Source organism: Thalassospira sp. GB04J01 (assembly GCF_000751115.1).
GTDB lineage: Bacteria > Pseudomonadota > Alphaproteobacteria > Rhodospirillales > Thalassospiraceae > Thalassospira > Thalassospira lucentensis.
Genome location: NZ_CCDX020000018.1, coordinates 1 through 57,671, shown reverse-complemented (window position 1 = coordinate 57,671; position 57,671 = coordinate 1). Strand labels below are relative to the sequence as shown.

The 57,671-nt window shown below is 54.3% G+C and carries 55 protein-coding genes and 1 tRNA gene (1 of these 56 running past the window's edge); 26 read left to right on the top strand and 30 right to left on the bottom strand.

What is annotated here, in order from left to right; genetic code table 11:
- Positions 1-792, bottom strand: the 5' portion of a protein-coding gene (locus AMM48_RS18935; protein ID WP_244271308.1) for a PQQ-binding-like beta-propeller repeat protein. Its footprint begins 543 nt before the window's first position; the window shows 792 of its 1,335 coding nt (coding positions 1-792); the start codon lies at positions 790-792; its stop codon lies beyond the left edge, outside the window.
- Between the two features lie 74 nt (positions 793-866).
- Positions 867-1,517, bottom strand: coding sequence for a tetratricopeptide repeat protein (locus tag AMM48_RS18930; RefSeq protein ID WP_022730245.1), 651 nt, complete (start codon positions 1,515-1,517; stop codon positions 867-869).
- A gap of 492 nt (positions 1,518-2,009) precedes the next feature.
- On the opposite strand from AMM48_RS18930, the gene AMM48_RS18925 reads away from it, so the two are divergent.
- The 3 genes from AMM48_RS18925 (at position 2,010) to AMM48_RS18915 (ending at position 3,745) form a co-directional block, all read left to right on the top strand.
- Positions 2,010-2,435 carry a hypothetical protein gene (locus AMM48_RS18925; protein ID WP_102785345.1) on the top strand — a complete coding sequence of 142 codons (426 nt, stop codon included), beginning with the start codon at positions 2,010-2,012 and terminating at the stop codon, positions 2,433-2,435.
- A 170-nt stretch (positions 2,436-2,605) separates the two neighbouring features.
- The gene (locus AMM48_RS18920) at positions 2,606-2,962 is read left to right on the top strand and encodes a DUF2794 domain-containing protein (protein WP_022730243.1); all 357 of its coding nucleotides are present in this window, start codon (positions 2,606-2,608) and stop codon (positions 2,960-2,962) included.
- A gap of 12 nt (positions 2,963-2,974) precedes the next feature.
- Positions 2,975-3,745 carry a tetratricopeptide repeat protein gene (locus tag AMM48_RS18915; protein ID WP_244271307.1) on the top strand — a complete coding sequence of 257 codons (771 nt, stop codon included), beginning with the start codon at positions 2,975-2,977 and terminating at the stop codon, positions 3,743-3,745.
- A gap of 79 nt (positions 3,746-3,824) precedes the next feature.
- On the opposite strand, the gene AMM48_RS18910 is transcribed toward AMM48_RS18915, so the two are convergent.
- Together AMM48_RS18910 and fliN are read right to left on the bottom strand one after the other, a co-directional pair.
- Entirely contained in the window at positions 3,825-6,161 is a 2,337-nt protein-coding gene (locus AMM48_RS18910; protein WP_102785344.1) for a glucose/quinate/shikimate family membrane-bound PQQ-dependent dehydrogenase, read from the bottom strand.
- Between the two features lie 187 nt (positions 6,162-6,348).
- Complete coding sequence (gene fliN, locus AMM48_RS18905) at positions 6,349-6,648, bottom strand: flagellar motor switch protein FliN (RefSeq protein ID WP_022730240.1); 300 nt, start codon at positions 6,646-6,648, stop codon at positions 6,349-6,351.
- Between the two features lie 212 nt (positions 6,649-6,860).
- Here fliN and AMM48_RS18900 point away from each other — a divergent pair, with 212 nt between their 5' ends.
- Positions 6,861-7,973 (top strand): PLP-dependent cysteine synthase family protein, encoded by a 1,113-nt coding sequence (locus AMM48_RS18900; protein WP_102785343.1) that lies wholly within the window; start codon positions 6,861-6,863, stop codon positions 7,971-7,973.
- A gap of 88 nt (positions 7,974-8,061) precedes the next feature.
- Here the strand turns inward: AMM48_RS18900 and AMM48_RS18895 are convergent, their stop codons facing one another.
- The gene (locus tag AMM48_RS18895) at positions 8,062-8,577 is read right to left on the bottom strand and encodes an Hsp20/alpha crystallin family protein (protein WP_102785342.1); all 516 of its coding nucleotides are present in this window, start codon (positions 8,575-8,577) and stop codon (positions 8,062-8,064) included.
- A 287-nt stretch (positions 8,578-8,864) separates the two neighbouring features.
- Between AMM48_RS18895 and AMM48_RS18885 the strand changes: the two genes are divergently transcribed.
- Positions 8,865-9,959, top strand: a complete 1,095-nt coding sequence (locus AMM48_RS18885; protein WP_102785341.1) for an NADH:flavin oxidoreductase/NADH oxidase — start codon at positions 8,865-8,867, stop codon at positions 9,957-9,959.
- A gap of 151 nt (positions 9,960-10,110) precedes the next feature.
- Here the strand turns inward: AMM48_RS18885 and groL are convergent, their stop codons facing one another.
- The 3 genes from groL to AMM48_RS18870 all read right to left on the bottom strand — a co-directional run bounded on the left by groL (position 10,111) and on the right by AMM48_RS18870 (position 13,880).
- Complete coding sequence (gene groL / locus AMM48_RS18880; RefSeq protein ID WP_101304440.1) at positions 10,111-11,769, bottom strand: chaperonin GroEL; 1,659 nt, start codon at positions 11,767-11,769, stop codon at positions 10,111-10,113.
- A gap of 60 nt (positions 11,770-11,829) precedes the next feature.
- Complete coding sequence (groES, locus tag AMM48_RS18875; RefSeq protein WP_022730235.1) at positions 11,830-12,117, bottom strand: co-chaperone GroES; 288 nt, start codon at positions 12,115-12,117, stop codon at positions 11,830-11,832.
- Positions 12,118-12,413: 296 nt separating this feature from the next.
- Positions 12,414-13,880 carry a hypothetical protein gene (locus AMM48_RS18870; protein WP_102785340.1) on the bottom strand — a complete coding sequence of 489 codons (1,467 nt, stop codon included), beginning with the start codon at positions 13,878-13,880 and terminating at the stop codon, positions 12,414-12,416.
- A 181-nt stretch (positions 13,881-14,061) separates the two neighbouring features.
- On the opposite strand from AMM48_RS18870, the gene rfbC reads away from it, so the two are divergent.
- Positions 14,062-14,619, top strand: a complete 558-nt coding sequence (gene rfbC, locus AMM48_RS18865) for a dTDP-4-dehydrorhamnose 3,5-epimerase (RefSeq protein ID WP_102785339.1) — start codon at positions 14,062-14,064, stop codon at positions 14,617-14,619.
- 14 nt (positions 14,620-14,633) lie between these two features.
- Here the strand turns inward: rfbC and rfbA are convergent, their stop codons facing one another.
- The 5 genes from rfbA to glmU all read right to left on the bottom strand — a co-directional run bounded on the left by rfbA (position 14,634) and on the right by glmU (position 20,944).
- Complete coding sequence (rfbA, locus tag AMM48_RS18860; RefSeq protein WP_102785338.1) at positions 14,634-15,515, bottom strand: glucose-1-phosphate thymidylyltransferase RfbA; 882 nt, start codon at positions 15,513-15,515, stop codon at positions 14,634-14,636.
- Positions 15,508-16,419 (bottom strand): dTDP-4-dehydrorhamnose reductase, encoded by a 912-nt coding sequence (gene rfbD, locus AMM48_RS18855; RefSeq protein WP_102785337.1) that lies wholly within the window; start codon positions 16,417-16,419, stop codon positions 15,508-15,510. The genes rfbA and rfbD overlap by 8 nt, the downstream gene beginning before the upstream one ends.
- Complete coding sequence (gene rfbB / locus AMM48_RS18850) at positions 16,416-17,477, bottom strand: dTDP-glucose 4,6-dehydratase (protein ID WP_102785336.1); 1,062 nt, start codon at positions 17,475-17,477, stop codon at positions 16,416-16,418. Before rfbB ends, rfbD begins: the two co-directional genes overlap by 4 nt.
- Positions 17,478-17,687: 210 nt before the next feature.
- Entirely contained in the window at positions 17,688-19,511 is a 1,824-nt protein-coding gene (glmS, locus tag AMM48_RS18845) for a glutamine--fructose-6-phosphate transaminase (isomerizing) (RefSeq protein ID WP_102785335.1), read from the bottom strand.
- 86 nt (positions 19,512-19,597) lie between these two features.
- On the bottom strand, positions 19,598-20,944 hold the full coding sequence (glmU, locus tag AMM48_RS18840; RefSeq protein WP_102785334.1) for a bifunctional UDP-N-acetylglucosamine diphosphorylase/glucosamine-1-phosphate N-acetyltransferase GlmU: 1,347 nt from the start codon (positions 20,942-20,944) through the stop codon (positions 19,598-19,600).
- Positions 20,945-21,196: 252 nt separating this feature from the next.
- Here glmU and AMM48_RS18835 point away from each other — a divergent pair, with 252 nt between their 5' ends.
- The gene (locus AMM48_RS18835) at positions 21,197-21,880 is read left to right on the top strand and encodes an HAD-IA family hydrolase (RefSeq protein ID WP_102785333.1); all 684 of its coding nucleotides are present in this window, start codon (positions 21,197-21,199) and stop codon (positions 21,878-21,880) included.
- Between the two features lie 48 nt (positions 21,881-21,928).
- Here the strand turns inward: AMM48_RS18835 and AMM48_RS18830 are convergent, their stop codons facing one another.
- The 5 genes from AMM48_RS18830 to chvE form a co-directional block, all read right to left on the bottom strand.
- Positions 21,929-25,015 (bottom strand): hypothetical protein, encoded by a 3,087-nt coding sequence (locus AMM48_RS18830; RefSeq protein ID WP_102785332.1) that lies wholly within the window; start codon positions 25,013-25,015, stop codon positions 21,929-21,931.
- 235 nt (positions 25,016-25,250) lie between these two features.
- Positions 25,251-26,999, bottom strand: coding sequence for an L-arabinonate dehydratase (gene araD / locus AMM48_RS18825; RefSeq protein ID WP_102785331.1), 1,749 nt, complete (start codon positions 26,997-26,999; stop codon positions 25,251-25,253).
- A gap of 156 nt (positions 27,000-27,155) precedes the next feature.
- Entirely contained in the window at positions 27,156-28,340 is a 1,185-nt protein-coding gene (gene mmsB / locus AMM48_RS18820) for a multiple monosaccharide ABC transporter permease (RefSeq protein WP_102785330.1), read from the bottom strand.
- 10 nt (positions 28,341-28,350) lie between these two features.
- Positions 28,351-29,874: a multiple monosaccharide ABC transporter ATP-binding protein gene (gene mmsA, locus AMM48_RS18815; RefSeq protein WP_022730220.1), complete on the bottom strand. Its 1,524-nt coding sequence runs from the start codon at positions 29,872-29,874 to the stop codon at positions 28,351-28,353.
- A gap of 218 nt (positions 29,875-30,092) precedes the next feature.
- Positions 30,093-31,172, bottom strand: coding sequence for a multiple monosaccharide ABC transporter substrate-binding protein (gene chvE / locus AMM48_RS18810; protein WP_022730219.1), 1,080 nt, complete (start codon positions 31,170-31,172; stop codon positions 30,093-30,095).
- 229 nt (positions 31,173-31,401) lie between these two features.
- Between chvE and AMM48_RS18805 the strand changes: the two genes are divergently transcribed.
- The 4 genes from AMM48_RS18805 (at position 31,402) to msrB (ending at position 34,181) form a co-directional block, all read left to right on the top strand.
- Entirely contained in the window at positions 31,402-32,400 is a 999-nt protein-coding gene (locus AMM48_RS18805; RefSeq protein ID WP_022730218.1) for a LysR family transcriptional regulator, read from the top strand.
- 160 nt (positions 32,401-32,560) lie between these two features.
- Positions 32,561-33,115, top strand: coding sequence for an AAA family ATPase (locus tag AMM48_RS18800; RefSeq protein WP_102785329.1), 555 nt, complete (start codon positions 32,561-32,563; stop codon positions 33,113-33,115).
- An 89-nt stretch (positions 33,116-33,204) separates the two neighbouring features.
- Positions 33,205-33,630: a thermonuclease family protein gene (locus AMM48_RS18795; protein WP_102785328.1), complete on the top strand. Its 426-nt coding sequence runs from the start codon at positions 33,205-33,207 to the stop codon at positions 33,628-33,630.
- Between the two features lie 110 nt (positions 33,631-33,740).
- Positions 33,741-34,181, top strand: coding sequence for a peptide-methionine (R)-S-oxide reductase MsrB (gene msrB, locus AMM48_RS18790; RefSeq protein ID WP_102785327.1), 441 nt, complete (start codon positions 33,741-33,743; stop codon positions 34,179-34,181).
- Between the two features lie 165 nt (positions 34,182-34,346).
- On the opposite strand, the gene AMM48_RS18785 is transcribed toward msrB, so the two are convergent.
- The 6 genes from AMM48_RS18785 to AMM48_RS18760 are packed head-to-tail and all read right to left on the bottom strand — an operon-like array spanning position 34,347 to position 40,339.
- Positions 34,347-34,838: an HAD domain-containing protein gene (locus tag AMM48_RS18785; protein WP_244271306.1), complete on the bottom strand. Its 492-nt coding sequence runs from the start codon at positions 34,836-34,838 to the stop codon at positions 34,347-34,349.
- Positions 34,835-35,425 carry a histidine phosphatase family protein gene (locus AMM48_RS18780; protein WP_102785326.1) on the bottom strand — a complete coding sequence of 197 codons (591 nt, stop codon included), beginning with the start codon at positions 35,423-35,425 and terminating at the stop codon, positions 34,835-34,837. The genes AMM48_RS18785 and AMM48_RS18780 overlap by 4 nt, the downstream gene beginning before the upstream one ends.
- A 36-nt stretch (positions 35,426-35,461) precedes the next feature.
- Positions 35,462-36,550 carry an MBL fold metallo-hydrolase gene (locus tag AMM48_RS18775; RefSeq protein WP_102785325.1) on the bottom strand — a complete coding sequence of 363 codons (1,089 nt, stop codon included), beginning with the start codon at positions 36,548-36,550 and terminating at the stop codon, positions 35,462-35,464.
- Positions 36,550-37,638: an ABC transporter ATP-binding protein gene (locus AMM48_RS18770; protein WP_102785324.1), complete on the bottom strand. Its 1,089-nt coding sequence runs from the start codon at positions 37,636-37,638 to the stop codon at positions 36,550-36,552. Before AMM48_RS18770 ends, AMM48_RS18775 begins: the two co-directional genes overlap by 1 nt.
- The gene (locus AMM48_RS18765; RefSeq protein WP_102785323.1) at positions 37,626-39,362 is read right to left on the bottom strand and encodes an iron ABC transporter permease; all 1,737 of its coding nucleotides are present in this window, start codon (positions 39,360-39,362) and stop codon (positions 37,626-37,628) included. Before AMM48_RS18765 ends, AMM48_RS18770 begins: the two co-directional genes overlap by 13 nt.
- On the bottom strand, positions 39,362-40,339 hold the full coding sequence (locus tag AMM48_RS18760) for an ABC transporter substrate-binding protein (RefSeq protein ID WP_102785322.1): 978 nt from the start codon (positions 40,337-40,339) through the stop codon (positions 39,362-39,364). The genes AMM48_RS18765 and AMM48_RS18760 overlap by 1 nt, the downstream gene beginning before the upstream one ends.
- 199 nt (positions 40,340-40,538) lie before the next feature.
- Here AMM48_RS18760 and AMM48_RS18755 point away from each other — a divergent pair, with 199 nt between their 5' ends.
- The gene (locus AMM48_RS18755) at positions 40,539-41,321 is read left to right on the top strand and encodes a DeoR/GlpR family DNA-binding transcription regulator (RefSeq protein WP_102785321.1); all 783 of its coding nucleotides are present in this window, start codon (positions 40,539-40,541) and stop codon (positions 41,319-41,321) included.
- A gap of 32 nt (positions 41,322-41,353) precedes the next feature.
- Here AMM48_RS18755 and AMM48_RS18750 read toward each other — a convergent pair whose 3' ends face one another.
- Positions 41,354-41,536 (bottom strand): DUF2158 domain-containing protein, encoded by a 183-nt coding sequence (locus AMM48_RS18750; RefSeq protein WP_102785320.1) that lies wholly within the window; start codon positions 41,534-41,536, stop codon positions 41,354-41,356.
- A 135-nt stretch (positions 41,537-41,671) separates the two neighbouring features.
- Positions 41,672-42,451 carry a class II glutamine amidotransferase gene (locus AMM48_RS18745; protein ID WP_102785319.1) on the bottom strand — a complete coding sequence of 260 codons (780 nt, stop codon included), beginning with the start codon at positions 42,449-42,451 and terminating at the stop codon, positions 41,672-41,674.
- A 196-nt stretch (positions 42,452-42,647) separates the two neighbouring features.
- On the opposite strand from AMM48_RS18745, the gene AMM48_RS18740 reads away from it, so the two are divergent.
- The 12 genes from AMM48_RS18740 to AMM48_RS18685 all read left to right on the top strand — a co-directional run bounded on the left by AMM48_RS18740 (position 42,648) and on the right by AMM48_RS18685 (position 50,362).
- Positions 42,648-42,723, top strand: a tRNA-Thr gene (locus AMM48_RS18740).
- A gap of 244 nt (positions 42,724-42,967) precedes the next feature.
- Positions 42,968-44,653: a hypothetical protein gene (locus tag AMM48_RS18735; RefSeq protein ID WP_102785318.1), complete on the top strand. Its 1,686-nt coding sequence runs from the start codon at positions 42,968-42,970 to the stop codon at positions 44,651-44,653.
- Entirely contained in the window at positions 44,653-45,243 is a 591-nt protein-coding gene (locus AMM48_RS18730; protein ID WP_102785317.1) for a hypothetical protein, read from the top strand. The genes AMM48_RS18735 and AMM48_RS18730 overlap by 1 nt, the downstream gene beginning before the upstream one ends.
- Before the next feature lie 323 nt (positions 45,244-45,566).
- Positions 45,567-46,730 carry an RNA polymerase sigma factor gene (locus tag AMM48_RS18725; RefSeq protein WP_102785316.1) on the top strand — a complete coding sequence of 388 codons (1,164 nt, stop codon included), beginning with the start codon at positions 45,567-45,569 and terminating at the stop codon, positions 46,728-46,730.
- 135 nt (positions 46,731-46,865) lie between these two features.
- Positions 46,866-47,189, top strand: coding sequence for a RebB family R body protein (locus AMM48_RS18720; protein ID WP_022730202.1), 324 nt, complete (start codon positions 46,866-46,868; stop codon positions 47,187-47,189).
- 257 nt (positions 47,190-47,446) lie between these two features.
- Positions 47,447-47,782, top strand: coding sequence for a RebB family R body protein (locus tag AMM48_RS18715; protein WP_101304412.1), 336 nt, complete (start codon positions 47,447-47,449; stop codon positions 47,780-47,782).
- 125 nt (positions 47,783-47,907) lie between these two features.
- Positions 47,908-48,240 carry a RebB family R body protein gene (locus AMM48_RS18710; RefSeq protein ID WP_102785315.1) on the top strand — a complete coding sequence of 111 codons (333 nt, stop codon included), beginning with the start codon at positions 47,908-47,910 and terminating at the stop codon, positions 48,238-48,240.
- A gap of 11 nt (positions 48,241-48,251) precedes the next feature.
- The gene (locus AMM48_RS18705; RefSeq protein WP_022730199.1) at positions 48,252-48,569 is read left to right on the top strand and encodes a RebB family R body protein; all 318 of its coding nucleotides are present in this window, start codon (positions 48,252-48,254) and stop codon (positions 48,567-48,569) included.
- Between the two features lie 156 nt (positions 48,570-48,725).
- On the top strand, positions 48,726-48,950 hold the full coding sequence (locus AMM48_RS18700; RefSeq protein WP_022730198.1) for a RebB family R body protein: 225 nt from the start codon (positions 48,726-48,728) through the stop codon (positions 48,948-48,950).
- A gap of 99 nt (positions 48,951-49,049) precedes the next feature.
- Positions 49,050-49,373, top strand: coding sequence for a RebB family R body protein (locus tag AMM48_RS18695; protein WP_022730197.1), 324 nt, complete (start codon positions 49,050-49,052; stop codon positions 49,371-49,373).
- Between the two features lie 63 nt (positions 49,374-49,436).
- The gene (locus AMM48_RS18690) at positions 49,437-49,700 is read left to right on the top strand and encodes a RebB family R body protein (protein WP_022730196.1); all 264 of its coding nucleotides are present in this window, start codon (positions 49,437-49,439) and stop codon (positions 49,698-49,700) included.
- 92 nt (positions 49,701-49,792) lie between these two features.
- A complete protein-coding gene (locus AMM48_RS18685) occupies positions 49,793-50,362 on the top strand; it encodes a hypothetical protein (RefSeq protein WP_244271305.1) in 570 nt (189 codons plus the stop codon).
- A 70-nt stretch (positions 50,363-50,432) separates the two neighbouring features.
- On the opposite strand, the gene AMM48_RS18680 is transcribed toward AMM48_RS18685, so the two are convergent.
- From AMM48_RS18680 to AMM48_RS18670, 3 genes are all read right to left on the bottom strand, one after another.
- Positions 50,433-51,737: an adenylate/guanylate cyclase domain-containing protein gene (locus AMM48_RS18680; RefSeq protein ID WP_102785314.1), complete on the bottom strand. Its 1,305-nt coding sequence runs from the start codon at positions 51,735-51,737 to the stop codon at positions 50,433-50,435.
- 180 nt (positions 51,738-51,917) lie between these two features.
- Positions 51,918-53,528, bottom strand: a complete 1,611-nt coding sequence (locus AMM48_RS18675; RefSeq protein WP_102785313.1) for an ATP-binding protein — start codon at positions 53,526-53,528, stop codon at positions 51,918-51,920.
- Positions 53,525-54,250, bottom strand: a complete 726-nt coding sequence (locus AMM48_RS18670) for a response regulator (RefSeq protein WP_022730192.1) — start codon at positions 54,248-54,250, stop codon at positions 53,525-53,527. The genes AMM48_RS18675 and AMM48_RS18670 overlap by 4 nt, the downstream gene beginning before the upstream one ends.
- Positions 54,251-54,456: 206 nt before the next feature.
- Here AMM48_RS18670 and AMM48_RS18665 point away from each other — a divergent pair, with 206 nt between their 5' ends.
- Positions 54,457-55,110: a hypothetical protein gene (locus AMM48_RS18665; protein WP_102785312.1), complete on the top strand. Its 654-nt coding sequence runs from the start codon at positions 54,457-54,459 to the stop codon at positions 55,108-55,110.
- Between the two features lie 251 nt (positions 55,111-55,361).
- Positions 55,362-55,826: a GNAT family acetyltransferase gene (locus AMM48_RS18660; RefSeq protein ID WP_102785311.1), complete on the top strand. Its 465-nt coding sequence runs from the start codon at positions 55,362-55,364 to the stop codon at positions 55,824-55,826.
- Here AMM48_RS18660 and AMM48_RS18655 read toward each other — a convergent pair whose 3' ends face one another.
- Complete coding sequence (locus AMM48_RS18655; RefSeq protein WP_102785310.1) at positions 55,827-57,614, bottom strand: Na/Pi cotransporter family protein; 1,788 nt, start codon at positions 57,612-57,614, stop codon at positions 55,827-55,829.
- Positions 57,615-57,671 lie beyond the last annotated feature (57 nt).

Genomic DNA, 57,671 nt, shown 5'->3' with positions numbered 1-57,671 from the left:
AAGCGCATAAAGTTCACCCGTTGAATAGGCCGAAATCACAACCCCCTGATCCACAGCCGGGCTTGCCCCACCGATAAAGGAAGCCCCTTCGGATGCGCCGCGATGGCTCCAGAGCAACTCACCACTCATCGCATTAAGCGCAATGGTCTGGTTATCGATCGTAATGGCAAACACACGCCCGCCACGTACGGTCGGTGCGGACCGCATCGGCGCACTTACCTGCTGACGCCAAAGGACCGTCGCACTGGGTGCATCAATCGCAATGACTTCGGCAAAGCCAGTGGTTGCGTAAATAATGCCTTTCTCATAGGCAAGACCACCGCCAAGCAGGGTGCTGTCTTCTTCATCCTCAGGTGCCAGCTCAATCGACCAGATTTCCTTACCCGATGTGGCGGCAAAGGCACGAACCTCTGCGCTGGCATCAATGGTAAAGATCACACCACGGGCAATAATCGCCTGATTGAGCAACAGGTTGTCATCCATTGAACCTTCGCCAATGCTGACCGACCAGTCTTGCTCAAGAACATCGTTCTCAAGCCCGACATGATGAAGCGCATGACTTGGAAAACCACCGTTCTGCGGCCAATCCACCATTGGTTCGGGTTCAGGCAGGACCACGCGCTGATCGCTCAGATCGATATCAGGCTGTACCGTGCTTTGCAGAGCAAGAACAGAGATACGCTCACCGGGTAAGGGCGGTGCTTCGTCTTCACCAAGCCAGCTGGAACAGCCAGCAAGAAAGACCGAAAGACCCATTACACAAACAAGTGACTTAAAAGCGCGTGACGTCAAAACCGTATCCTCTGGTTCAAGCTCGCATCGCATTGGTCTGGACGTTATCCCGACCAAATCTGTTCTAGATGTGGTCAGGCACCAATCGCCTTGAGAATCTCGCTTGCCCGTGACCGCATGCCCGACGGTGCTTCGTTATCGTCGGCAATTTCGGTCAGAAGCGGCTTGGCGGCATCAATTTCGCCCGCAGCAACATGCAGCATCGCAATCATCTCGCGTGCGGAGTAATACCATGCGTTTTCCGGAACCGCGATTGGCTCAAGACGCGCAATCAAATCCATGGCGTTGCTTTGGGTCGCGTTGTTCATGGCGATTTCGACAACCGCAAGATCGCGGTAAACCTGATCAATGTCACCATTGCCAGCAACGGCTTCAAGTTCGGCAACGGCCGACTCTTTTACGCCAGCACGCAGGTAAACTGCTGCTTTTTGGAAATGTCCAAGTGCGACAAAGTCCGCATTACCATCAGCAATGATGGAATCAAGTGCGGCGAGTGCGGCATCCTGATTGTTCTCGCCTGACTGGGTCAGGTCAATTGCGTTGGCAAGACGCGTACCATTTTCAATGCTGGTGCTGTGTTCGTACGTTTTCCAGCCTTCGCGACCAGCAACACCCAGCACGATGACTGCGGCGACGCCAATCACGTATTTACCGTATTTGCGCCACAGCGCTTCGCTGCGTTCACGCTTCAGGTCTTCTTCGACTTCCTGGAAAATATCAACCACGAAAACGGCTCCAATCCGGTCACAAGAAAGCGGGCAACTTGCCCGCTTATCAGAATTAATTCCGGCAAGGATTTAACGCGCCTGCATACAAGGGGTCAAGTCTACTCAACGTCATTCACACCTTTATGCCGATTATTTTGCCTTCTGGGCGCTTTCAAGCCAGATTAGGCAACCAGACAACGCCTGTGTCGTTGCAGAACAAAGGGCGGTAAGAATTGCCTGACACCCCGCAAAAACACGTTTTGACTGGCAGTTTAGGTCGTACTGGACGGCCATTTACCAAGAATTGCACACACCGCTTGCTCGCCCCGGCCCCTAATATCAATCTTAGAAACGCCCAAACGCCTAAAAATCCTGTTCGCAGCGACCATATGACCGATAGTTGCCCCAACCCGACACATTTCGGCACGCTACTTGCTTTGATAGGTTTCAAGGGAACAGAGTTTTAAATGTCATCGGTCAAAATTGCCCGGTGGCGGGACGGAGACCACCATGAAACGTCGTCAAATTGTTCATAGCCGGGCTGATGCCAAGCGCGTCATTCGTCAACGCATCCTTGCCGGGCTGTTTGCCGCACTACTGGGTACGGGCGTATCAGGATGCAGCACAACCATGTCTGATATCGCTGGAACCAGCCTGTTTACCGGTGCTGAGTGGTATCTGGCTTTTGATGTCGTCAGCATCATCAACACCGACAAAACCCTGGTCGATCATGTGGTCTCGCTTTCAACCGGGCAGGATTGCTCCACCATTCGTAAAATTGATGGCAAATCCTACTGCAAAAAAGACCCGATTCCCGAACCGCCGCTTTACTGTTACCGGTCGCTTGCCGCTGTGAGCTGCTATCGCACACCAGACCCATACAATACAGGTGCGCAAACGCTTGATTGGCCACCGACCCGCTCGCGCAGCCTGTAACAGTCTGTTCGAGAGCACTTTTTTCCTCATGCCCAATCCTGTCGTTGATTTCAGAACCGTGCCTTATTTGGTCATTGAAACTTGAGGCGAGGATAAATCCACGCTACCGTGTCATATGACAGTCACATCTGGATGCTGTCGGTCTGAATGCAACCTCGCCGGAGCATGACATGGGAACATTGTTCGATTTGGCCAAATACCGCAAAGCCAAAAGCTTTGTCCATTTTGACCGGGCTGAACTTATGAGACTCATGAACACCTATTCACGTCAGGTTGCAGGCGGCGCATGGCGCGATTATGCCATTGACCACCTTGATGGCATGGCGATGTTTTCCATTTTCCGATCAACCCATGAAACACCGCTTTTTCAAGTCATCAAACTTGGAGCCGAGCATAAAAATGCAGGCCAGTATCTCGCCCTTCACAGCGGTGAGCGGATCAAGCAAAGCTCGGACATTCTCAAAGTTCTAGATGCCATCGAAGGCCGCGCGCGCAAAGTGGTCCCACTCTTCAAATCCAACTCCTGATCGGTCATTTTTTTGATATCTCTGCGTAGTCACCGCCCCCATGGTTGGGCAATTGCCCTTGTCGCAAGCTTTCTGCTTACCCCACAATTTGCCCCTAACAATGCACACGCCAATACGGCGGGTGGCGATTATCAATCAGGATATCGTGCCTATCAGGCGGGTAATTATGAAATGGCACGCGCGCAATGGCGACTGGCGGCGCAGAATGACGACCCACGTGCGCAATATGCGCTGGGTCTGCTGTATTATCGCGGCAACACTGGCCCCGCCAATTACGAAGAAGCCGCCAAATGGTTCATGTATGCCGCACAGGCCAACCATGCTGGTGCGATTTACTATATCGGGGTACTTTATTTTAATGGTTGGGGGCTGAACTACGATCAGTTCAGGGCAACGGAATACTTTAAACGTGCCCTGCGCGCCGCACCAAACAACAGCAATGCGGCCTATCTGATCGGGGCGCAATATTATCATGGCCGTGGAGCCCAGCAAAACTACGTCGAAGCCGCCCACTATTTTGAAATCGCTGCCAAGGGAAACATGCATGCGGCCCAGTTCATGTTAGGGGCCATGTATGAACGCGGCTGGGGTATCGCGCAAAACTATGCCGAATCCTATTATTGGCTCACGCGGGCTGCGCGCGGCAACATCACCTTTCCCCCCGGCGCAGAAGAAAAAGAAAAGATGGATGCAAAAGCCGCCGTCACATCCCTTGAGCAACGGCTGCGCCCCGAAGAAATCAAACGCGTCCATGACCGCCTGAAAAACGAAGCCGCGCAATAGATATACAGCTATGGCCAAAACACAACAAAGGCACCTGCGATAACAGGTGCCTTTGTTGTTCTAAGTCTGGCGTACAGGTTTATTCCGCCAATTTGTAAGCAATCACGTAATCGCCGGGCGTCGTCCCGATGGACCCATGTCCCCCGGCAACGATCAGCACATATTGCGTCCCGTCATCGGTTTCATAGGTCATTGGGGTGGACTGCCCACCAGCCGGAAGCCGTGTTTCCCAAAGCTGATCACCTGTCGAGACATCATAAGCACGGAAATAGTTGTCCACCGCGGCACCAAGGAACGCCACGCCCCCCTTGGTCATGATTGGACCACCAATACCGGGCACACCGAGTTTAAACGGCAAAGGCAAAGGCGTCATGTCTTCGACCGTACCGTTTTTGTGCATATAGGCAATCTCGCCCGTGCGCAAATCGGCCCCCGCAACATAGCCCCAAGGCGGGGCCTGACATGGAATGCCAAGCGGGGATAGGAACGGCCCCATGCTGACTGCGTAGTCGGCACCTTCATTTCGGTTGATGCCCATTTCGCTGGCTTTTTCCGTACCACGGGGCGGCACTTCGGCACGCGGGATCAATTTTGAGGTAAAGGCAAGATAGGTCGGCATGCCAAACATCACCTGACGTTCCGGATCAACCGCAACACTGCCCCAGTTAAAGGTCCCGAAATTCCCAGGATAAACCAACGTGCCCTGCAAGGATGGCGGGGTATAACGCCCTTCATATTTCAACTGATGGAACGCGATACGACACGCCATCTGATCAAACAGGGTCATGCCCCACATATCCTTTTCGGTCAGTGGATCAGGCATAAAGGTCAAATCAGAAACCGGCTGTGTTGGTGCAGTAAAATCTTCAGGGATCGCCCCACCGGGTGCCGGGACCTCTTTGACCGGGATGATCGGCGCCCCGGTCCGGCGATCAAGGACATAGATATCGCCCTGCTTGGTCGGACCGACAAGGGCCGGAACTGTTTGACCATCCTGTGTGATATCAATTAACGCCGGTTGGGCCGGAACATCCATATCCCAAAGATCATGATGGACGGTCTGACGCACCCACTGGACCTGCCCGGTTTCAAGGCTAAGCGCGACGATTGAGGATGAATAGGTTTCAACATTCTCATCACGGTTCATGCCAAGCTGATCGGGCACCTTGTTGCCCAGCGGCACATAGATCATGCCAAGGGCCTCGTCCGCACTCGACACGGACCAGCTGTTGGGCGAATTGGCGGTATATGTCTGCCCATCAGGGATCGGCTCGGTCTGGTCCGGATTGCCAGAATCCCAATTCCAGATCAACTCGCCGGTATTAATGTCATAGGCGCGAATGACACCGGACTGCGACTTGGTGGAGTAGTTATCATTCACCGCCCCGCCAATAATGATTTTGCCAGCCGCTGCTACCGGCGGTGACGTCGAATAATAATACCCCTCGGGGTTATAGGGCATGTTTTCTTCAAGGTGCACCGTACCTTCGTCGCCAAACGACGGGCAAACCTCGCCCGTGTCCGCATCAAGCGCGATCAGACGCGCATCCGATGTCGGCAGGAAAACACGTGCCGTACATGGCCCATTTTCCGTTACCGCCGGGTCTTTGTAATAGGTCACACCGCGACATGTCTGATGCTGACGATCCGGGTTTTGCGGAATGCCGGGATCATATTTCCACTTTTCCTGCCCGGTCTTTGCGTCAATCGCAATTGCCCAGCTATGCGGTGTACACAGATAAAGCGTTTCACCGACCTTAAGCGGGGTCACCTGATAGGTGGTTTCGGGCACATCATCAACGCGCTTCACGTCACCTGTCTGATAGACCCACGCCTGCTCCAGCGATGCGACATTATCCACATTGACCTGATCAAGTGGTGAGTACCGCTGTCCAAATGGCGTGCGGCCATACTGATGCCAATCGCCATCGGGAACCGTGCCACCATATGCCGGACTGCTTGCGACCGGCTCACTTGGCAAACGTCCGGCGATTTCATGGGGGTTATTCAGCATGGAATAAACCGCAACAACAACCGCCAGCACCACACTTCCTTCAAGCAAGAAGGACCGTGCCGGTTTGACATCAGGCACAGGTTTCCCTGACGTCAGCGTTTTGCGAAACATCGGTGTAATCAGCCACAAGCCAATCAGGACCGTAATCCCGCCGCGCGGCCCAAGCTGCCACCAATCAAAGCCGGTTTCCCAGACGGCCCAGATCAGACTGGCAATCAGAAACAGGCCATAGAACGGCAACAGTGCAGGTTTGCGTTTAAACGACAAGAAGGCAGCAACCAGAAAAGCCAGCCCTGCCAATGCGTAGTACCAACTGCCACCAACAGCGATCAGCCAGACACCGCCACCGGCAAGTGCAAGACCAATCAGGGCCAGCAGCCCGGACGTCAGGAAATTAAGCATGGAGTTCGCCCTCGTTTTAATTGAGGTCAGTAAAGACCAATACAGCCTTTGGCTGTAATATGGCATTTTAAAGGAGCTTTGCAATCAAACGCCTAGCAACTGCCGAGGTTCCATACTGCGTGAAACAAAAAAAACCACCGACCAGTTTGGCACGGTGGTTTGACTTTTTGTATCGCGTAAAAACAGATCAGTGATGGGTTTCGATAATCGTCCCGGTTTTCACCACTTCGGTGATGGTGACACCAAGGTTATCATCGACCACAACCAACTCCCCGCGTGCGACCAGACGGTTGTTGACGTAAATATCAACAGGCTCCCCCACACGACGATCAAGCTCCAGAACGGCCCCGCGTGTTAAGCGCATAAGCTGTGCCACCTGAATCTGGCTTTTGCCAATCACGGTCGAAACACGCACAGGCACATCATAGGCCGCACCTATCTCAGACCCGTGACGGGCCGCAAATGGATCTTTTTCTTTGTCAGCCATGATTTCCAAGTCACCTAATCAGATCGATAGAATCGCGACACTCACTATAGAGTGTTAGCTTTGAAAAAAGTGTTAGCAAGCCCAATCTGTTTTAATTCGTACGTTTCGTCAAAATGTATCGAGACAATTTCACGCTCGTTTTTTGTATTATAATCCCTTATCTCTGGCCTCATATCGAAAATAACGTCTAAAAAACAGTATCAGGATGCGACATGCCATATGACTGCCAATGGGTTGCCGAAGCCATCAGCACCATCGAAGCCGATTTTAACCGATCCGCCGATACGCACCTGATCCGCCTGGATCTTCCCCCGCTTGACGGGATTGGCTTGTATCTCAAAGATGAATCGACCCATCCGTCCGGCAGTCTAAAGCATCGTCTGGCCCGCTCGTTGTTCCTATATGGGCTGTGTAATGGCTGGATCACCAAAGACACCCCGGTGATTGAAGCGTCCAGCGGCTCCACGGCGGTATCAGAAGCCTATTTCGCACGTCTTCTGGGCCTGCGCTTTATCGCCGTGATGCCCAAATCCACATCGCAACAAAAGATTGATCAGATTGCCTTTTATGGTGGCGAAAGCCATCTGGTCGACCAAAGCGGTCAGATTTACGAAGAATCACAACGCCTGGCCCGTGAACTCGGCGGCCATTACATGGACCAGTTCACCTATGCCGAACGGGCAACCGACTGGCGCGGTAACAACAACATCGCCGAAAGCATCTTTGAACAGCTTAAACACGAACCGCATCCTGTTCCACGCTGGGTCATTGTCGGGGCTGGCACCGGCGGCACCTCATCAACCATTGGCCGCTACATCCGCTATGGCCGTATCCTCGGGCAAGGCTGCGAACTATGCGTGGCCGACCCGGAAAATTCGGTTTTCTATAATGGCTATGAAACAGGTGATTGCAGCATCACCGGGGATAAGGGATCACGCGTCGAGGGCATTGGACGCCCCCGCGTTGAACCCAGTTTCAATCCGAATGTCGTTGACCGGATGTATCGCATTCCCGATGCCGCAAGCTTTGCCGCCTTGCAGTACCTTGAAAAGCATCTTGGCCGCCGCTGTGGCGGCTCAACCGGCACCAACCTGATCGCCACCTTGTCGTTGATCAGCGACATGAACAAGGCCGGTGAAAAGGGCTCTGTCGTGACGCTGCTGTGTGATGGCGGTGATCGATATCGCGATACTTACTATAATCCTGATTGGATCAAGGCTCAGGGAATTGATCTTAAACCTTGGCATGACGCACTCGACCGGTTTGATGAAACCGGGATTTTCGATATGCCGCTTGAAAACTGCGCCCGCCATCCATCACTTTAAATCCCTGATGGCCACAAAAAAGACGGGCGGTAAAAACCGCCCGTCAGGCAACACAGAGAAGACAAGTTCAGGGAGGATGAGGTAAGGCCTAGCCGCTGACGGTAATTTTGCGCGGCTCAGGTTTTTCTTCCACAACTTTTGGAAGAGTAAGTGTCAGAACACCATTTTTAAACGATGCGGCAATATTGTCGGCATCGATGGTGTCGGGAAGACGGAACGACCGCTTGAAACTACCATATCTGCGTTCAACAACGCGGGCACCTTCATTGCTTTCACGGGTGGTTTTCTTCTCCCCCGTGACGGTCAAAACACCTTCGAGAACCGAAACATCGACATCACTTTGTTCGACACCAGGAAGTTCGGCCGACAGTTCAATATGATCGTCGGTTTCATGGACGTCGATCCGCGGGCTTAAAAACGATTGCACATCACCATCCACACCAGAAGCGGCTTTGGACGGCACGGCACGATCCCCAAAGATCGAACCGATCACTTGGTCAAAATCGCGCCCGAAACCACGGGAAATAAGGGTGAAAGGATCGGCAGCAATCGGCGAAGAAGAAAGACGACGTGCGGATCCATTAAGGTTCTGAAGTCCAGTCATAATAACCCTCCATTACAGACGAGTATCCTTGCGTCGGCGGTCCAGACCAGGCTGCAACCGTGACGCGTATCAGGGCACCATGCCCCTTTGCCTCCTTGAGATAGATCGGGTGAAAATTTCCGCAAGTCGCCAGATGCATTTTTTTGATCTTTTTTTGATTTTTCTCCGCTGGCATTCCATTCCTTGGAAAAACTGACTTTGGGACTGGCGGAGTCTACGGCCAAAGACTAGCTTCACCCCATTGCATGGCGGGTTCCCCGCCGCCTCCCCTATATCAAGGATATTCCATGAGCACTTTATTCTCGCCCCTGTCTTTGGGGAAACTGGCCCTCGATAATCGCATCATCATTGCGCCGATGTGTCAGTACTCCGCTAACAACGGTAGCTCCACCGCATGGCACGACATGCATCTGGGCAACCTTGCCCAATCCGGCGCAGGACTTCTGATCATAGAAGCAAGTGCGGTCGAACCCGAAGGACGCATCACCTACGGCGATCTTGGCCTGTGGGATGACACAACCGAGGCCAGTCTTGATAAAACCATCAAGGCCGTGCGCAGCCATTCCGACATGCCAATCGCCATCCAACTGGCCCATGCCGGGCGCAAGGCATCCTGTGAAAAACCATGGGATGGTGGCGCTGCCATCGATCCTGACCACAAGAACGGCTGGCAGGTTGTTGCTCCGTCTGCAGTCCCGTTTAAACAGGGTGACCCAACACCCGAAGCCCTTTCCAAGTCACGCATGGCCGAAATTGTTCAAGCCTTTGCCGACAGTGCAAAGCGCGCCCTTCGCATCGGGTTTGAGGCCATCGAACTCCATGGCGCGCATGGCTATCTGCTCCATCAGTTCTTGTCCCCACACTCAAACAAGCGCGATGACGAATATGGTGGATCGCTTGAAAACCGCATGCGTTTTGCCCTCGAAGTTTATGACGCAGTCCGCCGCGAAGTCGGCACCGACTTCCCGGTCGGCATGCGCATATCGGCCAGTGACTGGGTCGAGGGCGGCTGGGACATTGATCAAAGCGTTGAGTTGGCAAAGGCCCTCAAAGCGCGCGGATGCGACTTTATCCACGTCTCATCAGGCGGCCTGCATATTGATCAGAAAATCCCGCTTGGCCCAAACTATCAAGTCCCATTTGCCGATCGCATCAAATCGGAAACAGGCATCACGACAATTGCAGTTGGCCTGATTACCGAGGCCGAACAGGCAGAAGCCATCACCTTTACCGGCCAAGCCGATGCCATCGCCCTTGCGCGCGGTATTCTGTATGACCCGCGCTGGCCATGGCATGCGGCTGCAACACTGGAGGCCGAAGTCAAAGCCGCCAACCAGTATTTGCGGTGTCAGCCACGCGCATTGAAAAAGCTGTTTGGCTAGCCTTTTAGGCGCGATCAAGACAAAGCCCTGCCGCAGATTGCGGCGGGGCTTTTCTTTGTTTTAGGGCCAAGCACAAAAGACACAAAAGATAAAGAGGCCCCGCAAATGCGAGGCCCCTTCCGTAGCAAATAGGTCGGTTGGTTGGTAAGGCTTAGAAGCCCATACCGCCCATGCCGCCCATACCACCCATGCCACCCATGTCAGGTGCGCCGCCGCCAGAAGATTTATCTTCCGGTTTATCAGCGATCATGCATTCGGTGGTGATCAGCAGACCAGCGACCGATGCTGCGTCCTGCAGGGCAGTACGAACAACTTTGGCCGGATCGATGATGCCAGCTTTGACGAGGTTGGTGTATTCGCCTTTCTGGGCGTCATAACCAAATTCAACGTCATCCTGCTCAAGCAGTTTGCCGGCAACAACCGCACCGTCAACACCTGCGTTCTGAGCAATCTGGCGAACCGGCGCCTGAAGCGCACGGCGAACGATGTCCACACCGATGGTCTGGTCGTGGTTTTCGCCTTCAAGACCTTCAAGCGCACGGACAGAGTACAGCAGAGCCGTACCGCCACCAGCAACAATGCCTTCTTCGACAGCAGCGCGGGTTGCGTGCAGGGCATCGTCAACGCGGTCTTTACGTTCTTTAACTTCGACTTCCGAAGCGCCACCGATTTTGATTACGGCAACACCGCCTGCGAGTTTCGCAAGACGTTCCTGCAGTTTTTCACGATCGTAGTCAGAAGTGGTTTCTTCGATCTGAGCGCGGATCTGGGCAACACGTGCTTCGATCTGTGCTTTCTCACCAGCACCATCAACGATGGTGGTTTCTTCTTTGGTGATGGTGATCGATTTCGCGGTGCCGAGCATGTCGAGCGTAACGGTTTCAAGTTTGATGCCGAGATCTTCGGAAACAACCTGACCACCGGTAAGAACGGCGATGTCTTCAAGCATTGCTTTACGACGGTCACCAAAGCCCGGTGCTTTAACAGCAGCGATTTTCAGACCACCGCGCAGCTTGTTGACAACCAGAGTTGCCAATGCTTCGCCTTCGACGTCTTCCGCAATGATAAGAAGCGGCTTGCCCGACTGAACAATAGCTTCAAGAAGCGGCAGCATCGGCTGCAGCGAAGAAACTTTTTTGTCGAACAGAAGAACATAAGGATTGTCGAGATCTGCAACCATCTTTTCAGGATTGGTTACGAAATACGGCGACAGGTAACCACGGTCAAACTGCATGCCTTCGACAACGTCGAGTTCAGTGTGCAGACCTTTGGCTTCCTCGACGGTGATAACACCTTCGTTGCCAACTTTTTCCATGGCTTCAGCGATCATGTCGCCGACTTCACGGTCACCGTTTGCCGAAATGTTACCAACCTGTGCGATTTCATCGCGGCCGGTTACTTTACGTGCACGGCTCTGGATCGATTCGATGACTTTGGTCGTCGCAAGATCGATACCGCGTTTCAGGTCCATCGGGTTCATGCCCGCAGCAACAGATTTGTTGCCTTCACGCACGATCGCCTGAGCCAGAACCGTTGCAGTGGTGGTGCCGTCACCCGCCATATCGGCGGTACGTGAGGCAACTTCACGCAACATCTGTGCGCCCATGTTTTCGAACTTGTCAGAAAGTTCGATTTCTTTGGCAACGGTAACACCGTCTTTGGTCACGCGCGGTGCGCCAAAGGACTTTTCGATAACAACGTTACGACCTTTCGGGCCGAGCGTCACCTTGACAGCATCTGCCAGGATATCGACACCACGCAGCATTTTAGCGCGTGCATCGGTAGAAAACTTTACGTCTTTAGCAGCCATAATATTCTTTCCTCTCTATGAGACGGATGAACGTGGACATAAATCACCCAAAGGGCTGACTTATTCCATGATGCCCATAATGTCGGACTCTTTCATGATCAACAGCTCTTCGCCGTCAACCTTGACTTCGGTACCTGACCATTTGCCAAACAGGACTTTGTCACCTGATTTGACGTCAAGCGCGACGACAGAGCCGTCATCTTTACGCACGCCAGAACCCACAGCGACGACTTCGCCTTCCTGCGGTTTTTCTTTCGCGGTATCCGGAATAATGATGCCACCGGCAGTCTTGGTGTCGGACTCGACACGACGGACCAGGACGCGATCATGCAGCGGACGGAACTTCATTTTAGACAACTCCGTGTTAAAGCTAAAGGCTCGTTTAAAACTACGACTAACCGGGATGAGCCCGTATTAGCACTCACCCCCGGCGAGTGCTAACAGGATGTATTGGAGTGAGTGATTTTTGTCAATAGGATTGGCGTGTTCGTCGCAAAAATATCATGAATTCCGCGACATTGGCCCAAATCGGGCCTTGGCTGCCATGGTGCCGCCACAAACAGCATGGGCCAGCCCGATAGAGGTATCACGCGCCACCGCAATGCGCAAAAGGCAATAATGTGGCACACAATCACGGGTTCAGATCAGCGCGGCGTGAAATACCGATCCATCAGGTCTGGCTCATCAAAATGCCGCCGCCCGACAAACGCCGTTGCATGATGCCCCCATTGTCGCATGGCACCGGGTTTCTCAACCCCCATCGGCCAAAGTAAAATCCATTCCAGCCGTTCCGTGCCGGGTACAAATCCGTCCTCATCAAAAAAGCTGGCCGTGCCCTGCCCGTTTTGTAGCTGCAACTGGCTCAAGTCCTGTACCGGACGAAGGGATGCGTTTTGCCTGATCATATTACCAGCCATTGTGTCAGCCTGGGCATCGGTCAGTTTCAGAAGATAGTGGCTGGTTTCATCGATCCACAGAACAGGCTGCTTCAAGATCGATTGATCAACATATCCCGCGGGCATTTCCGCCGTTTCACGAATGTCGTTGTCCTCTGGCGCAGTGATTCGCTGCAAAGTTTGGCTCGGAAAGAACATGTGATAACAGCCGCAGCCATGGATCGTATCGCCGATCAACGGCGTGCCATCATCATCAAGGGTAACCCGCCAAACCAGCGCATCAAAATGCCCGGCCAGAATATCAAACCGGCTGGTAGCAGGGCGCTCCGGGAACCAGATTTCATAAACGATTTGCGGCCGCCATTTTCCGGCAAAATATGTATGGCTCAGGCGATAATAGATATTTGGATGATCTGTATCGACGACGGCCAAAGCATCACGCGCGGGCAAGGTCGGCTGTCCAACCTTGTCACTCTCACTTCCCGTTCTCACCCGAAAAACCGGCGCATAGGCCAGCACCAGTTTTTCAAGCTCGGCACCCGTTGGCTGCAACAAACCAAAGGCATCCCGTGCAATGTCGCTAAAACCGTCATCAGTTTGGTCGGGTACTAAATAGTCGTACCACGGTCCCGACGCCGCAATATCCGCGCTCCTTTGCTCAAAACTTGCAAAGTTCTCCTGCTTCCATCCTTCATATCCGAAATAGGCCGCGAAGGCTGTTATCGGATACAGACCCGCGATGCGCTGAAAATCAAGATAGTCATCAGGCACAAATACCGCCGCAGACAGCACCGGATACTGATCGGGCATCAGGGACGCGGCCATCGTGTTGGCACAAGCCTCAATCTGATCAAATGAGATACCTGATGCAACTGGAAGGTTGGCCATTTCACTTTGTCGTGCGTCGCGATCAAGGCCACGCATCTGTGCGATAAAGTCCCGCCAACGATCCGGTTGATCGACCTGCCCGTCACCATCTTCATCAAGCTGGCGCGCCAATAAAACAGAGTTCCGGTTGGCCCGAAGATATGCGAACCCGGCAACCGGTGAAGCCGACGCGTTCCTCACACCGTTTTGGGCGACCAACGCATCAATATACGCAAGTTGCGCATCACACGATAACGTCGCCAGATCGCCTACTGGGCGCGTGCCTTGTGCGCATGCCGCAAGAAGGGCTGGTAAAAAGACCACAAAAACAGCAAACCCACGCCGCATCACACGTCTCCATTCGGTTACCAACGTACCGTACGACCATCACGGTCTGACAACAATGATTAGGGTAAGGACCTATTAATTTGGTTCCAACTTTATTCTTAAGCTTAAATACGATAGGTCGTTTTGTCTGGTTTTCGTGTTACTTTAAAATGGTTCGACCGCAGCATCTCAGGCCTTAACAATGAAGTTTGAAGCCCTCGACATCCCGGACGTAAAACTGCTTTTTCCTAAAAAGTTTAGCGACGAACGCGGGTTCTTTTCGGAAACCTATAATCAAACGACCTATGCCGATGCCGGAATTGTCCAGTCTTTCGTTCAAGACAATCAGTCGTTTTCACGTGAACCCGGTGTTTTGCGCGGCCTGCATTATCAATGCACACCCTATGCGCAGGACAAGCTTGTGCGCGTTGCTCATGGACGCATCCTCGACGTTGCCGTGGACATTCGCGCAGGGTCCAAGACTTTCGGGAAATGGGTAAGTGCTGAAATCAGTGCGACAGAATGGAACCAGATTTTGATCCCATGTGGGTTTGCCCACGGCTTCGTAACGCTCGAACCCGACACCGAGGTTCATTATAAGGTTTCCGCCCCCTACACCCCCGAGGCCGAACGATCCATCATGTGGAACGATCCAGACCTTGGCATCCCATGGCCATACGAGGAAAGCGACGTAATTCTGTCGCAAAAAGACATGCAAGCCATGAGCTTTGCCGAGTATTGCCGCAACCCGGACTTTTGATCCCCTGAGCCTAGCTACATTTGGTCATAGGTCCGCAGTACAGTTTGAAGATACTCGCGATAGGAACTTGCACCAAACCCGGTGATAAGGTCTTCAAACTGGGAAATTGAAATCATCCCGGTTCTCAGGGCAATTTCCTCAGGACACGCGATTTTTAAGCTCTGCCGATTCTCCACAGTCCGCACAAAATCGGCAGCATCAAGCATCGCCCCATGGGTCCCGGTATCAAGCCAGGCATAGCCACGCCCCATTTTTTCCACACGAAGCGACCCACGCTGAAGATACGCCTTGTTCACATCGGTAATTTCAAGCTCACCACGGGCTGATGGCTTGATGGAGCGCGCAATATCAACGACGTCTGCATCATAAAAATACAATCCGGTAACCGCATAATTGGACTTTGGATTGTCTGGCTTTTCTTCGATATCAAGTGCAATTCCCGCGCGATCAAATTCGACCACGCCATACCGCTCAGGATCTTGAACAAAATAGGCAAACACTGTCGCACCGCGCGATTGCCGCATCGCATTTCCAAGCAACTCGGTTAAGCCATGCCCAAAATAGATATTATCGCCAAGAATCAAACAACAGGGATCATCTCCAATGAAATCGGCCCCCACAATAAAGGCATCTGCCAAGCCCCGTGGTTCGGTTTGAACCGCATACGCCAAACGCACCCCCCACTGAGAACCATCGCCGAGTAACTCTCGGAAAAGCGGGACATCACGCGGGGTGCTAATGATCAGAATATCCTTGATCCCCGCCAGCATCAGTGTCGTCAGCGGGTAATAGATCATCGGTTTATCATAAACCGGCTGAAGCTGCTTGGAGACAACCAACGTTGACGGATGCAGGCGTGATCCGGTGCCACCTGCAAGGATAATGCCCTTACGCATGCGCGCCCCCTTCTGCGAGATTTTGCAAAACCTCCATCAAACTCTGATCAAAGTCGGGTAAACCAAACCCGAAATTGGTCATGAATTTTTCCCTCGACATCACAGAATAGGATGGTCGTCTTGCCGCCGTCGGGAACTCGGCATTTGTGACCGCTTTGATCTCGCAGGTTGCCCCCGACCATTGCTCCCCAAAAATCTTGATCGCCTTTGCCTGTATTTCACGGCTAAACGCACACCATGTCATCTCAGCATCTGAAACCAGATGATAGGTGCCAAATTGATCAAAATCACGACGCACGACCTCGGGCACGATGCGCAAAATGGCCATCGCGAGATCAAGCGCACTTGTCGGACATCCTTGCTGATCATCCACCACAGAAATATGTGTTTTATCGCCCAACAACCCCAACATGGTTTTGACAAAATTTTTGCCAAACGGGCTGTAAACCCAGGAAGTTCGAAAAATAAGATGCTGGTTGGTGATCGCCCGAATGGCTTCTTCGCCCGCCAGTTTCGTGACACCATAGACACCAAGCGGCGCCACAGGGTCTGTTTCGCGATAAGGTGTTTTACCCTCACCGTCGAAAACGTAATCTGTTGAAATATGAATAAATGGCACCGAATGCCGTGCCGCGTTTTCAGCCATCGTCCGGACGGCATCGCAATTTACACGCCGCGCCAGTTCAGGTTCATTCTCCGCAAGATCCACCGCCGTGTACGCCGTCGCGTTAATGATGACATCGGGACGATATAGATCGACGGCCTTGGTAATATTGTCTGACTGCGCAACGTCGCAATCATTGCGATCAAGGAACTGCACGCTTAAGCCCGCAAAAGCAGAACTTCGCCACGCAAGGCTCTGCGCCAATTGCCCATTCTTGCCAAAGACCAGAACCTTGATCATTGGACAGCCCCCTGACCAAGCCGTTGTCCTGCATATTTTTCCTTAAGGATTGGTTCCCACCACGCGCGATGATCGACATACCACGTCACGGTTTGCGCAAGACCGGCTTCAAAACTGTATCTCGGGCTCCAGCCAAGTTCATCGCGCATTTTTGACGGATCAATCGCATAGCGCCAATCGTGCCCCGGACGGTCGTCAACGAAATCAACAACCTCATCAAATGACTTGCCCGCTGTTTCGGGGACAAGGCTCGTCACCGCGTCAAAAACTTTGCGGACCACATCCAGATTGGTAACCTCGTTACAGCCGCCAACGTTGTATTTCTCACCAACCCGGCCCTGTGTCAGGATGGTAAAAAGGGCCTCTGCATGATCCTCGACATGCAACCAGTCACGGGTATTGCCCCCATCACCGTAAACGGGCAATTTTTTACCCTGCAAAACATTCAGGATCATCAGCGGGATCAGCTTTTCGGGAAATTGATAGGGCCCGTAATTGTTTGAACAATTACTGATAATCACCGGCAGGCCATAGGTCTGATGCCACGCCCGCACCAAATGATCCGCCCCGGCCTTCGTGGCCGAATAGGGTGAATTCGGTGCATAGGCTGTTTGCTCGGTAAACAGCCCTTCGTCACCCAAAGATCCATAGACTTCATCGGTTGAAACATGATGAAACCGAAAGGCCTGTTTGCACGCATCATCAAGACCATTGAAATAGTCCCGCGCAACTTCAAGCAGCGTAAACGTGCCGATGACATTGGTCTGAATAAAATCCGACGGACCATCTATCGAACGATCCACATGGCTTTCAGCCGCCAGATGCATCACCGCATCAGGCTGAAAGTCCGAAAACACCGTAGCAACCGCTTGCTTGTTACAAACATCGACTTTCGCGAAACTATAGTTGGGAAAAGCAGAGACAACCTCAACTGTGCGCAAGTCGGCCGCATAGGTCAATTTGTCGAGGTTAAGAACCTCAAAGCCCTTTTTCCCGGCAAGAAGTCGACAAACAGCCGAGCCGATAAACCCTGCCCCTCCGGTCACCACAACCTTCATCGCAAACTCTTTCGATTTCAGTGTTCCGAGCGCAAGAAATCACGCCCGGCAGTCGACACCAAAGCAGGCGTCGAAAACAGCATCGTCGATTTGTGGTTTGCAACTTTGTCGTTGATATGTCGTCTTTGGGGCAAAATGCTCTAAAACAATTGTGGCCGCACAGAATGCCTCACAACATTCAGGCGGCCACAATGAAAAGCGCGAATTGTTTTATTCCACCGTTACCGACTTAGCCAAGTTTCGCGGCTGGTCAACGTCCGTACCCTTATGCACCGCCACATGATAGGCCAGCATCTGAACCGGGATGGTATAGAGGATCGGGGCGACGAAATCGGCGACCTTTGGCAGTTCAACCGTGGCCGATGCAATATTCCCAAGCTTTGCCAGTCCCGGCGCGTCAGAGATAAAGATCACCCGCCCCCCACGTGCGGCGGCTTCCTGCATGTTTGACGCCGTTTTTTCAAACAGCTCGTCAGACGGTGCAATCACAATGATCGGCACAGACTGGTCGATCAATGCAATCGGGCCATGCTTCATCTCACCCGCGGCATAGCCTTCGGCGTGGATATAGGAAATTTCCTTAAGCTTAAGCGCACCTTCCATGGCAATCGGATACCCAAGACCCCGGCCCAGATACAAAACATCGCGCGCATCTGCGATATCAAGGGCAAGTTTCTTAAGGGCTTCGTCATGATGCAGGACTTCGGCGGCATGTTTGGGCACTTCGATCAGCGCATTAACAATGGCGGCTTCTTCGTCCTTTGCCAGCGTTCCGTTTTCACGCCCGATGGTCACGGCAAGGCAGGCAAGAACCGTTAACTGCGTGGTAAAGGCCTTGGTGGATGCCACACCGATTTCCGGTCCGGCATAGGTCTGAAGAACAACGTCGCTTTCGCGTGCAATGGTGCTTTCGGCCACATTGACGATGGAAACGATCTTCTGGCCTTTTGATTTGGCATAGCGCAACGCTGCGAGCGTATCGAGCGTCTCACCCGATTGCGAAATAAACAACGCCACCCCGCCCTTGGCAAGCGGCGGGCAGCGATATCTGAACTCCGATGCAACATCAACGTCCACACCCAATCCGGCATAACGCTCAATCCAGTGCTTGGCGACAAGCCCTGCGTAATAGGACGTGCCACAGGCAACGATTGTCAAACGCGTCGCATCGGCAAAGGAAAACGGCATGTCGGGCAGTTTGATGGTCTGGGTCGCCGGATTGATAAACGCATGCAAGGTGTCGCCGATTACAGCAGGCTGCTCGAAGATTTCCTTTTGCATGAAGTGGTTATAGTTCCCCTTGCCCATCATCGCACCTGAAACGGCCGACAATTTGGTTTCGCGGGTCACTTCAACATCATTTTCATCACGGACCTGAACGTGCTCCCGGGTCATTTCGACCCAGTCGCCTTCTTCAAGGTAAATCAGCTTGTTGGTCAGATGCGACAAGGCCATCGCATCCGAACCAAGATACATCTCCCCTTCACCAAGACCAACCGCAAGCGGCGTTCCACGACGTGCCCCAAAAATCACGTCATGCTGACCGGCAATCATAATCACCAGTGCAAATGCACCCTCGATGCGATGAAGGGTCGCGGCAACCGCATCGCGTGGTGTTTTGCCCTGATCAAGGAAATCAGACACCAGATGCACAACCACCTCGGTATCGGTTTCAGTGGCAAATGCGCGCCCCTTGCCAGAAAGCTCTGCCTTGAGGTCCTGATAGTTTTCAATGATGCCGTTATGAACAACGGCAACCTTGCCATCAGTGTGCGGGTGGGCATTGTTTTCGGTCGGCACACCATGGGTCGCCCAACGGGTATGACCAATACCAACATCGCCGGCAAGCGGGCTTTCGGCCAGACGATTGGTCAGGTTGATCAGTTTGCCCTCGGCACGGCGGCGTTCAATATCGCCATTGACCAGCGTTGCAATCCCGGCACTGTCATAGCCACGATATTCAAGGCGCTTGAGCCCTTCAAGAATACGTTCGCTTACACTGTCTTTGCCGATAATCCCGATAATGCCGCACATATGGATTTCTTTCCCGCTTCTAGCCGCTTGTCATTTTGAGCCATCCGGACGGTCGACCAGATGGCAAATCATTGTTCTGTATTCGTTTATTTCTTACCGGTCAGGGCGCGCATCTTATCGCGAAACGCCGCAGCCCAGCCCGGTTTTTCAGTACGTTCTGCCCGGGTCAGGACAAGTGCATCCGCATCAACTTTGCCTGTAATCGTACTGCCTGCACCAACAATGGCACCATCGCCAATTTCAACCGGCGCAACCAAGGCCGAGTTTGACCCGATAAACGCCCCCGCCCCGATATCGGTATGCTGCTTGCGATAGCCATCGTAATTACACGTAATCGTCCCGGCCCCGATATTGGCCTTGGCGCCAACGCGGGCATCGCCGATATAGCTCAGGTGATTGACCTTGGCCCCGTCTTCGACAATGGCCTTTTTAATCTCGACAAAATTGCCAACCTTGGCCCCGTCACCGATTTCAGCCCCCGGACGCAAACGGGCATAAGGACCGATATCGGCCCCTTTGCCAACGACACAGCTTTCAAGATGGCTAAATGCCTTGATCACGGTGTTATCGCCCACTGTAACACCCGGTCCAAACACAACATTGGGTTCAACAATCACGTCCCGACCCAATTTTGTATCCGCACTCAGGAAAACCGAGGCAGGATCAATCAGGGTCGCCCCCTCATTCATCGCATTGGTGCGCAAACGGTCCTGAAGGATGGCCTCGGCGGCTGCCAGTTGCGGGCGTGAATTGACACCAAGGGTTTCAGCCTCGTCAACTTCGACCGCGACACAGCTTTTGCCATTGTTCCGCGCCACTTCAACCGCATCGGTCAAGTAATACTCGCCCTTGGCATTGGTGTTATCAATCGCCTCAAGGGTCGCAATCATGTCTTCGGCGCGGAAACACATCACCCCGGAATTACAGAAGTTGATCTGACGCTGCGCTTCATCGCATTCCTTGTCCTCGACGATGGCTGTGAGCATCCCGGTCTGTGCATCCGTCACCAGACGGCCATATCCGGTCGGATCATCCGGGCGGAAACCAAGCACCGCAACGCTGTGATCCCCTTCTTCACGGGCGTCGACCAAGCGTTTCAGGGTTTCAGCGGTAAAAAGCGGACTGTCGGCATATAGAACCAGCACATTGCCCGTCAGGCCCAAAAGCCCGTCCTTGGCGGCCAAAACCGCATGTGCTGTACCAAGACGGTCTGTTTGCTCAAATGTCGGATGGGGTGCGACAGCCTCAACAAGTTTCGGCATGTCCGGTCCAACCACAACCATGGTTTTCACGGCATCAAGTTTGGCCGCCGCATCAATCACATGATTGACCATCGGCTTACCGGCCACCTTATGCATCACCTTGGGCAAGGCACTTTTCATGCGCGTGCCCATACCTGCGGCCAAAACAATTACACTTAACTCAAGTGACATTTATCAACACGCCTGCTGCCGTTTTCGTGCAGCATCCCCTGTTCTTGCACCGTGCAATTATGCGCAACCACACGGTTCATCAAATTTGACGCAAGTCTTAGAACATATTCTTTTGCAGCAAAAGCCCATAAAGAATCACGTTTTGTTACCGCCTGTTAGCGGATGTTACGGTTTGTTAATGGCACGAACTCGGTTAAGTTCCCCTAAACTTACCCACCCCGATCAAACAATCCATTTCAGGAACCCCACATCATGGCAAAATTCATCATGTTCGACCTCGATGGCACCCTGATTGACGGGGTCGATGATTTGCTTTTTGCCATGAATGAGTTGCTCGGCGTGCACGATCTGGCACCACTTGCGCGCCACGACCTCGAAGCCATGCTCGGCGATGGCACATGGATGCTGACAAAACGCGCCTTTGCCGCACGGGGCAAAACACCCGACGACGCAACGCTTGATAAACTGAATATTGATTTCAACGCCCGTTATCGTGCCACCAACTACGCCCAAACCCGTCTTTATGACAATGCCGAAGCAACCCTTCGCAACCTTGCCAAAGACGGCTGGACCATCGCACTGGCATCAAACAAACCAACCGCCCCTTGCGAACGCATTCTTGAAAATCTGGGGATTTCCGATTTGTTTGCCGTTATTGCCGGTGGGGACGCCACAACGGTCAAAAAGCCCGATGGCGGTCATTTGCGCTTTGTGCTGGATAAACTTGGCTACAATGCCGCGAACGGTGACATCGCCGTGATGGTCGGCGACCACGCCAACGACATCAATGCCGCACGCGATGCGAACACGCATGCCATCGCAGTCGCGTTTGAAGTTTCAGCCGATCGTGCCAACACACTGAATGCCGATGCGGTTGTCACCGATTATTCAAACCTTGTCCGCGCAATTGACGACATCATCCAGCCCAAAGGCTAAGGCTGAGCCACAAACACGCGCCAGCCTCAGCATCAACAACACACCACCTTATTTGATCGGCACCGCCCCGGTATTGACGATTTCAAACGCCCAGTTTTCAGCCGCGGTATCATCAAGGTTCAGGTGCTCGACAAGATAGGCAAGGCGTTCGGTATCATCACCCTTGGCCGTACAGAAACGATCCTGCAGATAAAATGGTGGTGTCGCCTGATAGGACATTTTGGCGCGCACAGATGCCGGTGTCCCGTCGATGTCTGACAGTTTGATGTCGTATTTCACATGGTCCCCGCCTGTCGCGGTTGATGTGCGATAATCGGGATCATCGCCAATGGCCGTAAATCCGGCATCCTCGGCAAGCTCATCCCCGGCCCCAAGCGCATTGGAAATTTCAATCCGTTCCGTAAGCGGAAGGTACCCGGCCGGCGGCAAACGGTTGTCTTTGACCTCGGCACAGATCGACAGGAAGCTCGTCGTCAATTGCCCTTTGGGGGCCACGTTGTGACCACAGCTATATTGGGTACTGCCATCAAGCGGCGGCGTGCTGACCAGTTCCTGATAAATCTGGACCTGATCTTGCGCACTTACCGTCTGATAATGCGGTTGATGGGCCCGCTTAAGCGGATCAATACGCGCGCTGCACTGATTGTCCCACCAAAGCTCGCCGTCAACTGGCGTCCCAGCCTGATCAACAATCACCCCGGCCCCATTGACCCGGCCCGATGCCCAGATGACTTTTTCATCCTGATCAAGCACTTCAAACGTCACAAACGCGCGGCGGAACCCAACGCCGGATGGGAACTTATGCCCGGTCAGGCTGGCAATGGCGACCTCACTGGTCAATTTACCATCCTTGATCGCCGCATCCTTAATGGCGATGTTAACCGTATCACTGCGCGCCTGCTTGATCATCGCCCGTTCGGTATAGGCCAGCGGATCAACGCCTTTGTCGCCAAGCATCGGATCTGCGGTTGGAATGCCCATAACATCCGGGAATTGCTGGAACATCTCAACCAAGAACAGGTTCAACCCAACCAGCGTATGGCGGGCAAACCCGTCACGGGCCTCAAGGTCAAGCAACTCCGGCCCAAAGGTATTGGCAGCAGCCGGGAAGTTGGAATATTCCTGAATAGAGGCGATCTTGCTGCGGAATTTGGCTTTGTCATCGCCCGATGGCATATGACATTCCTGACAGCTCATCGCCATTTTTCCTGCACCACCGGGCAACCCACCATCAAGGGTGTAGCCGGTTCTAAACCCGCTAAACGCCCACTCGGCATAGGTTGTTTGCTCATAAACCGTGCCGACCTGCTTGCCATCCTTTAACACCGGCAAATGCACGGTATGGCATGTACCACACATTTCCGATGTCTTGATGGCATCCCCTTTGGCCGGGGTAATGCCAAGGGTATATTCCATCGGATGTTTTTGCGGTTTATCAAACGGTCCATAAAGCGTATCGGCATCCCCGACAAGGAAACTGCCGGTAAAGGTTTTGGCAAAGCCCGTTGCATCCGGGTTCAGCGTTTCCTGGCGCTGCAACACACAGGCATTCTGCGGTGCGTCCTTGAACTTTTCGGTGGCATCCTTGCCCAACACCATCTGATGACACGCCATGCATGAAATGCCATCCCGCGCCAACGCCCCATAGGATGCGTGACCTGCCGCCGGATTATTGGCGAGATATGGAATTGCATCGACCATTGATCTGGTAAAATCACCACAATCAACTGCTGTTTGCACACCCGCTGTCGCACTGGCCTGCTGCGCCATATTGTGGTCAATCTGGAACTGTCGCTGTCCCATAATCCCGTGACAGCCAAAGCAGGTGTTTTGCACCAGTTCGGGCTTGTCACTGTGGAAGGTTTGCAGTTCGCTTGCCATTTGGGCAAAGAAGATCGGATCACGCCCGGCAAGCCCCATCGGCGATGATCGCCATGTGGCATAGGGTGCCATGTTCAACAAACGATCACCATCGGGATCGGGCATGGTCATATCAAACTGCAAGCCCGTACTGCCTGCATCATGGCACCCGACACATTGGTCACTGGTCATGAATTGACTGTGCGCTGATGGGCCATCCGCATTCATCCAGACAGTGTCATAAGTCTGCGACGGCATATCGCTTGGCGGTGCCAGATCATACTCAAACGGGCTGCCGGTTTTGGCAAAGGCGGTTAAAATCACCGCCATATCGGGATGTGCACTAGTGCGGGCTTTGCCCAGTGGATCTGGCACCTTTTCAAGTTTTGCCCGCAAACTATGGATATCAGACGGCGCATCATTGGATGACGTGATCTTTTTGACCGACGGCGCAACACCGCCATCCTGACCCAGATACTGACCGGCAAAGAAATCCTGCGACAGGAAAACTTCGGGTTGCCCCGGATGGCCTTCAAGGTTGCGCACCTCGGCAAAGGTCATGTCCTTGGCCGATCCATGGCAATTCACACAATATTGCCCAAAGCCCATATTGGGCGGACCATTGCTGGTTCCCGCGGGCCAATCGGCTTTCCACCCCGATCCCGGCCAGCCATACCAGCCCCAGAACCAACCATCATAGGATGCCTCCTGATCACGCACCATGATCGCCGCACCACTGGTTGGCCAAAGACGTGTGGGGTCTTCCCCCGCACAGGCCGCCGCTGGTTGCGGATACATCTCCTTGACCATGATTGCACCATCGGGGATCGCGGTCGGGCTACTGGGTCGGGCATCCTCGGCACCCCGGTTTTTCGACAACCAAGCAACCATCTCAGGGGAATACCAGATGACGACCGGCGAATGGGTCCCGTGATAGGTCCCGGTCCATTGACCATTATTGCCCGTCGTATCGCGACTGGCGGTAAACGGCCCGGTATCGCGGACATATTTATCGCGTACCCATCCGGCATCCGTATCGCGATGACACCAGTTATCAAAGAATTTCGAAAGAGCATCTTCATATTGATCAAGCGGCAAGCCAGACGGATCGGCCACAGTCGCACTTAGCGATGTACATAACGCCGTATCGGTCGGGACAAGCGGTGCATCGCGCAAGGCCGAACACGATTGCGCCCAAACCGCACCAGAAAGGCAACAGCCAATCCCCGCCAGAATAAGCGCACGCAATGGTGCTGCTGAAGACCGCTTGAACATGGTTCTCTCCCCCGTGGCGTTTGCCCCCAAACGCATTTTAACCCTACAGGCAGTATGGTCTTTAAATCAAAACATTCAACCCTTGATTGCTATTTTCAAATTACATTCATCTTCCCGGTTTCGCTGGCACATTCCCGTCAAACGCAAACCGGCCAGCAATTTCTTGCCAGCCGGTTCAGTGTTTGCCGGATGCTACCCCAATAGCATCCGGCGGGAGTTTTGGTGTTCGCGTTGATCAGTGGCTGTCTTTGGGAATTTCCTTGCCACGATGACCAACGAGGAAGTCAAAATCGGCCCCTTTATCGGCACCAATAACGCTTTTGTAATACAGCGATGCATAGCCACTTGCCGGCACCGGAACGATGCTGTGCCAGTCAGCCAGACGCTGTTTAAGTTCGGCATCACTGATATCGAGATGCAAACGGCGGTTGGGCACATCAAGTTCGATCATGTCGCCGTTTTGAACCACCGCCAACGGACCACCAGCAGCAGCCTCGGGCGAAGTATGCAAAACCACCGTGCCATAGGCCGTGCCGCTCATGCGCGCATCGGAAATGCGCACCATGTCGGTGATGCCTTTACGCAGCACCTTGGGCGGCAGCCCCATATTGCCGACTTCTGCCATCCCCGGATAGCCTTTCGGGCCGCAGTTTTTCAAAACCATGATGCAGGTTTCATCGATATCAAGATCCTCGTCATAGATCTTGGCCTTGTAATCATCGATGTCTTCAAACACCACGGCACGTCCGCGATGGGTCAAAAGCTCCGGTGTTGCTGCGGACGGTTTAAGCACCGCGCCATTCGGGGCCAAGTTGCCCTTCACCACAGCAATACCGCCACTTTCGGTCAGCGCATTTGCAAACGGTCGAATAACGTCATCGTTCCAATTGCGTACTTCTTTGACCTGATCCCACATGGTTTCGCCCGACACGGTCAGCGCATCATTATGCAGCTTCCCGGCCTCGGCCAGTGCCTTGATCACCACCGGCAACCCACCGGAATAGAAGAATTCCTCCATCAGGTATTTGCCCGATGGCTGCAGATTGACAATCGTCGGGATATCGCGGCCAAGACGATCCCAGTCATCAAGGGTCAAATCAATGCCAACACGCCCGGCAATCGCCAGCAAATGGATCACCGCATTGGTCGATCCGCCAATCGCCCCATTGACGCGAATGGCATTCTCAAATGCTTCCTTGGTCATCACGTCAGATGGTTTCAGGTCATCCTTGACCATATCGACAATCCGACGCCCGGTAATATGGGCCATCACACGACGGCGGCTATCAACCGCCGGGATCGCCGCATTGCCCGAAAGCGCCATACCAAGCGCTTCGGCCATGCTGGCCATGGTCGATGCCGTGCCCATCGTGTTGCACGAACCGGGCGACCGCGACATGGCGATTTCAGCTTCAAGGAAATCCTCGGTGCTGATTTTACCGGCCTTGCGGTCTTCGGAAAGCTGCCAAAGCGACGTGCCCGAACCGATATCCTGTCCGCGCCATTTACCATTAAGCATCGGGCCACCGGTGACCACAATCGCCGGGATATCAACGCTGGCCGCCCCCATCAAAAGCGCCGGGGTGGTTTTATCACACCCCACCATCAGGACCACGCCATCAAGTGGCGTCCCACGAAGGGCTTCTTCAACGTCCATGGCCGCAAGATTACGGAACATCATGGCGGTTGGGCGCAACGTGCTTTCACCGGCCGAGAAAACCGGGAATTCAAGCGGCAAACCGCCTGCTTCGTATATGCCGTGCTTAACGCGCTCTGCCAAATCTCGCAGATGCGCATTACACGGGGTTAGCTCCGACCATGTGTTACAGATGCCAATGACCGGTCGCCCGTCGAACAAATCCGACGGCAAACCCTGGTTTTTCATCCAGCTTCGATGATAGATGGCATCCTTGCTGCTGCCACCGAACCAGCCCTCTTGCGAACGCAAGGTGCGTGGCCATGATGCCGGTTTAAACTTGGTCATGCCCGTTCTCCTTTTGGAATTATTATCGAGACGGGTCCTTTCACGCACAGACACGGACCTGTTGCGCGGGACTGTGAAAGACGCAAACATCCCTGCCAAACCGTATCGGGTTGACTGTGTGTGGGAATATTTGCGCCTTTTCTCGTCATCGTATTGTTACGCTTTGTTTTTGTTATAGACGTCAAAGATCACAGCTGCGAGCAGCACCAGACCCTTGATCACCTGTTGCCAGTCAATGCCAACACCGACAATCGACATGCCGTTGTTCATGACCCCCATGATCAGCGCCCCAACCACGGCACCGATCACTTTGCCAACACCGCCCGACATCGATGCACCGCCAATAAAGACAGCCGCAATCACATCAAGCTCAAACGCAAGGCCTGCTTTTGGTGTTGCCGTGTTCAAACGCGCGGCAAAGACCAAACCGGCAAGGGCGGCGAGCATCCCCATATTGGCAAAGGTAAAGAACGTCAGGCGTTTGGTATTAATGCCTGAAAGCTTGGCAGCCTTTTCATTCCCGCCCAGCGCATAGATGCGCCGACCAAGTGTTGTGCTGTTGGTGACAAAGGTGAAGATCGCAATCAACACCGCCATAATGATCAGGATGTTCGGCAACCCGCGATAGGTCGACAGAAGATAGGTCACAAACAGAATGGCCAAACCGGCCACCGCATGCTGGGTGACAAATACCGCCATCGGTTCATCAACGGCGGCAAATTTCGCCTGTTTTGCCCGTGACCGCATGCCCAGGATCGGCAGGAGTGCCGTCAGTGCAACGCCAAGTGTCATCGAAAAGAGGTTAAAGCGCCCTTCGATCAAACCGCCAAAGAAGTCCGGCAGGAAGCCCGACGACATTGCCTGGAATTCCGGCGGGAACGGACCAACCGATGCCCCGCCCAGAAGCGCCAGGGTCAAGCCCTTAAACACCAGCATCCCGGCCAAAGTGACGATAAACGACGGAATGCGCCAATAGGCGACCCAATACCCTTGGGCTGCCCCAATGATTGCGCCGACCACAAGACATGCCGGTACGACAAAGACGGTCGGTAAATCCCAATGGACAATCATCACCGCAGCAAGGGCGCCGATAAAGCCAACGACCGAACCGACCGAAAGGTCAATATGCCCGCCGACAATGACCAGCAGCATACCGACAGCCATGATGATGATATAGCTGTTCTGCAAGAATAGGTTCGTCAGATTGACCGGTTTAAGCATGATGCCATCGGTCACAACCTGGAAGAAGGCAAGAATGGCGACCAGCGCAACAACCATGCCGTATTCACGGATATGGGTGCGCAGATAGTAACCAAGTGATTTGTTTTCAGTATCGCTCATTGTCTGTTCCTCACGCCTTCAGGATCATGCGCATGATTGCTTCCTGGCTCGCATCTTTTGCTGCAAGCTGCCCTTTGATCTCACCTTCGTTCATGACGTAGATGCGGTCGCACATGCCTAGAAGCTCCGGCATTTCCGACGAGATCATAATGACCCCCTTACCGTCGGCTGCCAGTTGGTTGATAATCGTATAGATTTCGTATTTCGCACCGACATCGATGCCACGGGTCGGTTCATCAAGAATGAGAACTTCCGGTCCCGCAAACAGCCATTTTGACAAAACAACTTTTTGCTGATTACCCCCGGAAAGATTGACGACCTTCTGCGCGACATTCGGTGTCCGAATGTTGATTTTCTCCCGGTATTCTTCGGCAACGGAACGTTCCGCACCATCATTGAGAACACCGCGTTCAGACACACCACCCAGATTGGCAAGGGTGATGTTGGTCGTAATACTTTCATCAAGGATAAGGCCCATTTCCTTGCGGTCTTCGGTAACATAGGCAAGACCGGCGGCAATTGCCTTTTCAACGGTCGAAACATCGGCGGGTTTGCCGTTAATCAGCACTTCACCAGAAATCTCAGTACCATAGGATTTGCCAAAGATGCTCATGGCAAGTTCGGTTCGCCCTGCCCCCATTAACCCGGCAATCCCGACAACTTCACCCGCCGCAACGTCGATACTGACGTTATCAACGACCTTGCGTTCTGGGTGCAGCGGATGGGTGGCCGACCAATTGCGCACTTCCATCAGTTTATCTTTGCTGATGTTGGGGGTGCGTTCGGGATAACGGTGGGCCATATCGCGCCCGACCATATCCTTGACGATGTCGTCTTCGGTAATCTGTCCGCCGCGCGCATCAAGGGTCGAAATCGCCTTACCGTCGCGGATCACGGTAATCCGGTCGGCAACCCGGTTGATCTCGTTAAGCTTATGCGAAATCAGGATCGATGTGATGCCCTGTGCTTTGAATTCCAGCAACAGATCAAGCAGCTTTTGACTGTCGTTTTCCTGCAAACTGGCGGTCGGCTCATCCAAAATCAGCAATTTGACCTTTTTGGAAAGCGCCTTGGCAATCTCGACCAACTGCTGTTTGCCAACACCGATGTTGGTCACAAGTGTTGCCGGATTTTCCTTGAGCCCGACTTTCGAAAGCAGCTCGCCGGTGCGCGCAAATGTCGCGGGCCAGTTTACAATACCGTTTTCGGAATTTTCATTGCCCAGAAAGATGTTTTCGGCAATCGACAGAAGCGGCACCAAGGCCAGCTCCTGATGAATAATGATAATGCCGCGTTCTTCGCTGCTGCGGATATCCTTGAATTCCTGCACGCCACCGTCATAGAGGATGTCACCTTCATAGGTGCCGTGCGGATAAACACCACTCAGCACCTTCATCAGGGTCGACTTACCGGCGCCATTTTCACCGCAAAGTGCGTGAATTTCGCCACGTTCAACCTTCAGGCTGACATCATCCAGCGCCTTTACCCCAGGGAAGGTCTTGGTGATGTTCTTCATTTCCAGGATGGTATCCATCCGGTCCTCCCACTGCCGTCGCTGTGCGACGACGCTTCTATACACGTGTCTTGTTGATTGTCCGGGATAATTTCTTGGCGGATCGTAACATGCCTGCAACTACATCACGCAAAGTGTGCATTTTGGCAAGACATCCGCATCCGGAAATGTTCAGACATTGGAACCCGGCGGACATGCCAAACGACATTTCCACCGGGTTCCATTGCTAAAGTGCTGGCTTACTTCACTTCGTCTTCGGTGTAGTAGCCCGAACCAAGAATGATTTCTTCCCAGTTGGATTTATCAACCATCACCGGCTCAAGCAGATACGAAGGAACGACCTTCACACCGTTGTCATAGGTTTTGGTGTCATTGATGGTCGGCTCGCGACCGGCAAGAACATCATCAACCATCGAAACGGTCACACGTGCAAGTTCACGGGTGTCTTTGAAAATCGTGGAATACTGTTCGCCTGCAATGATCGACTTGATCGACTGCAATTCAGCATCCTGACCGGTAACAACTGGCATTGCCATGTCGCCCGAACCGTAACCGACGCCTTTAAGCGACGACAGGATACCAATCGAAAGCCCGTCATAAGGCGACAGAACGCCATCGACTTTGTCATCGGTGTAATAAGCCGACAGAAGGTTATCCATGCGGGCCTGTGCAACGGCACCATCCCAACGCAGGGTACCGACTTTGTCCATGCCCATCTGGCCGGACTTAATGACAACCGTACCTTCATCGATCAGCGGCTGCAGGATCGACATTGCACCGTTATAGAAGAAGTATGCGTTGTTATCGTCTGGCGAACCGCCAAACAGTTCAACATTGAAAGGTGGCTCACCGGCTTCAAGCAGACCGTCAACCAATGAGGTTGCCTGCTGAACGCCAACTTTAAAGTTATCAAAGGTCGAATAGTAATCAACATTCGGGCTTTCGACGATCAGGCGGTCATAGGCAAAAACCTTGATGCCCGCTGCCTGCGCATTTTCAAGCGCGTTCGAAAGGGTCGTGCCATCGATTGCGGCAATCACCAGAACATCAACACCCTTAACGATCATGTTTTCGATCTGGGAAAGCTGGTTTGGAATATCGTCTTCTGCATACTGAAGATCGGTTTTATACCCGGCATCTTCAAACTGCTTAACCATGGAATTGCCGTCAGAAATCCAACGTGCCGAAGATTTGGTCGGCATTGCGATCCCGACATAACCTTTCTCGTCGGCATGTGCATAACCGCCAGAAATCATCGGGCTCATCATTGCGGCCGCGCCAAAGGCGACCCCTGCCATTACGGCACTGAGACGTTTCATTGCTATCCTCCCTACAAGACACGGCATAACAGCCATTTCTTTTGCCCGACTTTTCTCAGGCGATGTGGCCTGCGTATGTCGTGTCTTTGTTTTCACTTAATAGTGTATCCGTTTTCCCAAAGGATACGCGCAGCATTATTCAGACCATCAACATAACAATCAAATAAGTAATTTCGAAACTTGCATATCAAAATCGATATACTAAAATCCCCACGAGGGAGAAACCATCATGACAGAAACACGCAACAGCCGTCCGTTAAGCTCGGCCAAATCCTTACTCTTTCGGTCCGGCAATCTGTTTCAGCGCGGATTGAAGCTGAGTCACCTGCGCATGATCGTTGCGATGGAGGAAACCGGGCAGATCAGTCTGGCGGCTGATATGCTTAAAACGTCGCAGCCTGCGGCATCGCGTCTGCTGTCGGAAATGGAAACCATTCTCGAAGTGCGTTTGTGTGTGCGCAGCCCACGCGGGATCGAAATGACCAATGCCGGGCGTGCCCTTGCCCGACGCGCACGCAGCATGCTGATCGAGATCCGCGAGGCCGAGCGCGAAATCGAGGACATCAAGCACGGTGGCGGCACGGTATTCATCGGGGCCGTGACCGCAGCCGCCGTTGATCTGGTCGTGCCCGCCATCCGGAGCATCCAATCGATCAACTCACTTCTTGAAGCCCATGTTGCAGTTGGGCCGTCGCATCTTCTGATCAAGGATTTGCTGGCGGGGGATCATGATTTTGTCATTGGCCGCGTGCCCGAAGACATGAACCCGCGTCAATTTAACATCCGCGAAATCCGCAGTGAACGCATCCGCCTGATGGTGCGCACAGGTCATCCGTTGCTTGATGACAACAAACCGATAACCCTGGCCCGGCTTTCACGGTTTGAATGGATTTTGCCCCCGCCCGGCAACCTGATGCGCCGCACGATTGAAGACGCGTTTATTTCGCGTCACCTGCCGCTGCCCCACTCCAGTCTGAATTCCGCATCCCTTCTGGTGACATTGGCAACCTTGGCCGATACCGATTCCATTGCGCCAATGGCCGAGGAAGTCACAAGCCTTTTGGCCAGTGGCGGGCTGATCACCGAACTGCCGTTTGATGGCGGCATTGAAATCAAACCCTATAGCCTGATCACCGCGCGCGGCCACAGGCTGTCGCCCTCCGCCCAGTTGGTGTCTGACCATATTCTGGCCCGGATTGAAAAACCATCGGTTCAGGTCGGCGAATAACCCTGCTTTGACTTTGGCTTTGACGTTGACAGGACCGTGCAAGGCACTACAAAGTGCCTGTCGCCTCACCCGGCTTCTTCCACGCTAAAAATCAGCAACACCTGCCATGACCTTGCCGCAAAGTGCCGCCATATCGGGGCGCTTCGCGCAGGAAACACCAATGCAAACGCCTATAACATCCAACCTTGTTGTCATTACCGGCGGGCCCGGTGCTGGCAAAACCACATTGATCAATCATCTTCACCACCGCGGCTATGACACCAGCCCGGAGGCCGCACGCGCCATTATCGAAGAACAGATCGAGCGCGGCGGTAACGCTGTGCCGTGGGACGATAACGAAGCCTATGCCGGGTTGATGGCGCGGCGATCCATCCGCGACTGGCAGACCGGGCTTGATCATCATCCGCGCACGGTCTTTTGTGATCGCGGCCTGCCCGATACCTTAGCACACCGCCGGTTATCCAACCTGCCCGACGACACAGGATTGCTCAGCGCGATCCAGACATATCGCTATCGCCGCACCGTTTTCATCCTGCCCCCTTGGGCGGAAATCTACAAAACCGATCATGCCCGAACACAAAACTTCGCCGAAGCCGTCAGAACATATGTCGTGCTGTGTCGGACCTATCACGAGTGCGGCTACGACCTGATCGAAGTGCGCAAAGGCCCGGTTGAACAGCGTGCCAGTAAGATTTTGTCCCGCCTAAAGCTCTAGCCTGCCCCCCAAAAACGTAACAATTACAAAGATAAGCGCCCCATTTCATGATCCCCCTCGCCCGCACACTCCAAAGATCCAGCGCCGCCATGCTTGGTCTTCTGTCGCTGATCGTAACAAGCCTTCCGGCACAGGCCGCCTGCTATGGCTGGCCGCTGCGCGAATATCGCGGGGAATATGCCTATGACGGGGACACCATCTATGTCGCCATCCCCGGCCTGCCCGGTGAAATCGCCAACATGTCGGTGCGGGTACGTGGGGTGGATACGCCCGAAATTCGGGGCAAATGCGAAAGTGAAAAGAACCTTGCCAAGCAAGCCCGCGATTATGCGCGAAACCGCCTGAAATCCGCCAAATCAGTGGAGTTCTGCGAACCCGAATGGGGCCGGTATGGTGGGCGCGTGGTGGCGTCTGTTCGGATTGACGGCAGTCCGCTTGATGTCGAGCTGATCAGCAATGGACTGGCGCGCGCCTATGACGGCAAGACTAAACGTCAGCCTTGGTGTCAGGGGTAAACTGCCTTCACTTTGATGTGTTTCGGCGGCGTCGGGACTGGACAAACACGATATTCCCGCCATCTTTGGGGCAATGATTTTGAATGCCCACAGATGGCAGGAGGATACGCATGAGCAAATACACCAAAGACCCCGACACAATTTCCAATCTTTCATCAGACCAGTATTACGTCACTCAGGAAAACGGCACAGAACCGCCGTTTCGCAATGATTTCTGGGACCATAAGGAAGATGGGCTGTATGTCGATATCGTATCGGGGGAGCCGCTTTTTACATCCAAAGACAAGTTTGATTCCGGCTGTGGCTGGCCGAGTTTTGTCAAACCAATCGACAGCGAACATGTGATTGCGCGCGAAGACAACACCCTTGGTATGCGCCGGATTGAAGTCCGATCCAAACATGCGGACAGCCATTTGGGGCATGTTTTTCCCGATGGTCCGCAGGATCGCGGGGGTTTGCGCTATTGCATCAATTCGGCCTCCTTACGCTTTGTCGCGATTGAGGATCTTGAGGCCGAAGGGTATGGCGATTACGCATCTTTATTTGAATAATTCCCCCTATTATTCAAATTAAATGAATAATCAAACCCGACTCAAAAGACCGGCGCATGACGTTTCATGGCCGGTCTTTTTTGTCGGTTTTATTTGTATGCGGATTAAAAAATCACATCCTAGAAATCAGATCCCTCAAAAATCACATCCCTCAAAAATCGCAGCCTAAAAATCACCGGGCGCACATTGCAAACAGGTCAAACCCATCTCGCGCCATTTATCGACCACCCGGCTGCGATCATCGACGACCAGCCACGGGTCAAACCCGTCAGCACGGATTTGCGCCAGAAGGTCTTCTTTGACCTCTTCGTCACTGCGGTGATCGGCATCGGTGGGGCGCAGATACATGCCATCGAACGGGATATTGTGCGCACGCAGCCATGCTTCGGAGCGATGTTGCCAACCCGCCGGGCGGCCGGAGCAAATGACGATGGCGTGGCCCGAGGCATGCAGGATGTGCAATAACCGTTCGATGTTTTCAATCGGCTTGGCCAAATCCATGGCGTCAAAAAACGCATCCCAGTGTTTTTCCACACCATGAACCAGATGCCCCAGGGTATCGGCATCGAAATGCGCCAGTGTTCCATCCATATCAAAAACCACCGCTTCGCGTAGGGGGCCGTTGTTGGTTTGCGCATTGCGTTGCGGTTGGTTCACGCGGAAATCTCCTTGATCAGTGTTTCAGTCAAATTTTCATAGTCCCAGCCGGTCGCGGTTGGGCGGAACAGCACCGGGGTTGCATTGGCAATGCGCGGCCCGTCGGCCTCAAACCCGGTCATATACAAAATGCAGCGCGCCACCCCGGAATGGGCGACGATGACGCATAAATTATCGGTGACTTCCGCCAGTGCCTGTTGCATGGCAAAGGACACGCGTTGGCACATGGCATCAAACCCCTCGCCGTTTGGCGGGGTGTCAAAGCGCGAGCAGACCTCGGAAATCGGGCGGCCTTCAAGATCACCCCAATGGCGTTCGCGCAAGCCATCCAGCACACGGGGCTGATAGCCCGGCAAGGCCAACTGGGCTGTTTTGCGCGCCCGGTCCTGTGGACTGACAAAGACGGTCTGCCATTTGCCCTGCGCCATTAGCGGGGCAATCGCGGTTGCCTGTTGCCGCCCGGCTTGATTAAGCGGGGGCTCGGACGACCCGGCAATGATGCCCGCCCGGTTGGCATCGGTTTCCCCGTGGCGCATGAAAACAAACGGCACCTTGGGAAAGTCGAACTTCTCAGCGGCATAGATCATGACCCGGCATCACCCTTTTTTGAAAAAGTACATGCATTACAAATAGAACCGATCTGCAAGCTGTAGCCGCCCGTCAAACCCGTCGACAAGACCAAAGTCCTCTGGCCGACTGTTAAAAAGTGGCACGACCTGCATCGCGTGGCAGTCATTGGCAACGTTGACAACGTGCTGAGCCAGCGGATGAACGTTCCAGCGGCGGAAATGCGCATGGCCCTTTTCGACCATTTTGCGCGCGTTCACCGGCATGAACCCGGTAAAGATCACATGTGCACTTGATCCCATCCGCCCGGCATCGCGCCAGCCGTCAATCAATTCGCGGGCCTTGCCATATGTCGCACAGGGCGCATGACAGAGCAGCAGCCGGGCATCGGGATTAAAATGCTTGGCCTTGTCCTTTACCGCGCGCAAACGCCGGATCGCATCGCCGTCGACATAATCACTGCCCCGGGCATCAAGAACCTGTTTGACCTGCCCATAGCAGCGTTCATCCATCGACCAGTCGGTCAAACCATTGCGTTCAAACAGCAAGGCCATTTCCGCCGCCCGCCCACTGGGGGGCACCGGAAACAGGATTTGCCCGTCAAGCTTGGTCATGGTGGTCAAAAGGCTGTCGATGCGCACATTCTGGGTAAGCCCTTCCATCCCATAGGAGGCATCCAACAGAACCGTCGCGGCATCGGGCGGCGCGTCATACAGAAAATAATCAGATTCCTGACAAAAATCACCGGAGTACAAAACCCCACCGCCAATTTCAAAATGCAGCCACACCCCGCCAAACGAATGGCCGGTGCGCCCGGTGGTGACGGTGACGCCATCGACCTGTATTTCCCCAACCGGCGGCAAGGGGATGACATTGGCCCCCTTTGGCAAGGAACGCGCAGTGACGTCGGTGCAGTAAATCGGCAAACCAGCGGCAATGATTTCATCGGCCGCACCGATATGGTCGATATGATCGTGGGTAATGAAAACGGCGTTAACTTTGTTGAGCCACGCCGGGTCAAACCCCTGATCGCTTTCCGGGCCAACACCGCAATCAAGCAGCCAGCGCCGGTTAAAAAATTCAAGCCGCAAACAGGCCGGGCCTTTTTCACCCAGCCCAGAAAGAATACGCATCCGGGCTGACATCAGGCGGCCTCACCTTGCATGCGGTCAAACACCCAGCCATCGGATACTTTTAATCCGACGTTTTCGCCAATGCGCGCACGTCGGTTGGCATAGACCGGCAAGACATGATCACGATCCTGCCCGATCCGCACCGACAGCCTGAACCGCCCCCCCAGATAAACGCAATCTTCGACCGATCCACGCAAAGCCCCGGCATCATCAACCCAGACATCTTCGGGGCGCAGGCAGAGCCCGGCTTGTGCAATCGCACGATTGCGCACCAAATTCGGGCAAACGCGTGCGGCAATGTCTGTATCGCCAAGGCGCACCGAACAGGTCCGGTCATCGGTGATCGAAACATTGCCAATCGGCAAAACCGCCCCGGCCCCGACAAAGCCCGCCACCATCAAATCAGCCGGTTCGCGGTACAGGGTTTCGGGGGCTGCGACCTGACGAATATGACCCTTATCCATCACGGCAATCCGGTCGGCCATGGCCATGGCTTCGGCCTGATCGTGGGTGACGTAAATCATCGTCGCCCCGGTCCGGCGATGGAAATCAAGGAATGCCTGCTGCATGGTTTCGCGCAAATGCACATCGAGATTTGCCAGCGGCTCATCGAGCAACACCGCACGCGGTTCCATCACCAGACAGCGCGCCAGTGCAACGCGTTGGCGTTGGCCGCCGGAAAGTTCGGTCGGGCTGCGGTCGGCATAGGGGCCAAGGGCGACGGTATCAAGAGCGGCCTTAATTTTATGGTCCCGTTCGGCGCGGCCAAGACCGCGTACTTCCAATGGATAGCCAACATTGCGCGCCACCGACATATGCGGCCACAGGGCATAGGATTGAAACACGATGCCAAGATTGCGTGATTCCGGATTAACCATCACCGCGTTTTGCGGATCGGCCACCACATCACCGCCCAGCGAAATCACCCCGCTATCTGGTTCTTCGAACCCGGCCAACAGGCGCAGAAGTGTGGTTTTTCCACATCCCGATGGGCCCAGAAGGGCGACAAATTCACCATCGGCGATATCAAGTGACACCTGATTGACCGCGCGATAATCGCCAAAGGATTTGGTAATACGCGAAAGATTTATGTCTGCCATGGCACAACTCCCTTGGGCAAACGACGCGAAGCCAGCTGAAAACAGCTCATCAACGCAATCACCACCAGCACGACCATGACCGCCACGGCCGAGGCCAGAACGGTGTCGCCACTGTCATCAAGATTGAAAATCAAAACACCCAGCGTTTCATTGCCCGACGCCCACAACAGGGCCGATACGGTCAGTTCGTTGAATGCGGTTAGAAACACCAGCAATGCCCCGGCAGCAGCCGATGGGGCGGCAAGCGGCAACAAAATGTCGCGCAAGCGTCGGCCAAGTCCGGCACCGCATGCCTGGGCGGCTTCTTCCAGGGCGGGGTCAAGCTGGCTAAAACTGTTCATCACGGGTCTGAGCGCAATCACAAGGAACCGCGCAAGATAGGCAATGAAAATGATGCCGAGCGTGCCATAGAGGCTGACATCAAGCAGCGGAATGCGGATGAACAGCAAGATACAGGCAATCGCCAACACCACACCGGGCAAGGCATAGGGGACTTCGACCAGAAGATTGATCAGCTTGGTCAAACGCGACGGACGGCGCACCATCACATAGGCCAGCGGCAAGCACACCAGAACCAGTGTCACCGCCGCCCCCACCGACAACATGAAACTGTTTTGAAAGGCACGCGCGGTTGAGGGCTGAACAAACAGAACTTCGCGGAAGGCTTCGAAACTGTAGTTGTCGAAATTCAGTTTCACCCCAAAGGCCGGGACCAGCGAGGTCGCAATCAGGGCCAGCAACGGCACGACCAGAATGGCGACAAGCACGGTCCAAAGAATGCCTTCGATCATCGGACGGCGTGCGCCCAGACGGATATCAAGCGGCCGCCCGACCATGCCCATCAAACGATAATCGCGTTTGGATAAAAGACGGTGATGAAGGGCCACCCCACAAATCGCAATCGCGCCGATCAAAATCGCCAGCACGGAGACCTCGCCCAGAACCGATGGGCCAAAACCGGCCAATTTTTGATAAATCAGGGTCGGTAAGGTGGCATAATTTGCCGGAATGCCCAGCATCGCGGTAATGCCGAAATTGCCCAAGGCGGTGACAAAGGCCATGGCGGTTCCGGCAATCAAACCGGGACTGGTCAGGGGCAGGATGATTTGCCACCACAACCGTCCACCACGTGCGCCGGCCAAACGGGCGGCTTCGATCTGTTCGCTGGGGAGCATGCGCAAATTGGCCCGCAGGGTCAAAAACACAATTGATGAATGCTGTATGCCCAAAAGCAGTGCGATGCCTTCGGCGGAATAAAGCGGCTGGGGTGATCCCATGGCCGGTGCGAGCCCAAGGGCATTTAAAAGCGCACTGCTCGGCCCGGTCAGTTGCACCCAGCTGAGTGCGGTGATTTGCGGCGGGATCATCATCGGGATCATGAAACAAAACACCAATGCCGCCTTGGCGCGCACATCGGTGAGCGCCACCAGAAAGGCAAATGATCCGCCGATCAAAAGCGAAATGATCGTGCCAATACCCGCGGTATAGAGGCTATTGCCCGTGGCCTGCCACGTTGATCCGTTGCCCAGAACATCGCGGAAATAGTCAAAGGACGGCACACCGCCGACCATAACGCCCTCAAACCCAAGGCGCACAATCGGCAGGATGGACACGACAAAGACCGGCACCAACAACCAGTACAGCAACCGGTCCGAAGACCGGTTGCTGTTTGAACGGACCGTCATGCCGGGCCAAAAGCCGCGAAGGCGACTTACAGCCTGCATTACTCAGCCCCAAAGATGTCTGCGAATTTCTTTTTGTTTGCGTCAGCCTGCTCAAGTGCAATCGCCGGGTTGAAATCCATCAGTTTGATGTCTTTGCGCGCCGGGAAGCCTTCTGGCAGGTCCATGTCGTTACGGGCCGGGATATAGCCCATATCAAGCACCAGTTTCTGACCGGCATCCGAGAGGACAAAATCAACGAACTTATGCGCCGCATCGACGTTTTTGGCTTCTTTCATGATCGCGACGGGTTCGGTCACATAGGTGACACCTTCGGTCGGGAAGACGAAATCAACCGGCGATCCTTTGGCTTTGCCACGGATGGCAAGGAAATCAACAACCACGCCATAAGGTTTTTCACCCGATGCAACGGCCTTGAACGTACCGCCGTTGCCACCTTGCGCGCGGGCATCATTGGCCGCAAGTGCCTGATAATACTCCCAACCGAGATCCTTGTTTTCGGTCAGGGTGGAGAGGTGAATAAGGGCCGCACCGGAATAAAGCGGGCTTGGCATGACAATCTGATTTTTCAGCGCCGCATCAGACAGATCAGCCCATGATTTCGGCGCCTTGACCGCGGTATTGTAAACAATGCCCGTCGTGATCAGTTTGGTCGAATAATAGTAGCCTTCGCCGTCATAAAGCGCATCTTCGTAGGCATTGGCTTCGGGAGATTTATAGGCCTGTAGCTGACCTTCCTGCTTGAGCCCTTCAAGGGTTACGGTATCGGCAATCAGAAGGACATCCGGGCGCGGGTCGCCTGCGGCGATTTCGGCGCGCAGTTTGGCCATCAGTTTGGTGGTGCCATCACGGACCCACTCAACTTCAACATCCGGGTTGGCCGCCATAAAGGCATCAACCGTGGTCTGGGCATCCTGGGTCGGCTGGCTGGTGTAAACAACCAGTTTTTCGGCCGCCTGGCCAACAACCGGCAACATCATTGTGGCAGTCGCCACCGCAGCAAGAAGAACGTTACGCATGTTTGACATCCCTTGATCGAAAAGAAGGTTTCGTTCGAAAACTGTTCGATCCGGAAGCTATCGGGATTTCCGTAACAGTTGTGTGACAACACCAAGAATTAAATGTTTCAACAGGTGTAACGGGCTTTCCAGCTACAATCAGGCCTGTCTATACTCAGGCCACAAACGAAACCACACCTTTCGAACGAAAGAATATGATGTGACTGAAATCCCTGATGCCGTGCCGCTTGACCGACGCCGCGACCGCATTGTTACCCTTGTAAAGTCCTGCGGATTTATGGCGGTTGAGGAACTTGCACGCCGTTTTAATGTGTCGGTTCAGACCATCCGGGCGGACCTGCGTGATTTGCAGGAACAGGGTCGCGTGTTTCGCCGTCACGGGTTGGCGGGCCCTGCCCCTGATCCGGATAATTCGGCCTATGAAAAACGTGAAGTCTGGAACAGGACCGGCAAACAGGCGATTGCGGCGAAAATCGCCGAACTGATCCCGGAGGGCTGCACGATTGCGATTGGCACCGGCACCACCGCCGAACTGGCGGCACAGTATTTGTCATCACACCGCAATTTGACCGTTCTGACCAATAACCTGCATGTGGTGATGACATTGCAAAACGCGCCCAACGTGACGTTACGTTTGGCGGGGGGCACGGTGCGCACCCGTGATCTTGATATCATCGGGGCGGACAGTGCCGATTTCTTTGCCAGTATGCGCGCGGATTTCGGGATTGTCAGTGTCGGGGGGATGTCAGATGACGGTGATCTTCTGGATTTCAACATGGACGAGGTGCGCGCCAGACGGGCGCTTGTGTCATGCTGCGATCATGCGATTTTGATGGTCGATGAGAAGAAAATGGGCCGCAAGGCGCTTTGCCGCGACGGCCATGCCAGCGATTTTCAAACCGTGTTGCTGAATACCGCGCCGGGCGATGCTTTACAACGCGCCCTTGTGCGCAGCCGTAGCCAGATTGTGGTTGTGAACTAAAAGAACAAATATTATCGGTTGACCATCAAAGATTATTTGATCTTTCGGAGAGAAGAAGTCGGAAAAACTGCACTCTCTTGCTTCTGAGATTTATCAAACCAATCACAACGAGCTTCAAGTACACCATCCTGATTTTCCACCCAGGAAACAGTCATATCGGGACCACCTGACTTTAACTCAACAACATCTCCAGGCTTCAATTCATCAACTTGCATTCCACCCTCATATCAAACAGAGAACATCAAGCATTAATAATGTACGAATACATAAAATTTCTCAACTAGTCATAAGAGTAGGCTCAATCTTCGTTGCGGGCTATAAATTGCCCCTTCTTTCAAGCAAACTTGACGTTATTTTTTGCACACCAGCGTAGCATCTTCGCTGACCACCAGATTACCATCAACATGCAAGGTGTGGTTTGGTGCCACGGCAGCCCAACTGTCGGCGTCGGTATCAAGGGGTTCGGACACGATAATAACGTGGCCATTACGTTTGCGCCAATAAAGCGATGGCGGCTTGTCATCGCTGGCGTGGCGGATGGCACAGATGCTTTTGCCGTTTGACAGGCAGGCGGTGAAACGGAACGGGGCGGTCGCCCCACGGGTTTGCATTTCATTTTCGACAATTTCGATGGTGCGGCGGATGGCGCGGTGCGGGTCTTCGATCAAGCCCAAGGTCAGCATCAGGCAGAAAATCAACTCGCTGTCGGTGGAGCCTTGGCGCGCGGCGTAATGTTCATCGTCAATCATGGCTTCGAGTGATCGGCGGACCAGCGGGTAGTCGCCAATCTGACCATTGTGCATGAACAGGTATTTGTCATGGGCGAACGGGTGGCAGTTTGACCGGCTGGTGTGTGTGCCGGTTGAGGCGCGGACATGGGCAAAGAACAGGCCCGACTGTATGTGGTGGGCAAGCGACCGCAAGTTCGGGTCATTCCAGGCTGGCAGGATTTCGCGGTACAGCCCCGGTGTCGGGCGATCATCGTACCAGCCAATGCCAAAGCCATCGCCGTTGGTTGGGGTCTTTGCCTGTTCGGCATGCAGGCTTTGATCGACCAGTGAGTGGCGCGGTTCAAACACCAGTTTTTCAAGATAAACCGGATCCCCGATATAACTCAGCCAACGACACATACCCGATCCCCCAAAAACTGCAATTCAGACGGCGCACATCTAAGCCACATATTACAGCACGGTCAATGTGATATTGTTTTGATCCGTCCTGTTTTAAAGACATGGCGTTTGTCAGGCCCCTGTTCGCAGAAAGAACAATAAACCTCTTGCCAACCCCGATGTTTGACCGTATTTTCCGCGCCACAAAATGAATCGTGCTGGCGTAGCTCAGCTGGTAGAGCAACGCATTCGTAATGCGTAGGCCGTAGGTTCGAATCCTATCGCCAGCACCATTTTGCACCTCACAAAACCCCGTTGGGCTTTATCGCCCTTCGGGGTTTTGTGTGTCTTAGTTCATATTGCAAACAGCTAAACTTTTCACACAACCCCACCGAGAAACGTCAATTTGCACGGAACCGTTTAAATCCTTGCAGATCATGGAAGACAGTCTGGGCGACCGTACTGACCCGATCATGTCGCCTTCTGCAAGGGCAACACTCAATGGTCACACTCAATGGCCACACTGGGGATGCGTGCATGACAGACAGTCAAAAGCCCACGGCTCAACCAACCGACAAAACCACCGACCAAGGCACGCCCTATGCGAGCTTACCGCCCGAACATCAGGATGCGCTTGATGTGATGGCGGCATTGTGCCGTGAATACGGGCTTGAGGAGCTGGCACCGGGGCTTTTGCACAGCAGTTCGCTTTTTCCCAGCCCGACAAGCCCGGCCAGCAGCAGCACCCCGCAAGACACCGGCCCAGAGGTTCACGACCCCATATATGGATTTGGCGCGGAACCGCAAGAAACCGCCTTTTCGATCATTCAGAAATTCCTGTTTGATCGCGATCCAAATGCGCCAGATGCCCGCCCAAATCAAGCCGGACTTGACGGGCACATCCCCGACCCGGCCAGCGTTCTGGCCAAATCCATGCAGTCATCCCCCCAAACCCGTGCAGATCAGCAAAAGGGACCTGATATGACCCAGTCTTCCGAGGCCTCAAGCACCCCTTCCTATGACAGTGCGGCCGCACAGTGGCGCCTGATCACCACCCGCCCGGACGGCAGTGAAACCGATCTTGCCGGGGCGGTGATCAGCGATGACATGTTCCGCACCGCCATGCCGCAGCTTCAAGGCAAGGACAGTCAGGATGCGGATGTTCCCGACTGGACAATTGATCTTGCGCAATGCCTGCCGCTGGCGGCCGGGCGCACCAGCGCGCAAACCGCCATCAGTGCCAAACTGGTTGCACTCGACACGCCAGCACTTCTTGGGGGCTGGTGCCTGAGTGTTGGGGCGAATGCCGGTACAAATGCCGGTACAAGTGCAGGTGTTCAATCCGAACTGGAAATTGCCGTGCCCAAGACATCGCCGTCGCAGTTGCGGGCCTTGTTGTTTGATACGACAGTGACCGATCAGGCGCAGGAGCCCTATTCGGAAATGGCGACCTATGGCGGGGGTTCTTATGCGCTTCATCTTGAGCAAACGATTGGCGATGTTCCGAGCGGCACGACGCCGAACCTTGCGCTGATCCGCCTGATTTTTGCCGATCGTCCTGCGGTTCCAGCACAGTTGGAATATGTCGGCACCTTGCCCAGCCCGACCTTGCGCGGGACCATTCCGATATCGCCGACCCATGCCATTCCGTTCTGGATGCAAATCACCCCGCCCAGCGAAGGTGACAAGGGGGCGGGCCTCGTGATCCTTGTGCAATATGATCAGGAAGTCAGTTTCAATGTCACAGCCCAATTGCTGACATCGAGCAAATCATGCACGCCAACGGCGATTTTAAATTGCAGCGGGCAAAGCGATAACAGTGCGTGCCGTGCGGCGAGCATGATCGCCAATGCCAATGGGCGCCTTGAAACCACGCTGACCGGGCTTGCCACCGCCCCGACCCCAGACGAATTGGCGGGATATGGGTTTTGCCTGGACGATGGCACGTCAGACACGTCCAAGGCGGCCCCGGTTGTGGCCCCGGCTGTCGCATCCAATGCCAAGCCCGCCCCGTCAGCCGCCAAAACCCCGCCTTCTGGTGACGATCAAAGCCCCCCAACGCCAACCAAAGACACCCCGGACAATGGCGATAGCAAGAGTAATGATGATGGCAAAGACCAACCGTCCGGCCCGAAATCGGGCGGCGGGGGTGGTGCCAAAAACACGCAAGGCGGAACGGGGAAATCAGCCAGTTCAAGCACGACCAACAAGGGAGGTTCCTGATGTCGGGTCCGGGACAGTCAGGCATTGATACCGCCAGCAGCCGCAAGGATGCGGTCAGAAAGGCGTTCAATCAGGAATATATGGCCACCCAGCAGGCGATGTCGCAGGCTGCTGAACGCGCACGCACGCAGGTTCTGGATCAGCGCTACACCATCAGTTCACATGCGCAGGATGTGAAGGCCGGTGCCACCGCGCCGCAGCCGCCATTGGGGACGCAACAGGGGGCGCAAACTGGTACGCAAGCCGCCCCGGCAGGCAACCAGCAGGCAAAGCCACAGCCACAAGGCGCGCCCTACATGGGCTCCAGCCCGGCCGGTGGCGGTGCCCATCAGGTGATGTTCGATATTGCCAACGAAATCCGCAATATCATCAACAAGGAAGTCGACCAGCGCATGCAGATCCTTGCCGCCCGGGTTGAAGCCGCGATTTTGCAATCCCTGCCGACGGAAACAGCCGACAACACGGATGCAGATCAGGCCGCAGACGCGCCAAAAGGGGCAAAACGCACCGCTGCCACCAAGGCAGGCACATCAAAGAAAACCGACTCTCAAGATAGTACGGTGTCCTCAGCGTCAGACAATCCGCCCTAACAGAACGGATCGGCCCAAGGGCCAAGACCGTGGTTATTGGTGATCGTGCAGCTCACTGAGATACGGAAAACCGCTGTCTCCCGAGACCATCACTTCAGGATTTTGGCCGCCACACCAGACCAGATCCAAGATTGCGTCCCACGAATTCCAGCATTGATCCACCCCCGTCCCACGCGGGCCGGGGACACTTTGACGAGCACAGACTTACAACCATTGATTGCAGTAAATACTTTTATTCACAATCACTCGAATAGTACGTCATACTAGTTACTGCAAAACTTAATCAGCCTAAGGTTGCAATCTGTCAACTGGAGGGATCCATAGTGCAGAACGAAAAGAATACCCAACAGGACGAGGTGAACTTCACAGAGGCAGAATTGCGGTTTGCCCGCAGCCTTGAAGATACCTTAAATCAGGCTCTGGGCGACGGCGACAATGTCACGTCAATCTGGTCACGGTTAAAACCCGAACAACGTGTGCGGGTTGCCGAGGGATATCTTTCACAACTCACCCCGGCAGACCCGCAGGATGGCAGCGCCATCGACGACGCGCGACAAAGCGAGGCGACGCCCGACTTCAGCGCATCCGCCGCACAGGCACAAACTGCGTCATCGGCCGCGTCACAAACTGCATCACCGCCGCTCAATGGTACGCAAAACCGCCAGGGCCCGCCGCCCGGCTACCCAGCAGATTTTAATCCGCTTGCCGGTTTCCCGGGGCTGGAGCCATCACGCTCCGGGCCCAGTCCGGAAGACATCATCGCAAGCGCCCTTCCGGGCTATCAGGGCGGATCACAGATAAGCCCGCTTGACGCCCTTCGGGGGTTGTTGCCCGGCGGCTTTGACTATCCGGCCATGCCGACCCCTGCACCGGGCATGCCCGGACCACATTCCCCCCAGCCACATCATACCGATCCAACCCCGGTGCCGGAAACCGTCCCGGCAATTGATCCGGAACTGGGTCCGGCCGCGCCGAATTTCTGGCCGCTGTGGATTGATCAGCAGGATGTTCTGCTTAAACAGTGCCTGAAACTGATGTCGGGGAATATGGATGATGCGCAGGATGCGCTGTCCGAGGCGATGGTCAAGGCATCGACCAAGTTCGAAGCCTCGATGGATGAAATCCGCAATCACCGCGCCTGGCTTTCGCGGATTGTCCATAACGCCTGTATTGATTTGCATCGGCAAAACCGGCGCAAGGCGGAATACAAGGAAGAAACCCACGGCGGTGCGGATGTTCCGGTATCCCCGATCAGCCCGCCGGTTATTCCAAGCCCGGAAGAATCGTTTTTAACCAACGAAAAGCTCGACCAGCTCGAAACTGTCCTCTGTGCCCTTCCTGAAAAACTGCGCAAGCCGCTTTTGATGCGCTGCGTTCAGGACCGCAGTTATGACGACATCGCGGTCGCCCTGGGCCTAAGCAATTGCGCCGTGCGCAAACGTGTCCAACTGGCACGCGACCACCTGAAGGACGCCGACATTCAATAGTTGGCAAATAAATGAAAAAGACGCGTCACAACCCCAAACACCCAGCGTCTTTAGATTGAAAACGGGACGGCGAAACCCCGTCAGGATCACAACCGCAAGCAGTCCACAGCACACCTACACGAAGGAGACTTTACAATGGCGATTCCGACCCCGGTAAATGGTCAGATCACTGATGCAGTCACCCAGACAAATGTGAAAGTTTTGGGCGACGCCCCGGCAATGGCAATGGGCTCGATTTTTCAGTCCCTCGCACATTCCACCGGCATCCTCTATGAAAACGCCGTCAGCGCACAGCAGCAGATCGGCATCACCTCGCAGGCCGCGACCAATCAGGGCGTCATCCAGATCTATTCGGTCGATACGATGGCAGACTCTGTGGCAACCTCGAAAATTGCCAAAAGCGACGTGCCCGACAATATGCTGTCACTTCTGACCGCACTTCAAGCCACCAAAGGCTGATCCCGTTTACCTGTCAAACACATGGCAGGCTGGTCCCGCTCCGGATCTTCTGACACACGGGTCACCATCAAATCGGGCGGTCGTTTCCATCAGCGACCGCCCGATTTTACGTGGATCGCGCCCCCAATTTGCGGTCCGCAAGTTTTTGCACAAGTTCCGTCACAACCGATCTGGCCCCCCGTCATCTGACTGATCCCGCAAACCACGCGGAAAAGGGCCGGATTCCGGCACTTCTTTAGGCAACCAGGAGATACACAATGGCTGATAACACTCCGGTCAATGGCATGATCACGGATGCAGTAACCCAAGCCAACGTAAAGGTTTTGGGTGATGCTCCTGCCATGGCCATGGGCTCGCTGTACCAGTCGCTGGCGCATTCGCACGGCATTCTCTATGAGAACGCCGTCAGCACCCAGCAGCAGGTCGGCATCTCTTCACAGGCCGCAACCAACCAGGGCGTCATTCAGGTCTATTCGGTCGATACCATGGCCGGTGCCGTTGCCACCTCCAAACTCGCAAACAGCGATGTGCCCGACAACATGCTTTCTTTGTTGTCGGCTCTTAAAGCAACGACCGGAACGTCCGTGTCGTAACACCAGATTGGTTTCGCCGCCGAACCGGCCCGGCATGCAGTCGCTTGCCGGGCTTTTTCCATCACAAAAGTCGCTGGCGCACGTCATACCGATAAGTCCCCATTTCGCCAGCCAAGGAGACGGACATGCCGGCACCATCGGGAACCCCCCCACAAGACGGCACGCAAGCAGATCAAAGCCAATCCAGCCCGCCACAACAGCCGCAACAGTCCTGGTACGTCGCAGAACATCCCCCCTGTCAGGTGTCCAGTCAGGTCACCGACAGCGTTGCGATGACCAATGTCGCGACCATTGGTGTCGGGCCAAGTTATGCCGCCCTTCAATCCATGCTGGGCCAGTCGCAATCACAAAGTGTCTTGATGGCCAATATGGTTTCCGCCCAAAGGCAAAATGCGATGGTTGGCATGACCACCATGACCAAGGGCATCGAACAGATCATGAATCGCCGCAACCAATAAGGATCAAAGCGATGAGCAATTCCCATGAAGTTGATGAGCAAATCACCGACAGCGTGACACAGACAAACACCACCGTCATTGGCAATGGCCCGGCAATGGGGACCATGCAGTCCTATCTATCCCAAGCACAGGCGCAGGGCATTCTGTTTGCCAATATGGTTAACGAACAGCAACAACTGGCCGTGGCAAGCCTTGCCACCACCATGGAATGCGCGAAATCGACCCTGTCGGTTCAGGACAACAAACCAAATTTTTTTACGGCGGCTCCTTTGAATGTGCGTCAGCCTACCAATCCAGCGCAGAAGGATCCGAATCACAATCCGACGTAAATGACGGCGACGCTGCCCCCGAAGCCCCGCCCGACGACGACCCACCATGGTGGGAACAACTTGATGAACGCTTTGTGGGCAAACGCACTGAAACCGCCGATGACCTAACCAACGAGAACAACGCCCCCGGCGTATCCTGACGACGGAGCATAAACCATGAACGATATCGTCAATCCACAAGTCACAGATGCGGTCACCCAGACCAACGTGAAAGTTCTGGGCGAAAGTCCGGCACAGGCGGTGTCGATGGCCTTGCAATCGCATTCCCATGCCACCGGACTTGCCATGGAAAATGCCACATTGGTTCAGGGCAACATGCAACAGGTCGTCAATACATCGACATCGAAACTGGTCGCCTTGATCACGGCACAAGCGGGATAGCCGACAATCGGCAAACGATCTGGCGAAATTTGATCACAATTCTTCTCATCATGCGTCAAAAGGTGTGCGGTCAGACAGACCGCTTATTCGGAGGATACAATGGCTATTCCAACCCCGGTGAACGGTCAGATTACCGATGCAGTTACGCAAACTTCGGTAAGCGTTCTTGGATCCGCACCCGCCAATGCGATGGGCTCGATCTATCAAAGTGCGGCGCACTCGACATCCATCCTGTTCCAGAACGCGGTGCAGGCCCAGCAGCAATCATCGATCTGCTCGCAGGCCGCCACCAACCAGGGTGTCATGCAGCTTTACTCGGTCAATACCATGGCCGGTGCAATGGCAACGAACAAAGTGTCAAATTCCGACAACAGCAATACGCTTTTGACACTCCTGATCATTTTGGCAGCAACCCGCCGCTAGGCACATGACATGACCCGTCCGATCCATCATCGGACCATGGTCACTTAAACTGAGGGCGTGCAGATGGCAGACAACACCCCCGTAAATTCACAAATCACGGATGCCGTGACACAAACCAACGTCAAGGTTCTTGGCGAAGCGCCTGCCCAGGCGATGGGGCTTGTGTATCAAACCATGGCGCATTCCATCAGTCTTTCGATGCAAAATGCCATGCAGACCCAAGGTGGCCTGCAGCAGATCGGCAATGCCGTAACGTCGAGCGCATGTAAGATGATCCTTGATACATCTGGCGGCGGCATGGGCGGCGGAGGCAACAAAAACCAGTGATTTCTGAGTGGTCATTCGATGGGCCATGATGATGTGCCCCAACAGCATTGAACAAACACGCAAAACACCCGTCAAAGCAAATGAGGTCCTTCATGGCAGACGATGACACCCCCCCAAAGCCAGCCAGCACTGAACCCAAGGGCGCAGATGATCCGACCACGCCTGATGCCGCAGACAACAAGGATGCCAAAGATACCAAGGATGCAAGTGGCGGGAGCACCGGTGCCCCGGATACCACCACAGCATCGGGCGGCGATGCGTCAGACAAGGACACGCCGTCCTCGGACAGCCCGCCTGCCGCACCTAGTACGCCCCCGCTCAGCACGGCATTGAACCCGCAAATCGTTCAGGCGGTTGGCACAACCAACCATGCGGTTCTAAACGGGGCCATCCCGGGTGCCAATGGTGTTGCTTATCAAAAGGTGGCGCAGGCAGCTGCCTATGCAGTGCAAGATTCAACCGATTACATGCGCAGCATCATGTCGATGGCATCGGCGACAACCGGTGTCGCCATGCAAAAGATGCTGGCAACCAAAGAAGTTCAGCCTTACAGCGACATCATCGAAGCCGCATCCAAAGCCGTCACCGACGCGCAGAAAACATTTACAAGCGTTGGGACGTCGGCAAGTAGTGTTGTGAAGGATTTTGACAGTATGGCGTGACGGCATTTGCCGTCTGCTATCTGCTATCTGGCAGATGCCAGCAGTGTCTTGAATGCTGAGCGGCTGGGAATTACCCAGCGCGCATCAGTTCAAGACGATGGCAGGCCTCGGAGAAGTCAGGGGCAAACAGCTTGACGCTAACCCCGGTCCCTTGCAGCTCATAGGCCCCCATTTCCACGGTCGGACAGGAAATGAAACTGGCGACGGTCTGGCTGACCAGAACGCGCTTGCCCAGTTGCTTGGTCAATTGTTCAATGCGGGCGGCTTCGTTTGCGGCCTGACCCACCACGGTGAAATCGACCCGCTCGGGAACCCCGACATTGCCATAAATGACATCCCCGACATGCATCCCCAGCCCATAATCAAACGGCGGTTTGCCGGATTCTTCGCGCGTGGCGTTGAGCTGATCGATGTTAAGCTGTGCCTCGGCAGCGGCATAAAGGGCAGAAACGCAGGCGGTTTCGACATTGTTTTCATTTTCGTCAATCGGGAAAATTGCCAGTGTCGCATCGCCGATATAGCGCAGAACCTGGCCGCCGTGTTTCAACACCGCCCCGGCGGTTGCCGAAAAGAAATCATTCATTTCGCCAAGGAACGCATCATCACCAACATGGGTTGCAACCGATGATGAGTTACGCATGTCCGAGAACCAGATCACCGCACGGGTTTTGGTGCTGTCGCCCAATTTGATCTGCCCGTTGCGCACGCGACCACCAGCATCCGATCCCAAATAGGTCTCAAGGATGGTTTTGGTTTCTTCGTGGTTGATGCGCATTTTGCACGACACGGCAAAACGGCGCTGAATGCCCGACAGCGTTGCAAGGTCTTCGTCGGAAAAACCACTGGGGCGGCGCGTCATATAGGTCATGAAAATGCGGTTACTGCCCAGCGTGCTGTCACGGTCGGTGACAAAGGGCGTCATCAACGCATAATAATCTGTGCCGCGATTGCGGCGGAAACTTTCAAGGATCGGGAAATCAAGAACCGCGCCCGGCCCGATCAAATGGCGACGCATGAAACTGACATCTGAATCCGACATCCATTTAAGCGGACTGTCGGCCCAATCGGGATCATCATCACGCACCCCCATATGGGTCGAACGTTCAATCGAACCGCTGTCCTTTGACCAGACATAAGAAACCCCTTCGTAAAGGGGGTGCAGGGTTTTGAACGCCACCATCACACGGTCGATGGGAATACCGGCGGCCACCAGTCGATGCACCATGCCATTGAGGATCTCTGAAATGTCGGTATCTTCGAGCGCGCATTCCATCACCCAGTCGTTGACAGACCGAACAAATCCGCGCGCGGCCTGCGCCGAATTGGTGCCGGGTAAAGATGTCACCACCGATGAAGATGCATTTTTGTCGCTCATTGCCTGCTCCGCAGATTTCGTGCCTTAATTATCGCATTGCCTAGATAGAACAGCAACGCAATTTCGCAATTGCGAATTGGGAAACAGTCTCTTTCCCGCCAGACAAATGACCATCAGTCATCAATTGTGCAAGTTCGAATTTTAAAAAAACTGTAACATGCTGAATTCAGGAGATAATGTTTACAGCTTTGCGGGTGGAAGATAGATACGGGCCAGTAATCCACCCTGCGGGGCATCTTCAAGATATATTTCGCCGCCATGGGCCCGAATGGCCGTGCGCGCGATGGCCATCCCAAGGCCAATTCCCCCGGTATCGCGATTGCGCGACTCTTCTAACCGGAAGAACGGTTCAAACACCTGTTCGCGTTGATCAATTGGAATGCCCGGCCCATCGTCAGATATTTCGATCCATAGGCCGTCATCATCGGCATCCTGTATGGCGACTTCGACCGTGGCACCATATTCAAGCGCGTTGGATACCAGATTGCCAAAGGCACGTTTTATCGATAGCGGACGGCATGGGTAAACGCGCGGGGTGACCTCGCCGGAAAATGCGATGGGACGCCCGGTTTCGGCCAAATCTTCGACCGCGGATTCAACCAGTGCGGCGATATCGATTTTGCGGGTTGCCTCATTGGCGGTTTCTTCGCGCGCAAAGGTCATCGCGGCTTCGACCATCTGTTCCATTTCGTTGAGGGTTTCAATGATCCGTGCGCGGTTTTCCGGGTCTTCGACAAATTCGGCGCGCAATCGCAAGGATGTTATCGGCGTGCGCAAATCATGCGAAATCGCTGCCAGCATTCTGGTGCGGTCTTCGACAAACCGTTTTAAACGCGCTGTCATGCGGTTAAACGCCTTGGCCGCACGGCGAATTTCAAGCGGTCCGGTTTCTGGCACCGGTTCGGGATAATCACCCCGCCCGACCCGGTCAGCCGCCCGAGTCAACACCGCCCATGACCGCGAAATACGCCGGGCCAGGAAGAATGTGATGATCCCGATGACAAGGGCCGACATCACAACCCGGATCACATTATCAAAGACAAACCGTGGCGGCGGTGTCACCCCGCCAATCATCGCTTCGAGCCAGATGTTGGGCTGGCCATCGTCCGTGATCTTATCGGGTAAAGTTGAAAAGATCGGCACGGCAAGCTGCATCACCGGTGCGCCATGACAATCAAACCGGTCAAGATACCGCAATGCCCATGGGGCAATGTTTTTGCCATGCGCGCGTTGATCACTTTGCTTTAAATCCGGTTTATCGCTTCGGCGCTTTTTCTCAATCGCTTCTTCGAAAATATCGTGCACGCCCCTATGGGGGGAGACATCCTTTTTGCCCGGCATTTCACTGTCGGAGAACTTTTCCTCGCGCACGTCACGCAGACGATGCTTTTCCGCCCAACAGGCATCTTCGGACAGAATATCAACATTCGCCTGTACGTCGGGTGACGTTGCCAAAAAAGCATTCAGACGTTCGGTCAATCCCTGAGATACCAGATCATCCGAGTTCACGACGTCTGATGTTAAAACCAGACGCAGACGGGTTTGAGGCGATTGCGCCACACGCAACACATCCGGCCAGTTTTCCGACGGTGTTGTGGTTAAAATGCGCGAAAGTGCCGACACACGCAGAAGCGCATTGCCCCGTCGTTCGGAGGCAACCGCATCGCGGCGTTCCTCGGCCAGCATGATCCCCAAAACCACATGGGTCAGAATGATCGCGCCCAGCAGCAGAAACACCAGTTGCCCGGTCAGGGTTCTGGGCCAAAGGCGCGTGATCAGGCGGCGGGTCATATCTTTGTCACCTCGCAGGTGAACATATATCCCCCACCCCAGACGGTTTTAATCAAGGTCGGGTTTTTCGCATCAATTTCGATTTTCTTGCGCAATCGGCTGACCTGATTATCAATGCTGCGGTCAAACGGAATGGCATCGCGCCCGCGCGTCAGATCAAGGAGCTGATCACGGTTCAAAACCATGTTGGGATGTTCGACAAAGGCGCATAGCAAACCGTATTCCCCGGCACTGAGCGGTAAGACAACATCGGTGTCATCGCGCAATTCATGACGGGTCCGATCCAGCACCCAGCGATCAAAGCCAATCTCACCAACTGGCGATGGTCCCTTGCGCCCGACGGGCAGGCTTTGGGCACGGCGCATCACGGCCTTGATCCGGGCGAGAAGTTCACGCGGGTTAAATGGTTTGGCCAGATAGTCATCGGCCCCCATTTCCAACCCAATGATCCGGTCGGTTTCTTCGCCAAGGGCGGTCAGCATAACAACCGGCACATCATGATTTTCGCGCAGCCAGCGACACAGGCTGAGCCCGTCTTCGCCGGGCATCATCAGATCAAGCACGATCAGATCAGGATGCAGGTTATCGCCCATCAAGCGGCGCAATTCGCGGCCATCCGATGCCAGTGTGACACGGTATTCATGTTGGCGCAGATACCGCCCAAGCAAATCGCGGATATCGCGGTGGTCATCAACAACAAGAATGTGGGGCTGGTCGCTCATATATCGCTGCCAATCATTAATCGTTAAGCCCCCTAACCTATCGCGTTGGCGAACACAGCTGAAACCTCAATTTGTATCAAATTGTCGCATTTGGCCGTTTTGATAATTGTTGCGACCAATTTCCCCTGTTTGCGGGATCATTTCGCGACAAACAGACGTCATAACAGACCTCGACAAACGTTACCCCCACCCAAACGAGGTTTCCGATGAAACGCAAAACATCCCTTAAAATCGCCGCTGCCCTGATTGCTTCAACTTTGATCGCAATGCCGATTGCCTCGGCCTATGCCGGTAGTGATGGTCATCATGGCGGCAGAATGCTTGAGCAAGGCCAATTCAAGGAATTTGGTTTTGATGGTGCGCACCGTGACCATGACAAGCGCGGCATGTTTGGCAAACAGCACCGCGAACGTGCAACCCCGCTTAGCGTTGACGAGGCCCGCATTCTTGTTGATGCGATGCTTTTGCGGTCCGGTGGTGACGACCTTAAAATCGGTGACGCGCTTCTGTCCGACGAGCCCGGTAAAATCGATGTTTTGCTGGTGAATGGTGCGGGCGATCTGGTCGACGTTATCACGTTTGACGCCAAAAAAGGACGCCTTGATCACGGTGAGCGCCGGTCGCTTCGCAAACTGATGCCGCGCCCGGACAAAGAGGCACGTTTTGACCGTTCGTTTAACGACGCGCAGATGAATACGCTGGCACAGGCAATGGTGATCCGGTTTGGCCAGGGGGAGCTTAAACTTGGCAAGATCGCCGAGACCGATCGTGGCACCTACGTCGCGACGGTGACCAACAAGGCGGGCGATATTGTCCGCGAAATGGAACTGAGCCGTGTGACCGGACGTCCGATCAGTTAACGGCTTAGATCGCCCCCAACCCAAGGTTCGGGGACTTTTTCCCAACCGATACCCCGAACCTATCCCCGACGCCCCTGAGGCTCCCCCCTCAGGGGCGTTTTTATGTGTTGCGTATTGATGCCACTGGTCATGAGGCAATCATGCGCCAATCATGAAAAGGATATTTGTATGTCTGAATTATTTCGATTTGACCGTTTGCACTGCCCACATCATGCTGACCGACCTTTTCACCATAAAGACCGCCGCACACCATGACACAGTTGCCATCCAGTCCCGTCCTGAAACCCAGTCCGCGGGTTGCAACCCAAGCCGACATCCCCGCACTTAGCAAACTGTGGCAGGATACCGGGCTGTATCGCCCGTATAATCCGCCGGAATGGGATGTACGTTTTGCCCTGTCGTCGGGCGAAGCAACCTTGTTTGTCTGGGAAGATAACAGCGATAACATCGTTGGATCGGTGATGGCCGGTCATGATGGGCATCGTGGCTGGATTTACTATCTGGCGGTGTCGCCCATCGCACAAAAAACCGGCCTTGGCCGGACCTTGATGGACATCGGGGAAGGCTGGCTGCGCGATCAGGGGGTTTGGCGGATGCAGTTGATGGTGCGGTCGGAAAACGTGGCAACACAGGATTTCTATCGCCATTTGGGCTATCGCGCGTTGGATGTCACGGTCATGCAAAAAGACATCGCGACACCGCCCGCCGAGCGCTGATTACATCGTACCGGCAATGGTCGATGCCGCATTCTGATCATCAGGGCTGGGTTCTCGCTGGCCGATGATGGCCTGTGACACATGGGAAATTCGCCGCGACCGTTCATACAGCCGGTTGATCCGTTCGACCATGGCGACCTCGATCCGGTAACGGCGAATATCGATATCACGCGGGCCGATTTCGTCACTGACCTTGCGCAAGGTAGCGTCCATCTTGGCCGCGAATTCCGCCTTGCGATCAAGCACACGCTGTGCGGCTTGCGCATCCTCGCTTGAAAAAGCCGTCATTGCCTGTTTCAACGACTCTTCGGCGATTTCGTAAAGCTCTGCCATTTTGTGCAGGCTTTCTTCGGATGGCATATGGCGCAGATCAAACCATTCACCAACCAGTCTGACCATTTCCTCGCTAACCAGATCACCGATTGCCTCAAGATGGTTGCTGACCGCCAGTTCGTTTTGCAGACGATTAATATCGTTTGGCAACAGTTCAGTACGGCGCATTTTACCGGCAAACATGGCAATGGCGTCCTGTAGACTATCGACCCCGTCATCGAGTTCGGCAATCGTCACCAGACGGGCACGGGTCGGCAGGCGCAGGTTTTCCTGCCCACGCCGAACAACATCAATCACGATATCGCCCATATGCATGACCTCGTTGCGCAGTAAGGTCATCGCGGCCGCCGGGGCGTCATCCATGTTATGGATGACATATTTTGGTTCCGGGCTCAGGCGTGGCTCGATATCCTTTTCCAACGGAACCAGTTTTTCAATCATACGCGCCATTAACGGCACAAAGCCGATCATCAAAATGACATTGGCGATGTTAAAGATGCTGTGCGCATTGGCGATTTCGCGTGCGATGTCCGCATTGCCAATATCGCCCCCCATGGTCACACCGCGAACGACGCCGGCCAGAAGATCGATAAATGGCAACCAGATGACAACACCGATAACGTTAAACAGGATATGACCAACCGCGGTACGGACCCCGTCGCGGTTCTTGCCAATCGCCCCCAAAAGGGCGGTAACGCAGGTGCCGATATTCGCCCCGAAAATCAAGGCGATCCCCCCTTCAAGCGACACCAGCCCCTGCCCGGCCAGCACAATCACAATCCCCATTGTCGCGGCACTTGATTGCACCAGTGCCGTAAAGGCCGCCGCAACCAGTATGGCCATGAACGGATTGCTCATTTCGCCCATCAGGGAAAGAAAAGGCTGGAAACTGCGCAGCGGCTCCATTGCCTGACTCATCATGCCCATGCCGAAAAACAGCAACCCCAGGCCAAGCACGGCCTTGCCGATCAGCGTAAAACGTTTGCGGTCGGCCAGCATGGTCATGGCTAAACCGATGGCAATGAAAAGCGGCGCGATCGCCTCGATCCGAAAGGCAATGATCTGCGCGGTCAGGGTGCTGCCCATATTTGCCCCCATGATCACCGCAATCGCCTGGGCAAAAGGCATCAGCCCAGCCGAGACAAAGCCAACCACCAGCACTGTGGTGACACTGGACGACTGAACCAGGCCGGTAATGACCGCACCGGAAAGTGCCGCCCATATACGGTTGCGCGTCATGTTCGACAGAATACGACGCAGGCGCGCACCAGCCAGCGTCTTAAGCGCGCTGGCAAGGTGATCCATCCCATAAAGAAAAAGCGCAAGCCCGCCGACCAACCCTATCAGCATCGCCCCGGTCTGAAGGGGGATGGCGTCTTCTCCAGCCATCGCAGGACCGGCAAGAAAGACCAGTAATAACGTGCCAGAAATAGCAACTTTAAAAATTGGCAGCATGGCACACACAGACAAGGTAATCGGTTGAAACCAGACGAACCATACAGCAGATTAGGG

What these genes read in the sequence shown, in the direction of transcription:
- AMM48_RS18925 (WP_102785345.1), top strand. Translation starts at nt 2,010, where the DNA reads ATGAAACGTCGTCAAATTGTTCATAGCCGGGCTGATGCCAAGCGCGTC.
- AMM48_RS18920 (WP_022730243.1), top strand. Translation starts at nt 2,606, where the DNA reads ATGGGAACATTGTTCGATTTGGCCAAATACCGCAAAGCCAAAAGCTTT.
- AMM48_RS18910 (WP_102785344.1), bottom strand. Translation starts at nt 6,161, where the DNA reads ATGCTTAATTTCCTGACGTCCGGGCTGCTGGCCCTGATTGGTCTTGCA.
- fliN (WP_022730240.1), bottom strand. Translation starts at nt 6,648, where the DNA reads ATGGCTGACAAAGAAAAAGATCCATTTGCGGCCCGTCACGGGTCTGAG.
- AMM48_RS18900 (WP_102785343.1), top strand. Translation starts at nt 6,861, where the DNA reads ATGCCATATGACTGCCAATGGGTTGCCGAAGCCATCAGCACCATCGAA.
- AMM48_RS18895 (WP_102785342.1), bottom strand. Translation starts at nt 8,577, where the DNA reads ATGACTGGACTTCAGAACCTTAATGGATCCGCACGTCGTCTTTCTTCT.
- AMM48_RS18885 (WP_102785341.1), top strand. Translation starts at nt 8,865, where the DNA reads ATGAGCACTTTATTCTCGCCCCTGTCTTTGGGGAAACTGGCCCTCGAT.
- groL (WP_101304440.1), bottom strand. Translation starts at nt 11,769, where the DNA reads ATGGCTGCTAAAGACGTAAAGTTTTCTACCGATGCACGCGCTAAAATG.
- groES (WP_022730235.1), bottom strand. Translation starts at nt 12,117, where the DNA reads ATGAAGTTCCGTCCGCTGCATGATCGCGTCCTGGTCCGTCGTGTCGAG.
- AMM48_RS18870 (WP_102785340.1), bottom strand. Translation starts at nt 13,880, where the DNA reads ATGCGGCGTGGGTTTGCTGTTTTTGTGGTCTTTTTACCAGCCCTTCTT.
- rfbC (WP_102785339.1), top strand. Translation starts at nt 14,062, where the DNA reads ATGAAGTTTGAAGCCCTCGACATCCCGGACGTAAAACTGCTTTTTCCT.
- rfbA (WP_102785338.1), bottom strand. Translation starts at nt 15,515, where the DNA reads ATGCGTAAGGGCATTATCCTTGCAGGTGGCACCGGATCACGCCTGCAT.
- rfbD (WP_102785337.1), bottom strand. Translation starts at nt 16,419, where the DNA reads ATGATCAAGGTTCTGGTCTTTGGCAAGAATGGGCAATTGGCGCAGAGC.
- rfbB (WP_102785336.1), bottom strand. Translation starts at nt 17,477, where the DNA reads ATGAAGGTTGTGGTGACCGGAGGGGCAGGGTTTATCGGCTCGGCTGTT.
- glmS (WP_102785335.1), bottom strand. Translation starts at nt 19,511, where the DNA reads ATGTGCGGCATTATCGGGATTATCGGCAAAGACAGTGTAAGCGAACGT.
- glmU (WP_102785334.1), bottom strand. Translation starts at nt 20,944, where the DNA reads ATGTCACTTGAGTTAAGTGTAATTGTTTTGGCCGCAGGTATGGGCACG.
- AMM48_RS18835 (WP_102785333.1), top strand. Translation starts at nt 21,197, where the DNA reads ATGGCAAAATTCATCATGTTCGACCTCGATGGCACCCTGATTGACGGG.
- AMM48_RS18830 (WP_102785332.1), bottom strand. Translation starts at nt 25,015, where the DNA reads ATGTTCAAGCGGTCTTCAGCAGCACCATTGCGTGCGCTTATTCTGGCG.
- araD (WP_102785331.1), bottom strand. Translation starts at nt 26,999, where the DNA reads ATGACCAAGTTTAAACCGGCATCATGGCCACGCACCTTGCGTTCGCAA.
- mmsB (WP_102785330.1), bottom strand. Translation starts at nt 28,340, where the DNA reads ATGAGCGATACTGAAAACAAATCACTTGGTTACTATCTGCGCACCCAT.
- mmsA (WP_022730220.1), bottom strand. Translation starts at nt 29,874, where the DNA reads ATGGATACCATCCTGGAAATGAAGAACATCACCAAGACCTTCCCTGGG.
- chvE (WP_022730219.1), bottom strand. Translation starts at nt 31,172, where the DNA reads ATGAAACGTCTCAGTGCCGTAATGGCAGGGGTCGCCTTTGGCGCGGCC.
- AMM48_RS18805 (WP_022730218.1), top strand. Translation starts at nt 31,402, where the DNA reads ATGACAGAAACACGCAACAGCCGTCCGTTAAGCTCGGCCAAATCCTTA.
- AMM48_RS18800 (WP_102785329.1), top strand. Translation starts at nt 32,561, where the DNA reads ATGCAAACGCCTATAACATCCAACCTTGTTGTCATTACCGGCGGGCCC.
- AMM48_RS18795 (WP_102785328.1), top strand. Translation starts at nt 33,205, where the DNA reads ATGCTTGGTCTTCTGTCGCTGATCGTAACAAGCCTTCCGGCACAGGCC.
- msrB (WP_102785327.1), top strand. Translation starts at nt 33,741, where the DNA reads ATGAGCAAATACACCAAAGACCCCGACACAATTTCCAATCTTTCATCA.
- AMM48_RS18780 (WP_102785326.1), bottom strand. Translation starts at nt 35,425, where the DNA reads ATGATCTATGCCGCTGAGAAGTTCGACTTTCCCAAGGTGCCGTTTGTT.
- AMM48_RS18775 (WP_102785325.1), bottom strand. Translation starts at nt 36,550, where the DNA reads ATGTCAGCCCGGATGCGTATTCTTTCTGGGCTGGGTGAAAAAGGCCCG.
- AMM48_RS18770 (WP_102785324.1), bottom strand. Translation starts at nt 37,638, where the DNA reads ATGGCAGACATAAATCTTTCGCGTATTACCAAATCCTTTGGCGATTAT.
- AMM48_RS18765 (WP_102785323.1), bottom strand. Translation starts at nt 39,362, where the DNA reads ATGCAGGCTGTAAGTCGCCTTCGCGGCTTTTGGCCCGGCATGACGGTC.
- AMM48_RS18760 (WP_102785322.1), bottom strand. Translation starts at nt 40,339, where the DNA reads ATGCGTAACGTTCTTCTTGCTGCGGTGGCGACTGCCACAATGATGTTG.
- AMM48_RS18750 (WP_102785320.1), bottom strand. Translation starts at nt 41,536, where the DNA reads ATGCAAGTTGATGAATTGAAGCCTGGAGATGTTGTTGAGTTAAAGTCA.
- AMM48_RS18745 (WP_102785319.1), bottom strand. Translation starts at nt 42,451, where the DNA reads ATGTGTCGTTGGCTGAGTTATATCGGGGATCCGGTTTATCTTGAAAAA.
- AMM48_RS18735 (WP_102785318.1), top strand. Translation starts at nt 42,968, where the DNA reads ATGACAGACAGTCAAAAGCCCACGGCTCAACCAACCGACAAAACCACC.
- AMM48_RS18730 (WP_102785317.1), top strand. Translation starts at nt 44,653, where the DNA reads ATGTCGGGTCCGGGACAGTCAGGCATTGATACCGCCAGCAGCCGCAAG.
- AMM48_RS18720 (WP_022730202.1), top strand. Translation starts at nt 46,866, where the DNA reads ATGGCGATTCCGACCCCGGTAAATGGTCAGATCACTGATGCAGTCACC.
- AMM48_RS18715 (WP_101304412.1), top strand. Translation starts at nt 47,447, where the DNA reads ATGGCTGATAACACTCCGGTCAATGGCATGATCACGGATGCAGTAACC.
- AMM48_RS18710 (WP_102785315.1), top strand. Translation starts at nt 47,908, where the DNA reads ATGCCGGCACCATCGGGAACCCCCCCACAAGACGGCACGCAAGCAGAT.
- AMM48_RS18705 (WP_022730199.1), top strand. Translation starts at nt 48,252, where the DNA reads ATGAGCAATTCCCATGAAGTTGATGAGCAAATCACCGACAGCGTGACA.
- AMM48_RS18700 (WP_022730198.1), top strand. Translation starts at nt 48,726, where the DNA reads ATGAACGATATCGTCAATCCACAAGTCACAGATGCGGTCACCCAGACC.
- AMM48_RS18695 (WP_022730197.1), top strand. Translation starts at nt 49,050, where the DNA reads ATGGCTATTCCAACCCCGGTGAACGGTCAGATTACCGATGCAGTTACG.
- AMM48_RS18690 (WP_022730196.1), top strand. Translation starts at nt 49,437, where the DNA reads ATGGCAGACAACACCCCCGTAAATTCACAAATCACGGATGCCGTGACA.
- AMM48_RS18685 (WP_244271305.1), top strand. Translation starts at nt 49,793, where the DNA reads ATGGCAGACGATGACACCCCCCCAAAGCCAGCCAGCACTGAACCCAAG.
- AMM48_RS18680 (WP_102785314.1), bottom strand. Translation starts at nt 51,737, where the DNA reads ATGAGCGACAAAAATGCATCTTCATCGGTGGTGACATCTTTACCCGGC.
- AMM48_RS18675 (WP_102785313.1), bottom strand. Translation starts at nt 53,528, where the DNA reads ATGACCCGCCGCCTGATCACGCGCCTTTGGCCCAGAACCCTGACCGGG.
- AMM48_RS18670 (WP_022730192.1), bottom strand. Translation starts at nt 54,250, where the DNA reads ATGAGCGACCAGCCCCACATTCTTGTTGTTGATGACCACCGCGATATC.
- AMM48_RS18665 (WP_102785312.1), top strand. Translation starts at nt 54,457, where the DNA reads ATGAAACGCAAAACATCCCTTAAAATCGCCGCTGCCCTGATTGCTTCA.
- AMM48_RS18660 (WP_102785311.1), top strand. Translation starts at nt 55,362, where the DNA reads ATGACACAGTTGCCATCCAGTCCCGTCCTGAAACCCAGTCCGCGGGTT.
- AMM48_RS18655 (WP_102785310.1), bottom strand. Translation starts at nt 57,614, where the DNA reads ATGCTGCCAATTTTTAAAGTTGCTATTTCTGGCACGTTATTACTGGTC.